Origin of the sequence: Undibacterium sp. TC9W, from assembly GCF_049339865.1 — a bacterium.
GTDB lineage: Bacteria > Pseudomonadota > Gammaproteobacteria > Burkholderiales > Burkholderiaceae_D > Undibacterium.
In genome coordinates, this window is the sequence record NZ_JBMPPJ010000029.1 from 1 (window position 1) to 57,671 (window position 57,671).

Annotated in this window: 39 protein-coding genes and 1 pseudogene (1 of these 40 running past the window's edge); 20 read left to right on the forward strand and 20 right to left on the reverse strand. The window is 50.4% G+C overall.

The genetic code is table 11. The features are described 5' to 3' along the window. Positions 1-1,273: 1,273 nt before the first annotated feature. Complete coding sequence (locus tag ACO0LN_RS26670; protein ID WP_422979165.1) at positions 1,274-2,839, reverse strand: vWA domain-containing protein; 1,566 nt, start codon at positions 2,837-2,839, stop codon at positions 1,274-1,276. 445 nt (positions 2,840-3,284) lie between these two features. Between ACO0LN_RS26670 and rtcR the strand changes: the two genes are divergently transcribed. Further along, positions 3,285-4,895 carry an RNA repair transcriptional activator RtcR gene (gene rtcR / locus ACO0LN_RS26675; RefSeq protein ID WP_422979262.1) on the forward strand — a complete coding sequence of 537 codons (1,611 nt, stop codon included), beginning with the start codon at positions 3,285-3,287 and terminating at the stop codon, positions 4,893-4,895. A gap of 12 nt (positions 4,896-4,907) precedes the next feature. On the opposite strand, the gene ACO0LN_RS26680 is transcribed toward rtcR, so the two are convergent. Beyond that, entirely contained in the window at positions 4,908-5,828 is a 921-nt protein-coding gene (locus ACO0LN_RS26680) for a GNAT family N-acetyltransferase (protein WP_422979167.1), read from the reverse strand. Positions 5,829-6,127: 299 nt separating this feature from the next. Between ACO0LN_RS26680 and ACO0LN_RS26685 the strand changes: the two genes are divergently transcribed. The 3 genes from ACO0LN_RS26685 to ACO0LN_RS26695 all read left to right on the forward strand — a co-directional run bounded on the left by ACO0LN_RS26685 (position 6,128) and on the right by ACO0LN_RS26695 (position 9,869). Beyond that, positions 6,128-6,928, forward strand: coding sequence for a DNA/RNA non-specific endonuclease (locus ACO0LN_RS26685; RefSeq protein ID WP_422979169.1), 801 nt, complete (start codon positions 6,128-6,130; stop codon positions 6,926-6,928). A gap of 174 nt (positions 6,929-7,102) precedes the next feature. Continuing rightward, positions 7,103-8,332, forward strand: coding sequence for a Yip1 family protein (locus tag ACO0LN_RS26690; protein ID WP_422979171.1), 1,230 nt, complete (start codon positions 7,103-7,105; stop codon positions 8,330-8,332). A 499-nt stretch (positions 8,333-8,831) separates the two neighbouring features. Further along, entirely contained in the window at positions 8,832-9,869 is a 1,038-nt protein-coding gene (locus ACO0LN_RS26695) for an OmpA family protein (RefSeq protein ID WP_422979173.1), read from the forward strand. A gap of 318 nt (positions 9,870-10,187) precedes the next feature. On the opposite strand, the pseudogene ACO0LN_RS26700 reads toward ACO0LN_RS26695, so the two are convergent. The 3 genes and pseudogenes from ACO0LN_RS26700 to ACO0LN_RS26710 form a co-directional block, all read right to left on the reverse strand. After that, a pseudogene (locus tag ACO0LN_RS26700) lies at positions 10,188-10,969 on the reverse strand (IS5 family transposase). 302 nt (positions 10,970-11,271) lie between these two features. After that, positions 11,272-11,583 carry a BON domain-containing protein gene (locus ACO0LN_RS26705; RefSeq protein ID WP_422979175.1) on the reverse strand — a complete coding sequence of 104 codons (312 nt, stop codon included), beginning with the start codon at positions 11,581-11,583 and terminating at the stop codon, positions 11,272-11,274. 98 nt (positions 11,584-11,681) lie between these two features. Beyond that, positions 11,682-12,350, reverse strand: a complete 669-nt coding sequence (locus ACO0LN_RS26710) for a hypothetical protein (protein ID WP_422979177.1) — start codon at positions 12,348-12,350, stop codon at positions 11,682-11,684. A 209-nt stretch (positions 12,351-12,559) separates the two neighbouring features. Here ACO0LN_RS26710 and ACO0LN_RS26715 point away from each other — a divergent pair, with 209 nt between their 5' ends. From ACO0LN_RS26715 to cls, 5 genes are all read left to right on the forward strand, one after another. Continuing rightward, a complete protein-coding gene (locus tag ACO0LN_RS26715; protein WP_422979179.1) occupies positions 12,560-12,754 on the forward strand; it encodes a CsbD family protein in 195 nt (64 codons plus the stop codon). Positions 12,755-12,826: 72 nt separating this feature from the next. Then, positions 12,827-13,309 (forward strand): hypothetical protein, encoded by a 483-nt coding sequence (locus tag ACO0LN_RS26720; protein WP_422979181.1) that lies wholly within the window; start codon positions 12,827-12,829, stop codon positions 13,307-13,309. A gap of 145 nt (positions 13,310-13,454) precedes the next feature. Next, entirely contained in the window at positions 13,455-13,607 is a 153-nt protein-coding gene (locus ACO0LN_RS26725; RefSeq protein WP_422979183.1) for a DUF3309 domain-containing protein, read from the forward strand. An 81-nt stretch (positions 13,608-13,688) separates the two neighbouring features. Beyond that, positions 13,689-14,012, forward strand: a complete 324-nt coding sequence (locus tag ACO0LN_RS26730) for a hypothetical protein (protein ID WP_422979185.1) — start codon at positions 13,689-13,691, stop codon at positions 14,010-14,012. A gap of 142 nt (positions 14,013-14,154) precedes the next feature. Next, the gene (gene cls / locus ACO0LN_RS26735) at positions 14,155-15,573 is read left to right on the forward strand and encodes a cardiolipin synthase (RefSeq protein WP_422979187.1); all 1,419 of its coding nucleotides are present in this window, start codon (positions 14,155-14,157) and stop codon (positions 15,571-15,573) included. A 167-nt stretch (positions 15,574-15,740) separates the two neighbouring features. Here cls and ACO0LN_RS26740 read toward each other — a convergent pair whose 3' ends face one another. The 4 genes from ACO0LN_RS26740 to ACO0LN_RS26755 all read right to left on the reverse strand — a co-directional run bounded on the left by ACO0LN_RS26740 (position 15,741) and on the right by ACO0LN_RS26755 (position 18,065). Beyond that, positions 15,741-15,932, reverse strand: coding sequence for a hypothetical protein (locus ACO0LN_RS26740; RefSeq protein ID WP_422979188.1), 192 nt, complete (start codon positions 15,930-15,932; stop codon positions 15,741-15,743). A gap of 92 nt (positions 15,933-16,024) precedes the next feature. Beyond that, complete coding sequence (locus ACO0LN_RS26745) at positions 16,025-16,609, reverse strand: BON domain-containing protein (RefSeq protein WP_422979190.1); 585 nt, start codon at positions 16,607-16,609, stop codon at positions 16,025-16,027. A 30-nt stretch (positions 16,610-16,639) separates the two neighbouring features. Continuing rightward, a complete protein-coding gene (locus tag ACO0LN_RS26750) occupies positions 16,640-17,572 on the reverse strand; it encodes an OmpA family protein (protein WP_422979192.1) in 933 nt (310 codons plus the stop codon). A 106-nt stretch (positions 17,573-17,678) separates the two neighbouring features. After that, a complete protein-coding gene (locus ACO0LN_RS26755; protein ID WP_422979194.1) occupies positions 17,679-18,065 on the reverse strand; it encodes a DUF4398 domain-containing protein in 387 nt (128 codons plus the stop codon). 379 nt (positions 18,066-18,444) lie between these two features. On the opposite strand from ACO0LN_RS26755, the gene ACO0LN_RS26760 reads away from it, so the two are divergent. Further along, positions 18,445-27,231 carry a GH36-type glycosyl hydrolase domain-containing protein gene (locus tag ACO0LN_RS26760; RefSeq protein ID WP_422979196.1) on the forward strand — a complete coding sequence of 2,929 codons (8,787 nt, stop codon included), beginning with the start codon at positions 18,445-18,447 and terminating at the stop codon, positions 27,229-27,231. Positions 27,232-27,700: 469 nt separating this feature from the next. On the opposite strand, the gene ACO0LN_RS26765 is transcribed toward ACO0LN_RS26760, so the two are convergent. Beyond that, complete coding sequence (locus ACO0LN_RS26765; RefSeq protein WP_422979198.1) at positions 27,701-28,504, reverse strand: beta/gamma crystallin-related protein; 804 nt, start codon at positions 28,502-28,504, stop codon at positions 27,701-27,703. Positions 28,505-28,869: 365 nt separating this feature from the next. Between ACO0LN_RS26765 and ACO0LN_RS26770 the strand changes: the two genes are divergently transcribed. Both ACO0LN_RS26770 and ACO0LN_RS26775 read left to right on the forward strand, forming a co-directional pair. Continuing rightward, positions 28,870-29,211 carry a four-helix bundle copper-binding protein gene (locus ACO0LN_RS26770; protein ID WP_422979200.1) on the forward strand — a complete coding sequence of 114 codons (342 nt, stop codon included), beginning with the start codon at positions 28,870-28,872 and terminating at the stop codon, positions 29,209-29,211. 290 nt (positions 29,212-29,501) lie between these two features. After that, on the forward strand, positions 29,502-31,073 hold the full coding sequence (locus ACO0LN_RS26775; RefSeq protein WP_422979202.1) for an oleate hydratase: 1,572 nt from the start codon (positions 29,502-29,504) through the stop codon (positions 31,071-31,073). A gap of 81 nt (positions 31,074-31,154) precedes the next feature. On the opposite strand, the gene ACO0LN_RS26780 is transcribed toward ACO0LN_RS26775, so the two are convergent. Together ACO0LN_RS26780 and ACO0LN_RS26785 are read right to left on the reverse strand one after the other, a co-directional pair. Then, entirely contained in the window at positions 31,155-31,523 is a 369-nt protein-coding gene (locus ACO0LN_RS26780; protein WP_422979204.1) for a hypothetical protein, read from the reverse strand. Positions 31,524-31,846: 323 nt separating this feature from the next. Then, entirely contained in the window at positions 31,847-31,993 is a 147-nt protein-coding gene (locus tag ACO0LN_RS26785) for a hypothetical protein (protein WP_422979206.1), read from the reverse strand. 189 nt (positions 31,994-32,182) lie between these two features. Here ACO0LN_RS26785 and ACO0LN_RS26790 point away from each other — a divergent pair, with 189 nt between their 5' ends. The 4 genes from ACO0LN_RS26790 to ACO0LN_RS26805 are packed head-to-tail and all read left to right on the forward strand — an operon-like array spanning position 32,183 to position 41,257. Next, positions 32,183-33,547, forward strand: a complete 1,365-nt coding sequence (locus ACO0LN_RS26790; RefSeq protein ID WP_422979208.1) for an MdtA/MuxA family multidrug efflux RND transporter periplasmic adaptor subunit — start codon at positions 32,183-32,185, stop codon at positions 33,545-33,547. A gap of 33 nt (positions 33,548-33,580) precedes the next feature. Next, on the forward strand, positions 33,581-36,685 hold the full coding sequence (locus tag ACO0LN_RS26795; protein WP_422979263.1) for an MdtB/MuxB family multidrug efflux RND transporter permease subunit: 3,105 nt from the start codon (positions 33,581-33,583) through the stop codon (positions 36,683-36,685). A 4-nt stretch (positions 36,686-36,689) separates the two neighbouring features. Further along, positions 36,690-39,803, forward strand: a complete 3,114-nt coding sequence (locus tag ACO0LN_RS26800) for a multidrug efflux RND transporter permease subunit (protein ID WP_422979210.1) — start codon at positions 36,690-36,692, stop codon at positions 39,801-39,803. Between the two features lie 8 nt (positions 39,804-39,811). Next, complete coding sequence (locus ACO0LN_RS26805; protein WP_422979212.1) at positions 39,812-41,257, forward strand: efflux transporter outer membrane subunit; 1,446 nt, start codon at positions 39,812-39,814, stop codon at positions 41,255-41,257. 4 nt (positions 41,258-41,261) lie between these two features. On the opposite strand, the gene ACO0LN_RS26810 is transcribed toward ACO0LN_RS26805, so the two are convergent. Beyond that, a complete protein-coding gene (locus tag ACO0LN_RS26810; protein ID WP_422979214.1) occupies positions 41,262-42,152 on the reverse strand; it encodes a dienelactone hydrolase family protein in 891 nt (296 codons plus the stop codon). 446 nt (positions 42,153-42,598) lie between these two features. Here ACO0LN_RS26810 and ACO0LN_RS26815 point away from each other — a divergent pair, with 446 nt between their 5' ends. Then, positions 42,599-43,411, forward strand: a complete 813-nt coding sequence (locus tag ACO0LN_RS26815) for a phosphate/phosphite/phosphonate ABC transporter substrate-binding protein (protein ID WP_422979216.1) — start codon at positions 42,599-42,601, stop codon at positions 43,409-43,411. 71 nt (positions 43,412-43,482) lie between these two features. Here ACO0LN_RS26815 and ACO0LN_RS26820 read toward each other — a convergent pair whose 3' ends face one another. The 3 genes from ACO0LN_RS26820 to ACO0LN_RS26830 all read right to left on the reverse strand — a co-directional run bounded on the left by ACO0LN_RS26820 (position 43,483) and on the right by ACO0LN_RS26830 (position 46,877). Continuing rightward, positions 43,483-45,006: an acyl--CoA ligase gene (locus ACO0LN_RS26820; RefSeq protein WP_422979218.1), complete on the reverse strand. Its 1,524-nt coding sequence runs from the start codon at positions 45,004-45,006 to the stop codon at positions 43,483-43,485. An 87-nt stretch (positions 45,007-45,093) separates the two neighbouring features. Then, a complete protein-coding gene (locus ACO0LN_RS26825; protein WP_422979220.1) occupies positions 45,094-46,092 on the reverse strand; it encodes a 2-dehydropantoate 2-reductase in 999 nt (332 codons plus the stop codon). After that, on the reverse strand, positions 46,089-46,877 hold the full coding sequence (locus ACO0LN_RS26830; protein ID WP_422979222.1) for a fumarylacetoacetate hydrolase family protein: 789 nt from the start codon (positions 46,875-46,877) through the stop codon (positions 46,089-46,091). The genes ACO0LN_RS26825 and ACO0LN_RS26830 overlap by 4 nt, the downstream gene beginning before the upstream one ends. A 206-nt stretch (positions 46,878-47,083) precedes the next feature. On the opposite strand from ACO0LN_RS26830, the gene oxlT reads away from it, so the two are divergent. Next, positions 47,084-48,364 (forward strand): oxalate/formate MFS antiporter, encoded by a 1,281-nt coding sequence (gene oxlT / locus ACO0LN_RS26835; RefSeq protein WP_422949621.1) that lies wholly within the window; start codon positions 47,084-47,086, stop codon positions 48,362-48,364. Between the two features lie 214 nt (positions 48,365-48,578). Continuing rightward, entirely contained in the window at positions 48,579-49,388 is an 810-nt protein-coding gene (locus ACO0LN_RS26840) for a DUF72 domain-containing protein (RefSeq protein ID WP_422979224.1), read from the forward strand. A 32-nt stretch (positions 49,389-49,420) separates the two neighbouring features. On the opposite strand, the gene ACO0LN_RS26845 is transcribed toward ACO0LN_RS26840, so the two are convergent. Both ACO0LN_RS26845 and ACO0LN_RS26850 read right to left on the reverse strand, forming a co-directional pair. Beyond that, positions 49,421-53,230, reverse strand: coding sequence for an ATP-binding protein (locus tag ACO0LN_RS26845; protein ID WP_422979226.1), 3,810 nt, complete (start codon positions 53,228-53,230; stop codon positions 49,421-49,423). 407 nt (positions 53,231-53,637) lie between these two features. Further along, complete coding sequence (locus tag ACO0LN_RS26850; RefSeq protein ID WP_422979228.1) at positions 53,638-54,681, reverse strand: zinc-dependent alcohol dehydrogenase family protein; 1,044 nt, start codon at positions 54,679-54,681, stop codon at positions 53,638-53,640. 442 nt (positions 54,682-55,123) lie between these two features. Here ACO0LN_RS26850 and ACO0LN_RS26855 point away from each other — a divergent pair, with 442 nt between their 5' ends. Continuing rightward, the gene (locus tag ACO0LN_RS26855; RefSeq protein ID WP_422979230.1) at positions 55,124-56,080 is read left to right on the forward strand and encodes a CHAD domain-containing protein; all 957 of its coding nucleotides are present in this window, start codon (positions 55,124-55,126) and stop codon (positions 56,078-56,080) included. 56 nt (positions 56,081-56,136) lie between these two features. Here the strand turns inward: ACO0LN_RS26855 and ACO0LN_RS26860 are convergent, their stop codons facing one another. Together ACO0LN_RS26860 and ACO0LN_RS26865 are read right to left on the reverse strand one after the other, a co-directional pair. Beyond that, a complete protein-coding gene (locus ACO0LN_RS26860; protein ID WP_422979232.1) occupies positions 56,137-56,931 on the reverse strand; it encodes a substrate-binding periplasmic protein in 795 nt (264 codons plus the stop codon). Positions 56,932-57,036: 105 nt separating this feature from the next. Next, positions 57,037-57,671, reverse strand: the 3' end of a protein-coding gene (locus ACO0LN_RS26865; RefSeq protein WP_422979234.1) for a diguanylate cyclase domain-containing protein. It continues 676 nt past the right edge of the window; the window shows 635 of its 1,311 coding nt (coding positions 677-1,311); the start codon falls outside the window, past its right edge; the stop codon is at positions 57,037-57,039.

Genomic DNA, 57,671 nt, shown 5'->3' on the forward strand with positions numbered 1-57,671 from the left:
CCAACCTGACCGCCTCAATCTTGAATTCCTGCGAATAGCGTGCTCGTTTGTTTTGTGACATGCTTCTCTCCTTAACTGAATTTTAAACCCTCAGTAAGGGATACGTTTTATGCGGGCAAGCTCAATCTTGTCAGAGTCAGTACCCAGGCTACACCAGACCATACTGAATCTGTTAACCACCTTAGGACCGTTGCACGTTCACTAGCATTCGCCTGAAAACTCTATTGTTTGTGCTTTTTTGCCAGGCCGCTCAAATGCGTGTCCCTGGCTTGCTTCTTTCTTTGCTGCTCTATCTTCCTGCAAGGGCGACATCGAATAGCTACGCTATTGATATTGCCTTGCATAATCTCTTACCACCACTTTTGCTGCTTGCCTGTCCATATCTGTGCGCATCCACAATCACGACAGTTGAAGGCGTAGTCTACATAAAACAAGGGCAGAAAAATAGCATTCTTATTGTGACTTAATGCCTCACAATTAGCCATGACTGCTCCAACGGGTGCAGGCATCGCATAGACATCAAAACTTTCTTTCACAGGTATGCGGGCGCACCGCTTTTCCATGATTTCTGCCCGTCTTTGTTTTCCACTTTTCAATATGTTTCTACTTCTAAAATAAAACCCCGACAAGTGTTACCAGGACTTGCTGATCCATCCTTACTGCGTGGACCAGACTGGAGTCGAACCAATGTAACCGATGTAATCCTGATGGCATTCGGGTAAAACCAGATTGAACAAACCAGGACAAAATTTTGAAGTGAAGTTTCATTTTCGCAAAATGTAATCGCCTCAGCATTCCTGGCTTATTCAAAACCTTTACAAATCTATTTCCTGAACCACCCTATGACAAGAATTGCTGTGAACATTGCAAATGTAGTCACATGAGCATTCACAAGGTATTCAAAAAACTGCAACAATGATATTTATTGAATATGGCATGACAAGAACAGAAAGTGATATTACGTTACAAGTGTAATCACATCAGCATTCATGCCATATTCAAAACCTGTACTGCGGCATCTGATTGCGGTATTGAGAAACACGGTACGACAAGGATTGCTTGCGATTTTTTTTGGATGTAATCGCCCGCGCATTCGTACTGCATTTCAAACTCAGGACCACACTCACATGGTCTTTGAATCACAGCATGACAAGGCTTAAAGGTGATGTTACAGTTTTCAGATGTAATCACATTTACATTCATGCTGCGTTCAAAAACTTTTACTACCTGGACTGGCGAGGCACATACTGCATTTTGCCCCGCCAGCGGTTCTCTAAATATCAATTGCCTTTACTTCACCTACCCAGTGCTCTGCACTTAGCTGACCGGCAGCAAAGGCAGCGATGATTTTAAATACGGCATCAGAAAAACCACCTACATTCAAAATATCATCTCTTTCTGCTGCCTGTGTCGTGCCATAAGGTGCAATGTCTATGCACACCAGTTTGGCTTGTGGATTGCGTTGTTTAAACACATTCCATTCCGTCATGGCGGCAGTAGTACGGCTACGGCCTGCATCCATCCAGGATTCATTGTCAGAGACAAAGATCACCAGGTCAGCTTGCGCTTTCTGTTTGTTCAACTGCACCAGTGGCGCACTGCAATTGGTGCCACCACCACCTATCGCCGCCAGCTTCTGCGCATTGGTCATCACGCTGTCACGTGGGTTCAAATTACATTTCACGACCTGTTCTTCAAACGGCAAGACCAGGGTCGATGGATTCTTGCGCAACATGGCAGCAGCTACCAGGGCAGCGATGTCTATGCAACGTACTGCGGTCGTGGCCGAGCCACGGTAGCCTGTGACAGCAGACGACATGGAACCAGACACGTCAGCACACACCACAACCTTGCCAAATATTTCTGGCACATTGCTCAAGGCGATTTCCATCGCATCTTGCAGCGCATTCTTGATCGGCAACGGTACTTCTTCATTGGCTGCCTTGTAAGCCGCCATCAACTGGTAAGGAAACACCTTGGCTTTGGCAATTGCCTCTGCATTACTCAATTTAGTGGCGATCAAGTCCACCATGCCAGGCAAGGCATACACGCCATGACGTCCAAAGGTGTTCAAGTTCATACGCAACATCTGCCAGCCAGCCTGACGGGCAATTTGCGCCCAGTCTTCTGTCGTCAAGTCCATCGCTGTCAGCATCTGGAAAGGCACATCCGGCAAGGCCAGGCTGCGGTCTTTCTTGTATGCTTCAAACGCTGCCACTACAGGTGGCAAGGATTCGGCCTTGTATGGCTTGCCTATCAACCAAGCAAAGAAGGCTTCACGCCATGCTTCGACAGGTTTTGGATGCACCATCTTCACGACATCAGCCAGTGATGGCGTAGTACCCACCGCTGCTGCCAGTAATTCTTTTTCGCTGGCAGTATTCAACCATGCCTGCACCAGTTTTTTAGGACGTGAACCCAGAGACTTACGTCCTATCGCACCTGAACGCAGTATCTGCACAAAGTTACGCAACATCTTGCCGTTGTTCATTACACGCTTGAAAGTACGTGGCAACTCGACTGCATTACGCATGGTCAGTGCTGCCACCAGCAAGGCTGGCATGTCTTTCATATAGCCACGCTCACGGCAGTAGATCGCAGTTTGCGCTACAAACAGTGGCGTTACCTCTTTAGTCAAATCCAGCACTGTTGCCAGTTGCGCCTCTGCGCTAGCGTAGTAAGTCGCGTTCAGGCATCCAGTGGCTGCATATTGCGCCAGCTTGTGTTCGGCAGTGAACTTGTAGGCCGCTACGCCAGAAAAATTTGTTGTATCGGTGACTGGCAAAAATTTGTTTGTCAGTGAGTTTTTTAAACTCTGGAACAATTGTGTGTTAACCATTTCATTTCCTTTTTTCTTTTTATTAAACTCTTTCAGATTTTTCCAATCTGGTGGACACGACGGGATTCGAACCCGCACAATGCAACAACCAGAGCATTACTTCTGGCCACTGTCATGATTGGAAACGCGCGCCAGTTGACACCCTTACGGGGAGCGGCAACCTGCATCTGCAACCTTGCTCATGACAATACTTAGACTGCATCTGGTTTTATCCAGCCCACCCAGGACTCAATCGTTTTCGGTGGTGGCACTCCCTTCATGCCTGCATGCCCTACACTCCATCTATTGCAATGGGCGTGCCAGGTCTGTGCCGTAGCGCCCAATATCCGCTTAAGTTATTGATTTAAATGGATAAGTAAAGAAATAAGCGAAATTTCGCAAGGCCAGCCCATAGTCACTATTTCCTATATAATTATCCGAATAGATAAACCTTTATCCCAATATGATCAAGAAGAAAAAAGTCGTCATCGGTTTTATAGGCACACAACTCGATAGTGGCCGGGGCAGTGGTCGCTGGGAAAAATGGCGACCCACGGTTGCGCTGACCCAGCATGAAGACATCGTCATAGACCGCATTGATTTGCTGTACAGCGGTCAACATGAGCTCTTGCTCGCACAACTGGAAAAGGACATCGCCGATACCTCGCCAGAAACGAAAGTACGTTCACATCAGTTAGCAATACAGGATCCCTGGGATTTTGAAGATGTGTATGGCTGCCTGTTTGACTTTGCCAGGTCTTATCCCTTCGATACCGACAAAGAAGAATACTGGGTGCACATCACCACTGGCACTCACGTCGCGCAAATCTGCCTGTTCCTGATGACCGAGGCCAGTTACCTGCCTGGCAAGCTCCTGCAGACTTCGCCGCCACGGCGGCAGACCAAGGGCAATTTTGGTGAGATGACCATCATTGACCTGGACCTGTCACGCTATGACCAGATTGCCCAGCGTTTTAGCCGTGAGCAGGAAGAAGGTGTAGCATTTCTGAAGTCTGGCATTGCCACCCGCAATGCGCGCTTCAATACCATGATTGATGAAATAGAACGCGTGGCCATCAAGTCCAAGGCAGCCATCCTCCTGATGGGGCCTACTGGTGCGGGAAAATCTTTCCTGGCGCGACGTATCTTTGAATTGAAAAAAGCCAGGCACAGACTGGAAGGCAAGTTTGTCGAAGTCAACTGCGCCACCCTGCGCGGTGATGGCGCGGGCTCTACCCTGTTCGGCCATATCAAGGGCTCATTCACCGGTGCCATGTCTGACCGCCCCGGTTTGTTGCGGACGGCGCATAAAGGCTTGCTGTTTCTCGATGAAATTGGTGAGCTGGGCCTGGATGAACAAGCCATGCTGCTCAAGGCGGTAGAAGAAAAACGTTTCTTCCCGGTTGGTGGCGACCATGAAGTGCAAAGTGATTTCCAACTGGTGGCGGGTACCAACCGCGATCTGGGCAAAGAAGTGGCGGCAGGCCGTTTCCGTGAAGATTTGTATGCGCGTATCAATCTATGGTCATATGAATTGCCTGGCCTGAGTGGGCGGGTAGAAGACATTGCGCCGAATATCGATTATCTGCTGTCGCAATACAGTGCAGAGAACGGGCAGATGGTGCGCTTCAATAAAGAAGCGAAAGACAGCTATATGGAATTTGCCACTTCGGCCCAGGCCGTGTGGGCAGGCAACTTCCGCGATTTGTCAGCCTCAGTCACACGCATGGCCACGCTGGCTGACGCGGGGCGCATCAATGACCAGAATGCAGTTGAAGAAATCAAACGCCTGCAACGCCTATGGTCACACGCACATGAAGGCGATGGTGGAAGCCATGAGCTGGATTTGCATGACTATCTGGATGCACAACAGGTCGCCCAACTGGATTTATTCGATGCGGTGCAATTGCAGGCCGTGCTGGTAATCTGTGTGCGCTCTAAAAACATGTCGGAAGCTGGCCGTAAATTGTTTGCCGCGTCACGCAGCAACAAAGCCAAGCCGAATGATGCAGACAGGCTCAAAAAATATCTGAACAAGTTTGGCTTGCAATGGGATGCCTTGCACAAAAATGGATGACAGACGCAAGTTTCAGTTATGCCGCTCTATGATGACGTAGCCGTTTTCTGCCGTGCAAAACTGGTTGAAGCCCCTGCGGCTCAGCATCTTCATCATGTTTGACCCTGTCTTGCATGCCGCGAACAGACGACGGTTTTTAAAATGCATGCAAAAGAAATCGGTCATGGCGCCACCTATGCCCAGGCCACGGTATTCGTCTGCCACCACCATGGCATGCAATTCACGTTCCGAACCCTGCAGGTTATCAACACCGTACAGCATGAAAAAGCCGGCCATGCGTCCATTGATGATGGAAACCCAGAATTCGACTGGCACTTTTTGCTGGCCGCCAGCCCAGGTATGCCTGACTGTCTGGCCCTCAACGATGCCTTGGCGGAAGGCAGTAGCCAAGGTGCGTTGCAAGACTGCATTTGAAATATCTTCGGACAGATCACCATTTTGCGCCCCGTTTACGGCCAGGTGTACGATGCCATCTGCGTCGTCTGGTAAAGCACGGCGTATGCTGGCTCTGTGACGTCTTTGCTGACGCATGAGCCTGATGTTTGCACGCAAGTATTGGGCATATTTCAGCAAGCGCTGGTGCATGCTATTGACGGTAATCACCAGCACCGCAATCAAGCCATACAGCAAAATACTCTGGGCAATATCGAATACCAGCAGCATCAGACTGCCAGACTGGAATACCTGGCTAAAAACCTGTGCTCTTGCCAGACTGGACAACACCACCAAAAAAACCGTCATGCGCCGCGACAGCAAGGCAGCACTCATCGCTACCGGGAAAATATAAAACGGCGCATAAAAACTATACGGCCCGGTGAACTCGTCCAGGCAGTACAGCAGTGATTCAAGCAAAAGCAGGCCGCAAAAGACCCAGCGTGCATCGAGTTTGAGCAGTCTATTTCTGGCAGCGGCAAATAATACGGGGGAAAACATCGGGCTATATCCATTTTTCAACCAGCGCGATAGTCTGCCAAGCGCATCAAATAAGCAAGTATTTTATTGTCAAAGTAGTCTCAATTTGTTACCAGTTATTTCTACTCAATAATACAAGTATTTTTTTCCTGCGAGATACCCTGAGGAAAATCAGATAGAATCCTGCCCTTTCCCATAATGCTGTACTTCCATGCAGTATTTCATCGTGTCAACCGCCCCACGCTTGGTGCGCTTAAGTAAGAAGTAATTGATTTGGCTCACCTCAGGATAGCCCGCATCCGGCATCAGCTTGCATATACATGTTAAAAAAACTCGCCAAACTTAGTCCTCTGCTCTTTTTTGCACTGGTCAGCCTTTCCTTTGTTGATCTTTCTTTTTTTGACCACCCTTTTTTCAACTCCCTCCATTTTCCAACGCAGAGTACGGGTGATTTTTCCGCTTGCCGCCAGTTCTTTGCCAAAGGGCATGTACCGGCCATGCGCGCTACTACCGACATGCGCCCGCGCGCCTTGTGTTTCTCGGCATTTGCAGTCATGCATTCTGGCAAGAGCCATACCCCTATTTATGTAGCGGAGAGGCTGAATCGCCAGATCATCTACAAAGCCAGGGAAAACGAGCGCAGTGACCAGTTCTATGCCGATGCCAGACTACCCCGCGCAGAACGGGCCGAACTGGATGACTACAAGGGTTCTGGCTATGACCGTGGGCATATGGCACCGGCTGCCGACATGGCAGACAGCACCGCAATGGCGCAAAGCTTTTCGCTGGCAAATATGGTGCCACAGGCACCAGTGAACAACCGCAAGACCTGGGCTGCCATAGAAAAAGCCACGCGTCAGTATGTGTTGCGCGCATCAGGTGACGTATATGTGATTACCGGCCCGGTTTACGACTCGCGACCAGCGACAATTGGAAACAATAAGATTTGGGTGCCCAGATATCTGTTCAAACTGATCTATGACCCCGCAACTGGCCGCGCCTGGGCCTATTGGGTCGAAAATACAGACCAGGCACATGCCAGCAAACCCATAAGCTACAAGGAGTTGGTCAATAAAACCGGGATACAGTTCCTGTCGCTGCCTGAAAGTGATAACAGCTAGCAAGTCCTAAGATTGATTGTATGGAAAACAGCAGAAAAGCGCTCTATTTTGTCCCACTTGCAAAAAACTGTAATAAACTTTGTCGCTTAATGAAAAGATAAGTAGCCTGTTTTCTTCAGTTTTCCTGTTTTGGGTCGCAGATACCGGCCCTGCCCTTTATTAAAGGAAAAATCCATGAATCTCGTAGAACGCGCGAAAAACATCACCCTGACGCCAAAAACAGAATGGCCCGTTATCGCTGCTGAAACCACCAGCACGGCAGACATCTTCAAGAACTACGTCGCCCCTCTGGCTGCCATCCCTGCTGTTTCCAGTTTTATCGGCATGAGTATTATCGGATTCAGCGTCCCCTTGCTGGGTAGTATGAAGCTGCCCATCCTCGCCGGCATTACAGCGATGGTGATGAGCTTTGTATTTGCCCTGGTCGGTGTTTATCTGATATCGCTGATCATCGATGCCCTGGCACCCCAATTCGGCGCGGAAAAAAATCCCGCACAAGCATTGAAGGTAGCGGCGTATTCTTTCACTCCGGCATGGCTGGCAGGCGTACTTTCGCTGTTGCCAGCACTGAGCTTGCTCAGTTTGCTGGCTGGCGCCTACGGCATTTACCTGATGTACCTGGGTCTTCCTGTGCTGATGAAAGGTCCCCAGGAAAAAGCAGGGCCCTACACCGCCGTATCTATCGTATGTTCCATCGTATTAATGGTCGTGTTTAACATGGTCATTGGCGCAATTGGTGGCAGCGCGATGTATGGGGCAGCCAATATGCATGCCTCGCACACCTCTGTCGCAACCAGTGGTGCACTGGGTGAGCTCGAAAAAATGGGCCAGAAAATGGAAGAGGCCAACAAGAAAATGGAAGCCGCTAAAAAATCTGGCGACCCTCAGGCTGAAATGAAAGCCGCAACTGAAGCCTTAGGCGTGGCACTGGGTGCAGGCAGCCAGGCAGAAGTCGTCGATAAGGACAAGCTGAAAGCCCTGTTCCCTGAAACCATAGGCAATTTGAAGCGCAATAGCCTGGAGGGTGAAAAGTCTGCCATGGGCGAATTCAAGGTCTCCAAGGCAGAAGCCCGCTACGGTGATGAAAACAATCATCAGATCAGAATGACGATCACTGATACTGGTGGCAGCAAGATGTTTGGCACCATGTTTGCCTGGGGCATGATAGAGCAGGACAAGGAAACCGATACTGGCTATGAAAAGATGGGCAAGGTCAATGGCCGCCCTACCCATGAGAGATTCCAGAAAGATGGTCCATCGGGCGAATACAGCCTGCTGATCGCTGGTCGCTTCATGGTGGAAGCCCATGGCGACAATGTCGATATGGCGACTATCAAAACCGCCTCAGCGGCGGTTGGTTATGACAAGCTGGAAGCGATGAAGAATGAAGGTCTGAAACAATAAGGCAAAAAGGCTGAAAGTTAAGTTTTCATATCAAGCAACCAGAAAGGTGCACGTATCATAAGAATCAGTGCTGATCTGAATCTGTCAATAGAACGGTAGTCGGCAGCAACGGCGTCGACTATCAGTTTCGCTCCTTCGGTTTTATCCCCCCTCTGTGTATTGATTTGAGCAGTAGTCAATTTGGCTTATTCCAGTTGGAAGATGCTTGTGGCTTGGTAATATGGTCAATACCCGGGTCAAAGAAACTTTCTACTTTTAAACTCCGGATTCCCTCAGTAAATTGCTGCGTCAAACTGGCTGCAAAAAATAAACCTGTTTTTTTGTACAAAAAAAACCACATTGTGCGCCAGCGCACCGATGGAATATCGCCTGGGCTTTAGTCTGGCGATCAGGATTTAATTACGTAAAACCCATTTCTCCTCAAGAAAAAAATGTTTTCGTGACTTTCCAGACAGCAAAAGAATTTCCACTGAATTTACATTACTTAGAAAGAATATCCATGAGCAAAATAAAAGCACTTCCCGCTGCAATGGCCCTACTGTTTTGCGCAGGCAGCGCAATGGCTGCAGACTATAACCCATCCTGGTATGTCGGTGGCAGCGTCCACGCAGCAGAAACAGATGAAACCTTCGGTGCGGGTAACCGTGGCTATGGTGTTGGCCTGCGTTTGGGCAAACCACTGGCGGAAAACTGGGATGCGCAAATCAATACAAACTATACGCGCTCCTCAGACAACGGCAGGCGTTATCAACAAAATGCCCTTGGCGTTGACGTGCTATATCTGTTTTCCCGCGAAGCATTCCGTCCTTACCTGGTGTTAGGCATTGCAGCAAACCGAGACAGAAGCAATGGCGGCCTGAAAGCTGGTGACAGCACAGCACCTGCAGTCAGCGGCGGTGTAGGTGCTCAGTTTTCTCTGAACGATCAATGGTCTGCGCAAGTAGAATGGCGCAAAGTGCATGGCTATTTGCATGGCAATGACTTTGGCTTTAGCCAGGCCAGCAATTCCCACCTGTCATTTGGCCTGAACTATGCGTTCGACAAACCAAGGGCCGCGGTCAAAACTGCCAGCTATACACCGCCTCCTCCACCAGAACCAGTCGTTGTGCAAACACCACCGCCACCACCTGCGCCAGTTGCCCCACCGCCACCGGTCTATCAGAAAATCACGCTGTCTGCGACCGAGCTGTTTGCCTTCAACAGTTCATTGCTGAGCCTCCCTCAACCAAAACTCGATGACATCGCTGCAGCGCTGAATGCCAATCCGCAAATCAACCAGGTCGTGATCACTGGCTATGCAGACCGCATCGGTTCAGATCAATACAACTTGAAATTGTCTGAGAAGCGTGCCAATTCCGTCAAAACCTATCTGAACGATAAAGGAGTTGATGGACAAAGATTGAATGCCGTAGGCAAAGGTGAAAGCAATCCAGTCGTTGTTTGCAACAACAAAAAACGTGCTGACCTGATCGCTTGCCTGGAACCAAACCGTCGTGTAGAAATTGAGCAATTTACAGTTGAAAAACGCGTAAAATAATCAACAACGTACAAGAAGAAACGGGAGCCTCAGCCCCCGTTTTTTTATGCATGATCAAATTCTTTTAAGTTACCACCGTGCATGCTGTGCAAAATCAAAGAGATGATAGCGTACTTATTTAAGGCAGCTCTGCTTGAGTACTGGTAGTCAGCCTGGCATGGCATCAGCAAAGAATATTAAAATCAGGAATTAGACAGAACTTCATTGGTTTCGTCCGGCTGGCTATAGCCGCGAATTCTTTTGCAGTGTTGCTTATTCGGTTCATGTGGATGTTCTCGGCTACAGCCGCTCTTAGAACCTGTTCGAGATCTTTTTTGATCACCCGCGCCGCAAGAGCAAAGTGAGGAATGCCAAATTAACGAATTGCAAGCTGGTATTCAATTGTCGCTCACAGTTTTTCCAAAGGCGATGGCATTTCTCAAGCCAGGCAAAAGAGCGTTCCACCACCCACCGCTGAGGCATGACACTAAAGGTGTGGAGTTCATTGCGCTTGGCAACTTGTACGGACGCCCCCAGAATTTGATGGACACCCTCAGCAAAAGGCCGCCCCGTATAACCACCATCGACGAGCACGCTGGCAACCTTGCCCAAGGAATGCTTGTGCTGCTCAAACGCTTCCAGTGCTCCCTTTCTATCCGTGATGTCGGCTGTTGTCACGGCAATGGCATGAGGTAGCCCCTCTGTGTCAACGGCAATATGGCGCTTGATTCCTGATATTTTCTTCCCTGCATCGTAGCCTTTGTGTTTTGCCGTATCCGTGTTTTTGACACTATGGGCGTCAACGATCAAAAAGGTGCTGCGTACGTTCCGACCATGTTTGGTACGGGCAAAGCCAACCTGACTTTTTAAAGCCTGCGCCAGCAGGCTTAACTCACTTCCCAACAGCTTCTCTTTCCATTGCTTAAAGTACGTGTACACCGTACTTTTAGGAGGAAAGTCGCTCGGTATCATGTCCCACTGGCAGCCGCTTTTTAACACGTACAATACCGCGTAAAAAACATCATATAAATCCACTTGGCGCGGCTTGGTTTTCTTGCGCGCGCTCAGCGGAAAATCTTCTATCTTCGCAAACTGTTATCGCTTGGATAGATTTTTCTCATCTCCCAAGTCCACGCAATACTCTTTATGTTTACAATAAGATCTCGAATAGATTCTTGTAGTAAATCGTGGCGGGCTGCAAGAGCAGGTTCTTTATGGTTTTTCTTTATCTACAAGCGGCAAGAACCGGATTGCGCATCAACATATAGCATTGACTGTATGATCACCCAAACGGATTCAATTTGCTCAATCCCGGACAGGTAGCACCTTGCACAAAGAATTAAGCCAGCAAACTGACTGCTGGCGTACTATGGGCGAAAAAAAACGCTGTCAGGCGACAGCGTTTTTTCAACCAAGCTGAGTCTTATTTCAGACGCATGTCATTTTTCACTGAACGTACGCCTTTGACGTTACGTGCAATGGAGACTGCTTTTTCAATATTGGCACTGGAAGTCACAAAGCCGCTGAGCTGCACCGTACCTTTGAATGTTTCGACATTGATCTCCATCGATTTCAATGTTGGTTCATTAAAAATTTCAGCCTTGACCTTGGTTGTGATGACGGAGTCATCAACATATTCACCAGTGCCTTCTTTTGTCGATGTTGAAGCGCAGCCAGTAATTACCATCAGGGAACCGACGAATACCATAGCCATCATGCGTTGAGCGATTTTCATTTTTTTCTTTCAGAGATTAATTAAAATTACATACATTAATTGAACACAAAGCCGTTTGGTGCATAGCGCTTCCAGTACGGCTTTGTGTTGAAGCAAACTTATTTACCGAATTTCGATTTTGCTGCTGCGACACAGTTATCTTTACCTTGACCAGACAAGGCATCACATTTTTCTATCGCAACTTTGTATTCTGCATTGACCTTATCGTCATTGGCATCAACACGGGCATCGACTACTTTTTTATCAGCTTTAGCATTTGATACGGCGGCGACTTTATTGGATTTGGCTTGCTTGATGCAGACATCTTTATCATTGCCAGTCATGCTGCCACATTTGGCTTTCTCTACATCATAGTCAGCATCGGCAATATCTTTTCTTGCGCTTGTGCGTGCTGCTACGGTATTTTTATATTCCGCTTTGGCATTTGCTTCAGTATGTACACGGGCAGCTTTTGCTTCAGCAAGACAGACATCTTTTGGGTTGCCGGTAATAGCGTCGCATTTGCTTTTTGCCAGTTTGAACTCAGTAGTTGCAGCTTCTTTTGCAGCAGTGTAGGCAACTGATTTTTCATCTGCGGCAGCCCAAACAGCACTACTCAGCGTGGCGGTACAAACCAACATCATGGCGATTTTCTTATTCATAATTTCCCTCTTAGGTGTGAATGTCCGGCAGTTCAACTGGCTACCGTCAACAATTGCAGCGTCGGAAAATTCCGATGGCCTAATTTTGCAATCTGGGCAATAACATATCTGTGCGGTATCGAACATTCGCGAATATTTATTTCATTTACATGTCTATATATCTATTTTCCTCCTCTTAACCTGCTCTTGTCCTGCTCTTGCCCTTTATTTTGAAATTTTTTTTTTGCAGAGTGTGCCAGCGTACAGATCCTATTTAGAGAAGCGCTTAAATTAAGCACATGCCTCAGATAAATCAATTTTTATCTGAATTCAATCTCAGAAACCAAGGAAGAATCATGAACAAAGAACAAATCGAAGGCGTAGCTAAAGATATCGCCGGTAAAGTTCAAGAAGGTGCCGGAAAAATTATCGGTAGCAAAGAGCAACAAGCCAAAGGCCTTGAAAAACAGGTGGAAGGCAAGCTTGAGAAAAAAGTTGGCGACGCCCGCGAAGTGATTGAAGACACAGTCAAAAAAATTACCAATCCATGATAGTGAGGCTCAACTCTGGCAATGACGGTTTTCGCCAGAGTTGAGCCTGATTTACCGAGGGAGCCAGAGATCATGATGACCAGCAATGAAAATATGCCGCTGAGCAATGCAGGAGTACCGCCCAATTACCCCAAGCATCCTCTTACACGAAGAGGTGACTTCACGATGCAGCCACAGAAAAAACCATTCCTTCACCGCTGGAATCATGACATTAATTCAGTCATCACTACCGGCGCGACTATCGGCATGGTAGTCGGCAGTGTGCTCGGTATGGTGAATGCGACGCTGGCCGTTGTTATATCGCCGTTCATTATTCCTGGCCTGAATTTATTGGTGACACAACCACTGGAAGCTGCCGTCATAGGCGCTGTTCTTGGCATACTGTTTGGTGCCATTGTCGGGTCCTTGCTGGGCTGGGGCGTTTCCAGCCAAAACAACGAACAAATAGAAACCGACGTCGAATCTCATGCAAGCTTTTGCCCGATACAGGAAGAAAGCGATAAAGACCGGGTAAAGGCATGGAAAGATCAGCATGGCGAATATGCAAATATCTAAGTCTTAAGCCATACAAAAAAAACTTGGCGAATGCAGCATTAACCAACGCCTGGGGTTCCGTACATAATTCGCAAAAATTGGATCTTAGGACCTTAAATAAGCGCTCTAAACACTAGCTTAATCTTACTAAAATAAAGGCTATATCATGTTCACAATATTGCTCGTCATACTTATCCTGGCCCTTGTAGGCGCACTGCCAACCTGGCCTCATAGCCGCTCGTGGGGATATGGGCCAAGTGGCGTTACTGGCTTGATCGTTATTATCCTCGTTATCTTATTACTGACTGGTCGCTTGTAAGCCCTATAAGTCTTCAGGCTTGAAAAATATTCCATACAGTTCCTTGATCTTTAAATTTCTCACTTTATAAGAGGAGTCATCATGAAAACGACAAAACAGTTAATGGCCGGCCTTGTATTTGCGCTCGTCAGCGCTGCAATACTGAGTCCTGCGCAGGCTGCAGATACTGATCCCAACGCAACCTCCCAGAATGGAGATCCGCAACGCTGGTATCAGGAAGAAATGACGCCTATGGCTTATTTCAAGACCTTAAAAAAAGAAGCTGAAGCTGTCTATCAGTTATCGGTCGCTGAATGCAGGCGCATGGCACGCAACCAACAAAGCACATGCCTTAGCGAAGCAAAAGCGACAATGCAACAAGATATGGCTGATGCCTATAGAAAATCAGGTATTCGCCAACGTTAAGCGCGGTTCCTATGTTTCTATTTAAAAGCTGGCCTGGCGAAGAAAATATACTGTCTTCACCAGGTCTTGTTAATTGACAATCAGCAAACTGTACCCCTGGCTACGCTACTGCTGACGCAACAAGATTTGGTAAGGATTAACTATGAACGCCAAGCGTAAGGTCACCCGCGTCCTCGCGACGGGCACAGCAAGCATCGCTACTGTCCTTATGTTTAATGCTTGCAGTACCCTGCCAGAAATCAATTACCTCGATCCGGCTCTTGACCATCCACAGAAAACGGCTGATGCAAAACCGACCATCAATAATGCCAAGGGCGAACTCAGCACCTCAAAAGCGCAGGCACTGATGCGGCAGCGCTGGAAAAATTCTGGTACCGGACTGGCGAACATGCAGGCTTTGGCCGCATTGGAAGAAGCTGTCACCGGCAGCCCGCTAATTGCTGGCAACCAGGTGACTTTGTTATTTGACGGCCCGCAAACCATGGCAGCCATGATGGCAGCGATACGGCAAGCGAAAGACCACATTAATCTGGAAACCTATATCTTTGACCAGGATGAGCTTGGCCTGGAATTTGCCAAACTGCTGATAGAAAAGCAGCAAGCCGGTGTGCAGGTGAATATCATCTATGACAGCGTAGGCACCATAGGTACGCCACAAAAATTCTTTGATGACATGAAAGCCGCTGGCATACAACTGCTGGCGTTCAACCCCATCAACCCCACCAAGTTACAAGGCCCATGGTCACCGAACCGGCGCGATCACAGGAAAATCCTGATCGTCGATGGCGAAGTCGCTTTCACTGGTGGTGTCAACATCAGCGCCACTTATGCGAATAGCTCGCTATTTCGCTCTAAATCGCGAAACCCTGATAAAGTGGGCTGGCGTGACACCCATATCCAGGTGACCGGCCCTGCGGTTGCGGCCTTGCAGTGGATATTTCTTGATACCTGGCTCAGTGTCGATGATAAATCACCGGCAGACAAATTGTATTTCCCGGCCTTGAAAAACCAGGGCAACAAGATGGTGCGCGTACTTGCCAGTGAACCTGACAGCAACCCGGCTATCTACAAAGCCTATTTACTGGCGATACAGGAAGCACGCGACACTATCCACATCACTTCCGCTTATTTTGTGCCGGATGCACAAATATTGAAAGCCTTGATTGCCGCAGCCAAGCGCGGGGTCGATGTGAAAATCATCATGCCTGGCGTGACTGACAGCGGCCTGGTGTTTCATGCCGGCCAATCCTTTTACAATGAAATGCTGGCAGGCGGGATCAAGGTGTATCAACTGAATACTTCCGTGCTGCATGCAAAAACCGCAGTCATCGACCAAGTATGGTCAACAGTAGGTTCCACCAATATAGATACGCGCAGTTTTTTGCACAATAAAGAAGTGAATATCGTCGTCATCGATACTGAGTTTGCAGTGGCAATGGAAAACGCCTTCAAGGAAGACTTGCGTTTATCTACCGAGATCACTCTGGAAACCTGGCAACAGCGTCCACAAATGAACAAACTCAAGGAATGGCTGGCCAGGCGGTTTGAATACTGGTTGTAATTGCGCAGAGTGGTGCTTCTTGCTATCGGCTTCGTGGCCACTAACTGATGACAGCAATAAAAATAAAACAGGTGTGCGCTTGATAAAAGCGCACACCTGTTTTTCATTGGCTGAGGTGCGGGAAAATCCGAAAAATTAATTCACATCCTGCCACTCAGCGAAAACTATTATTTCTTCTTGTCAGATGCCGGTATCTTTGCCACTTTCTGCGGGGTGATTGAAACAGCCACGGGGTCACTGGCCGGGAAACTTTCATCCAGCGCTTCATCCAGATCATCTTCCTTCTTCTTGATGTCTTTCTTCTTCTGTTCTGGTTCGGGTTTCACAGGTACAGGTTTTTCGTTCAATTCATTTGTCATGATATTTTTCTCACATGGATAAAGTAAAACTTCCCCACACCAATGAAGAATGCGGGGAAGTGTGAAGCGATAAAGACATGTCAAAGGAATGACTAGTTTTTAACTTTCAGATTGTTGATCACGCTTTGCACACCAGAGACGCTTTTGGCCACTTCAATGGCATGCGTTGCCTGCAATTCATTATCAACAAAACCACTCAGTTGCACTTCACCTTTGCGGGTAACTACGGCAACGTCCATGCTTTTCATCTGCGTATCCTGCAACATGGCTGTTTTGACACCGGCAGTAATGACGCTGTCGTCTATCTTGTTGCCGACGGTTTGCGTGCCCTGCTTCAGAACGAGTTTGTTATCGACCTTCTTGACGCCCTGCACAGCCATCGCCACAGCAACGCTGTGGTCAATCTGTGCCTGATTATCAGCAAAGCCACTCAGTAAAACTTCGCCCTTGCGGGTTTCAATTTTTACGTCTGCGCCTTTGATGATGTCATCAGACATCAACGCAGTTTTGACTTTTGTGGTAATGACAGAGTCATCAATTTCCACACCGATAGTAGTTGAGGCGCTTGCTGCCGTGCCATCTGGCGCCTTATTACAACCCGCCAATATCAGCAAAGAAGCAGATAGCACGGGCAAGATATATTTGGTACGCAATTTAGTATGCATTATGTAGCTCATGATCTTTCCTTTCTTTCTTGATTCCTGCAATTAGCGTGGCAAGACCTTGCCGTTGACATCAGACAAAATGATCTCTACACGACGGTTCAACTGGCGGTTTTGCGCTGTATTATTTTCAGCAACAGGGAAGGCTTCGCCGTAACCCTTGGTTTCGATACGATCACGCGATACACCCATCAACACCAGCGCACTACGTACCGCGTTGGCACGACGCTCTGACAAATCCTGGTTATGTGCCTGTGTGCCAGTATTGTCAGTATGTCCTTCGACCAGCACTGTTCTTTGCATATTATTTTGCAATACAGTCGCCAACTTTTGAACGGTACGCATACCATCTGGGTTCAGTTTGGCTTGATCCACACCGAACAACACATCGCCCAGAGTGATCACAATGCCGCGCACTGTCGTTTTGGCTTGCAAGTCAGCCAGTTGTGATTCCAAGGCGGCGTTACGGTTTTGCATTTCCAGTGCTTTTGCCTGTTCTTCCTGCGCCTTGCGCTGGGCTTCACCTGCTTCACCTTGTGCTATCTGCGCAGCCAGGCGGGCCTGATCAGCTTGTGCCTTGGCTTGGTCAGCCTGCATTTTTGCTCTGTCAGCCTCGTTGGTACGTTGCTCCAGACGGATCTGGTCACGCGCTTTAGCAGCATCAGCAACGGCAGCCTCTGCCTGTTTTTGCTTGGTCAGCTCTTGAGCCACGCCTATTTTTTGTTTGGCAATATAAGCCAGACGATCAATTTTTTCTGAGCTTTCATTGTCTTTGGCCGCTTTATTGGCATCGTTCATTGCCACATCGGCCTGCCGCATTTCTAAAGGAGCCAGGGTAAGCACATTTGGATTATTTTGGGCTGCTTGATAATCCATGCGTGTCTGGTCTAGCAGACTGGTAGTTTTTGGTGCTGTGCTGCAAGCGGAAAGCAGCATTGCCGTCATCAGGACGATGGGTGCAAATATTTTCTTATTCATGATGTATCCTTAAAATGTAATGGCAGACTCTGCAGTAGAGTTGCTGACGAATTTTTTTTGCTTATTGTTGTTGCTTATTCTTATTACTTATTCTTATTGAGTGTTCTTATTGCTTGTTGTTTGCGCGTTGAAGCTCTTCGCGCAAAACGCGGATATCGTCTTGCAGCGCGTTGGCAGCTTTTTCTGCTTTTGCAGAGTTAGCTTTGGCTTGTGCCAGCTTGGCATCAGCCTGAGCCTGTGTTGCCAAGTCACTGGCGAGCTTATAATCTTTGTCTTGCATGGCTTTGTTTGCCAACGCCATTTTTTGACGTGCAGAATTCATTTCTGCTGGTGCGAATTCACTGCCACCTGCGACAGCAGCGTTATCGACTGCTTCTTTAGAGACGGCAACTTCTGCCGTAGCAGGTGTTTTCATGCTGCTGGCGCAACCCATCATGATGACCATGCTGGCGCTGCATACTGCCAAAAGACCAGTTTTCAAGTTTTTGTTCATTTTTATTCTCCAGTAGATAAGTATCTGTGCTCTTGCAAACCCCATTTAAGTCACATTTTCTGTGATCTTCGCCGTCTTTATACCGCTCAACATAAAACCAGGTCTGTTCGTTGCCGCACACTTCAAATGAGCGGTACAGATACTCGTTTCCACCGCTCTATGTAAAGTACTATGAGATGTGTGGCCCAATAGTGTATGTACGCTAACGAACTTACATTCCCCCGCTGACGTTTTATTATCAAAGCACAGCCGCTCCCATAGGTCATACCATCTTTTTTGCATACGCAATTCAGAAATGCATAGATGACCAAAGGTGTGGCAGAGATGACCACTCACTACGGTCACTGGCAAATCCCAATAAAAGAAAGAAGTGTGCGATTTGAAATCAGCTAAAGATATGCTGTCGTCCAGCCTCCATCAGCTTAAAAACGTCTGGAAACATGGTCAGTTGCGCTTGCAAACCTATGTCTCCCAGTCCGGAGCCGAATTACCATTGCGTGCCGACTTGTACAGTGCCCTGCAAATGGAACAGCATGGCCGCATACTGGCGAACAGCCATAAGCTCAGCACTGTTTTTGGGCAAGATCAACTCCTGGCCCGGCTGGCTGATAATCAGGAAGTGATCATGAATGCCTGTACCTTGCTGACAGAAGCCATCAAGGAAGGCAGACCCGTCACCCCCGCCGCTGCGTGGCTACTGGATAATTACTATCTGATTGAAGAACAGATACGCACGGCAAAACGCCATTTACCCAAGAATTACAGCAAGGAACTGCCACGTCTGTTGCGCGGCAATTCAGCCGGACGGCCTCGCGTGTATGACATTGCACTGGAAACCATTTCGCATGGCGACGGCAGGGTAGATCCGGAAAACTTGAGCCGTTTCATCAGCGCTTATCAACTGGTCTCGGTATTAAAGCTCGGTGAGCTGTGGGCCATTCCCATCATGCTGCGTCTGGCCTTGATAGAAAATTTGCGCCGGGTGGCAACCAATCTGACAACCACCCACAATAACCGCAACCTCGCCGCCAAATGGGCAGAGGAAATGACTGAGACTGCAGAGAAAGACCCCAGCAATCTGATCTTGCTGGTTGCCGACATGTCACGTTCAAAGCCGCCCCTGGACAGCTCTTTCGTTGCCGAAATGATGCGCAGGCTGCAAGGTCAGGGGCCCGCTCTTGCCCTGCCATTGAACTGGTTATCGCAACGCTTGGCAGAAACTGGCGATACCATAGAACATCTGGTACACCTTGATTCACAACATCAGGCGGCTGACCAGATTTCCATCAGCAACAGCATAGGTAGCCTGCGTTTGCTGACGTCTATGGACTGGCGTGATTTTGTCGAAAGCATGAGTGTGGTAGATCGTTGTCTGCGTGAAGATCCCGCAGCCATTTATACGCACATGGATTTTTCGACACGCGATCTGTACCGCCATGCGGTAGAGAAAATTGCCAAAGGCAGCGGTTTCTCAGAAGCCGATGTCGCCCACAATGCCTTGCGTTTCGCCCGCGAAGCGGCCAACAAATATGGTCAGGATGCGCGCAGTGCCCATATAGGTTATTTCTTGATCGGCAAAGGCCGGGTTGAACTTGAGCGCTCTACGGCAATGCAACATGCCTTACCGGAATCGATCAAGCACGCTATCCGTGATTCTGCCCTGAGTATTTATCTGGGCAGCATAGTCATCATCAGCCTAGCAACCACAGGCTTGCTGTTGAACCAGGTCAGGTATGCTGATGTCAATCCCTACTTGCTGGCTGGCTTCATCGCTGCCAGCCTGATTGCCAGCAGCCAGTTTGCGCTGTCCATGGTTAATTGGCTGGCTACCTTCGTTGCTCTGCCGCGGCCTCTGCCTCGCATGGATTTTTCCAAAGGCATACCACTGGAAGCAAGCACCCTGGTAGTAGTGCCAACGATGCTGTTCAATGTGCGGAATATTGATGCCTTGTCAGAAGCCATGGAAGTACGTTTCCTGGCCAATAGCGATGCCAATCTGCGTTTTTGCCTGTTGACTGATTTTCCTGATGCAGCGACCGAGACCCTGGAAACGGATGAAGAACTGCTGGATCATATCAGCAATATCACAGAGGCACTTAACACGAAATATCCGCGTCCAGATGGAGACCATTTCATCATCATGCACAGACCACGGGTCTGGAACGCGCAAGAAAAAATCTGGATGGCGTATGAGCGCAAGCGAGGCAAACTGGCCGCCCTGAACAGCTACTTGCGCGGCACGGGAGCTGATGCGTTCATGCGTATCATTGGTAATACGGCCGGTCTGGAGAACATGAAGTATGTGATTACCCTGGATACCGATACGGAATTACCACGCGATGCGGCGCGCAAATTCGTGGCAACCATAGCCCACCCGCTCAACCGTGCCTACTACGATGACAAGCTGCACAGGGTTACAGACGGTTATGGAATTCTACAACCGCGTGTCGCAGTCAGCCTGCCCGCCAGCGACGCTTCTTATTATGAATTGTTGTGTGGTGGTGAAGCTGGTATTGACCCTTATACACGTAGCGTGTCAGATGTGTATCAGGATGTCTTTGATGAAGGTTCATTCATCGGCAAGGGTATCTATGATATCGATGTATTCGAGCATGCCCTGAAAAATCGCATGCCAGAAAACCGTATCCTCAGCCATGATTTGCTGGAAGGCTGTTATGCCCGTGCTGGTCTGCTGAGTGATGTGCAGTTGTATGAAGAATATCCATCAAGCTATCTGGCTGATATACGTCGCCGCCATCGCTGGATACGGGGTGACTGGCAGATCGCGTCCTGGTTATTACCCAAAGTACCAGGCCCCAAGGATGAAGTTACTGGCAAACCCGTCAAGCGCACCAATTCCTTGTCCTCACTATCGCACTGGAAGCTGTTCGACAACCTGCGTCGCAGCTTGGTGCCGCTGGCGCTTGTCGCCTTCCTGGTTATCGCCTGGAGCGGTTTGCCGCATGCCTGGTTATGGTCGGCGGCAGCTCTTGGTTTTTTACTGATACCTGCTGCCAGTGGATTCGTATTTAACCTGACCCAAAAACCTGACGATGTTTTCCTCCGTCAGCATCTGCTGTCATTGCTGCGGTCGAGTACCCAACATTTTATTCATGCCTCACTGAGTCTGGTATTTTTGCCCTATGAAGCCTGGATCAATCTTGATGCCATTTTGCGCACGCAATGGCGTGTATTGATTTCGCACAGGCGTTTGCTGGAATGGAACCCTTCTACCATCAGCAATCATCAGTTCAAGAATACTGTCTGGAATAATTTTCGCAGCATGTGGATCGCGCCGTTATTTTCTGTTGCAGTATTTTTCTTCCTCGACTATATCAACCCAGTTGCCTTGCGCGCAGCAGCACCGATCTTGTTGCTGTGGTTTATCTCGCCTGTCATTGCTTATCTGATGAGCCGTGAAAAGCAACAGCGAGTGTCTCAATTAAGCACGGAACAAACAGAGTTTTTGCAAGCGACCGCACGCAAAACCTGGCTGTTTTTTGAAACCTATGTCGGGCCCGAAGACAACTGGCTGCCACCTGACAATGTACAGTTCCATCCTGTCAACGTAACGGCTCACCGCACTTCACCGACCAATATAGGTTTGTCGCTGCTGGCCAATCTGGTGGCCTATGATTTTGGCTACATCCCGGTAGGTCAGCTATTGCAGCGTACGCAAGATACGTTTGCCAGCCTGAGCAAAATGGAACGTCACCAGGATCATTTCTATAACTGGTACGACACCAAGACGCTACAACCGCTGCAACCCTTGTATATTTCAACAGTAGATAGCGGCAATCTGGCCGGCCATTTGCTGACCCTGCGCCCTGGCCTGTCAGCTTTGTCAGATGCTCCTATCTGCCAGCCACGCCTGTTTTGCGGCTTGCATGATACTTACCTGATATTGCGCAACACCGTTGGTGAGCACGTCGCAGGCAGGCTGGCAGAGTTTAAAACTGATCTTGATGTGCTGTGTCTGAGCGCACCAACTTCACTGATCGTCATCTATGACTGCCTGAAACGCCTGAAACATCATGCTGACAGTTATCTTGCCAGCCACACCGTGGTGGCAGATAATCTATCCCACGTATGGGCAAGTGCGCTGAGCAGACAAACCCATGCACAACTCGATGAGTTGGTCTATCTCGCACCTTGGCTGACACTGCCAGAGCCAGGTAGTTGGCTGCAAGCTTTTCCGCAGCTTGATGCGATTCCAACTTTAAAAGTATTGGCGCAATTGGGTTATTCACATAACTCACCAAGAGACGACAGCTTGTCGCTTGATCAACCCAATCTGGCGGGAAGCAAAAATCCTACTTTGGCAGCAATGCTGATGACTGCCAGCAAACGCGCCTCAGACCGCATAAAGCAAATTGGCCAACTGGTGCAGCAGACTGGCGAATTTGCCAGGATGGAATATGAGTTCCTGTACGATGCCAACACCCACCTGCTGACCATAGGCTATAACGTCAATGAGCGCCGGCGCGATGCAGCCTGCTATGATTTGCTGGCATCAGAAGCACGCCTGGCCACGTTTGTCGCTATCGCGCAAGGCCAGATTCCACAAGAGAGCTGGTTTGCACTCGGCCGCCAACTGACGATTGCAGGTGGAGAACCTATCCTGTTGTCCTGGAGCGGGTCGATGTTTGAGTATCTGATGCCCTTGCTGGTCATGCCAAACTTCCAGAATACCTTGCTGGAACAGACTTACCGTTCAGTCGTGCAGCGCCAGATAGAATATGGCGTACAACGCAATGTTCCCTGGGGAATTTCAGAATCAGGTTACAACACCTTTGATGCGCATTTGAATTACCAGTACCGCGCCTTTGGCGTTCCTGGCCTCGGCTTTAAACGCGGGCTGGGTGATGATCTGGTGATCGCGCCGTATGCCTCAATGATGGCATTGATGGTAGAACCAGAAAAAGCCTGCAGCAATCTGGAACAACTGGCATCGCTGGGTTTTGAAGGTGTATATGGCTTCTTTGAGGCGATAGACTATACGCCTTCTCGCTTGCCACGTGGGCAGGCGCATGCCTTGATACGTTCATTCATGGTGCATCACCAGGGCATGGGCTTTTTGTCTCTGGCTTACCTGTTGCTCGACAAGCCTTTGCAAAAGCGCTTTGAATCCGACCCCCTGTTCCAGGCCACCATGTCCTTGCTGCATGAGCGCGTGCCCAAGGCCACCGCTGTGTATTCCAACACGACTGAGCTGGCAGACATACGCAGCGCCGGCGCCGGACAGGAAACACCTTTGCGCGTACTGCACCATGTCAATACCCGCACGCCGGAAGTACAGTTGCTGTCGAATGGCCGTTACCATGTCATGATCAGCAGCGTTGGCGGCAGTTATAGCCGCTGGAACGATCTTGCCATCACCCGCTGGAATGAAGACAGCACCCGCGACCACTGGGGTACTTTCTGTTATGTGCGCGACACCAGCAACGGCAAATATTGGTCCACGGCATTCCAGCCTTGCCTGGTACCTTCTGCCAACTATGAAGTGATTTTCTCTGAAGGCCGGGCAGAATTCCGCCGCAGTGACAATAATCTCGAAATGCATACCGAAATCGTCGTTTCCCCTGAAGATGATATCGAATTGCGCCGTACCCGCATTACCAACCGTTCACGCAACCGCCGTACGATAGACTTCACCAGCTATGCAGAAGTCGTGCTCGCGCCTGCAGCGGCAGATGCCATGCACCCGGCATTCAGCAAATTGTTTGTGCAGACTGAAATCCTGCATGACCAGCATGCGATAGTCTGTACCCGCCGCCCTCGTTCCATGGACGAGAAAATACCAAGCATGTTCCACCTGATATCCCTGCATGGTGCTACGGCAGACAATGTTTCTTATGAAACCGACAGGGCGCAATTCATAGGCCGTGGCAATACGCTGGAAGCGCCTGCAGCCATGCGCGTAGAACGCCTGTCAGACAGCCAGGGTTCTGTACTTGACCCGGTGGTTGCCATACGCTATCAAATTACGCTGGAACCAGAACAGATTGCCACCTTCGATGTTGTCACCGGTGTCGCAGAAAACCGTGACCTGTGCCTGGCGCTGATCGATAAATACCAGGATCAGCATCTGGCGGACCGCGTCATAGGCTTGTCATGGACGCATAGCCAGATTGTCTTGCGTCAGTTGAATATCAGCGAAGCCGATGCACAGCTCTATGGGCGCATGGCAAACTCCGTCATCTACATGAACCCGTTGCTGCGTGCCGATGCGAGTGTGTTGAGCCGCAACCACCGCGGTCAGTCGGGCTTATGGGGCTATGCCATTTCTGGTGACTTGCCTATCGTACTGTTGCAAATCAACCAGCAGGAACATATAGAGCTGGTGCGGCAACTGGTACAGGCCCATGCCTACTGGCGTTCCAAAGGGCTGGCTGTAGATCTGGTGATCTGGAATGAAGACCACGCCACTTACCGCCAGGCCTTGCAGGAACAGATCATGGGCATGATTTCGTCTGTCATTGGTACCCACGCCATAGAAAGGCCGGGTGGTATCTTTGTCCGCATGGCGGAACAGATTTCAGTCGAAGACAAAATCCTGTTCCAGGCGGTTGCGCGCGTCATTCTGAATGACCACCGCGGCAGTCTCATGGAACAACTGAGCCGGCGTGATGTACTGGATCTGCGCGTACCCAAGCTCTTGCCTTCGCGCCAGGTATATTCACAATCTGGATATCAGCCGCTGGCCAACAAGTCAGGCGAGAACAGGAATAACGGCAAGCTGCCAGAAAAACTGCAAAGCTTTAATGGCATAGGTGGATTTTCTGAAGATGGCCGTGAATACATCATCACCACGCGCGAAGGCCAGGTCACACCTGCACCTTGGGTCAATGTGTTGGCCAACCCGCAATTTGGCACTGTCATTTCTGAGAGCGGGCAAGCTTATACCTGGGGTGAAAATGCCCATGAGTTCCGCCTGACGCCCTGGAATAATGATCCTGTCAGCGACAGCAGTGGTGAAGCTTTCTATATCCGCGATGAAGACACCGGTGCCTACTGGTCACCTACTGCCCTGCCTTGCCGCGGCAGTGGTGACTATGTCACCCGCCATGGTTTTGGCTATAGCGTTTTCACTCATGAGGAACACGGCATACGTAGCGAATTGACGGTCTTCGTCTCCATGGACACGGCGGCCAAATATTCCATACTGCGCGTCACCAATGTCTCTGAAGAACAAAGGAAATTGTCAGCGACCGGTTATGTGGAATGGGTACTGGGTGATCTGCGGCCTAAATCCCTGATGCATATCGCGACAGAAATTGATCCGGCCAGTGGCTGTGTTCTGGCACGCAACCCTTACAACACCGAGTTCCCGGGACGCAGGGCATTTTTTGATCTGGATGGTGGTAACCGCAGTGTCACTGGTGACCGTAATGAATTTATCGGCCGCAATGGCAGCCTGCAAAAACCGGCGGCGCTGGAAAGACAACGATTGTCAGGCAAAACCGGGGCCGGTCTTGACCCGTGTGCAGCAATCCAGCAAGAATTTGAATTAAGCCCCGGACAGGAAAAACGACTGGTATTTGTGCTGGGTACGGTCATGACCGATCACACCAATGTCACACAATTCATACAGCAACACCGCGGTATTGCGGCGGCAGAACAGGCACTCAATAAAGTGCATGATTACTGGCGCGATACTCTCGGTGTAGTACAGGTGAACACGCCTGACCAGGAGATGAACCTGCTTGCCAACGGCTGGTTGCTGTATCAAACCATCGCCTGCCGTCTGTGGGCACGTAGCGGCTACTATCAATCTGGCGGTGCATTTGGCTTCCGTGATCAGTTGCAGGACAGTATGGCGCTGGTACACACCAGGCAAACGCTGGCGCGCGAACAATTGCTGTTGTCAGCCGCCCATCAATTCGTCGAGGGTGATGTACAGCACTGGTGGCATCCGCCGATAGGGCGCGGCGTACGCACCCATTGTTCTGATGATTATCTGTGGCTGCCTCTGGCAGTGGCGCGTTATGTCAACAGCACTGGCGACTTTGGTATTCTGGATGAAGAATTGCACTATCTCGAAGGCCGCCTCGTCAACCAGGAAGAAGATTCCTATTACGACTTGCCTGGCAGATCACCACACACTGGCAGTCTGTATCAGCATTGCGTCAAGGCCATAGAAAATGGCTTGCGCTTTGGCAGCCATGGTTTGCCTTTGATTGGTTCCTGTGACTGGAACGATGGCATGGATAAAGTCGGTCATCTGGGCAAAGGGGAAAGCGTCTGGCTAGCTTTCTTCCTGCATCAGGTTCTGACAAAATTCTCTGCGATTGCTCTGGCCCGCAATGACAATGAATTCTCCAGCCGTTGTCTTGAGCAGGCGCGTCGGCTGGCAAAGAACATTGACGACAATGCATGGGATGGCGCCTGGTACAGACGCGCCTATTTTGATGATGGCGCTGCACTGGGCTCGGCACAAAATGCAGAATGCCAGATAGACTCGATCTCGCAAAGCTGGGCGATATTGTCAGGGGCAACAAATCCGCAAAGGGCACACCAGGCCATGCAGTCTCTGGATAAACGCCTGATGCGGCGCGACAAGCAGATCATACAGTTGCTGGATCCGGCCTTTGATTGCTCGGGACAAAACCCCGGTTATATCCGTGGTTATGTGCCTGGTGTACGTGAAAACGGCGGGCAATATACCCATGCGGCAATCTGGACCGGCATGGCATTTGCAAAAATGGGAGATGCAGCCCGTGCCTGGGAAGCATTTGACATGATCAATCCTATCCACCATGGTAATTCGCCAGAATCGGTTGCCCGCTACAAGGTGGAACCCTATGTCATCTGTGCCGACGTGTATGCAGTAGCACCACATACTGGCCGTGGTGGCTGGAGCTGGTACACAGGATCAGCTGGCTGGATGTATACCTTCATGATGGAATCTCTGCTGGGATTAAAACGTGAAGGCAAGCACTTGAGCCTGACGCCCTGCGTACCGGAAGGATGGACCAACTTCAGCCTGCGTTATCAACATCTGAGCAGCACCTACCTGATCACGGTCAAACTCAGGGATGTCGCTTACGGACAAAACCTGCTGTTTGTCGATGAGGTCGCCATGGGAGATTTGTTGATACCTCTGCTGGATGATCAGCGTGAACATACTGTGGAGCTTAATTATGTAAAGCCGGTTCAGCAATGATCTGAGAATTTTTTGAGGAGAATTACTCAGTCAGCAATTTGCTTATTCCAGAGTTGATCACCAAATTGAAAACCCGCCATCGCAACAGCAATGGCGGGTTTTTCATGAGCAGTGTGCGTGATTTTTGTAAAAATCCTGTAGCCTAGCTAATTGAATGTCCCCAGTCATTTCAAAACTTGCCCGGCTCCGTAGGAGCGGCTTTAGCCGCGAACATCTGGGCCGTATTGAGGATTCGCGGCTGAAGCCGCTCCTGCAGGTTAAGGTCATGTGACCATTGAGGCAGCCAGTGAGGAAATGACAGTCGCTAATTCAGGGCAATGATTTTTATTACCAAGTACGAATTTGTAGCCGGTACTCATGAATGCAGATAGAGCTACTTATTCCTCATCACAGATAAAAAAAGCCAGATACTTTGCAGTATCTGGCTTCCCTTAATTGAAATTACTGATTGAATCTACTGAAAAACTACTTATTGCCTTGGTTCGCCATTACGGTTCACAGCAATAGTAGATCCTGGAGGAGAACTCATCTGTACGTGATGTTCTACGCCACGATAGTTATAGGTTACATCCCAGTATTGCGGTGTCGTGTTGGCAGTTGTCTGGCAACGGCGTACGTCGCGATCATAGGTGCCACCATTACCACGTCCAGCGTTTGCGCCCAGTGCACCACCAGCGACTGCGCCACCAGCAGTTGCCAGGTCACGGCCAGTGCCGCCACCGACTTGATGACCCAGGATACCGCCGATCAGGGCACCAGCAATGGCACCACCGACATTTGGCTCACTGCGTTCAGCTTGAACTTGCTGGCGTTCTATCCAGCAACGCTCATTTGGCGGGCCTACCACTGCACGTACAGATGTCACAGGCGCGTCATACACACCTTCGTTTGGACGACGGCGGTAATCATAATTTGGCGAGCTCAGAGGTGCCTGCATCTCATTATCATAACGTCCCCTGCCACTGACTGGACGAACGGAAGAAATACGGTTATTCATACCCATGCCGGACAGCGTATCGTAGCTACCTTTGCTCAGGATCATGCAACGGCCACCGAAATTGGCATCGTCACAGACTTCCCAACGGCCACCATTGACAACTACAGAGGATGCCAGGTCATTAAAGCCACTGTTGCGGAAATTGCTTTGTGTGCCGTTGGCACTGAAGGTACGGCCACGGAAGCCTTCGCCTTCATAGAATACGATTTGTGCGCTCGCATGAGCAACCAGTAACAAGCTTGACACGCCGATGATGAATTTTAATTGTTGTTTCATTTATTTCTCCAAGGTTGAAATCTGAACAAAGCTATGGGGGATGGTTCTATTCCGCCATTCAGATTTAGCAAGAGAGCCAGCATGAACGACATATCCATACCGGGGCACCATGAATCATAGCATCCCATTTTTTACAAACCAGTTCTGTACGCTGCCACACATACACATTTCAGTTTCTTTCAAGCAAATTCACTCAATGAATCGCAATGTAGATTTCTTAGGGGAATCATTCTATAAAGCCCAGTCACGCCTTGCCATGTACGTCAGCGCACATTCATTTTCGGCAATGCGGCGTATAAATTCCCATGTCCCTGGCTTCTGGCCTTTGTTAACTTGACCACACTCAGTCAATCAGGAGAAACAACATGAAACTCACACCCCTTAATGAAAAAATGGAACAATGCCTGGCCAATTGCATGGCGTGCCATCGCATTTGTACTACGGCTGCCGCCCATGTCATGCATGGCGACAGCAACCATAGTGAAGTACTACACCTTGTCAGCCTGCTTGATTGTGCCCAGATTTGCCTGGTCCATGCAGATTTCATGGCACGCCGTTCTCCACACCACATGCACCTGGCCCGTGAATGCGCAGAAATTTGCCTGTCTTGCGCCACATTTTGCGAAGCCCATAGCGATGCCGACGGCATGATGAGTGAGTGTGCAAAGGCCTGCCGCACTTGCGCGGACAGTTGCACATCCATGTAGGTCTGGCTACGAAGTGATCTGACAGATCACTGTCTGGTAATGTTGAGACAAGCTTAAAACTTGTTACGGCACATCTGCTGTCTTGGTGGGCAGGCTTGTGCCTGCCCACTGACTACATTTGCCCAGCACGTTTATCTACTTTGTTTGTCTTTGTTTGTCATAGCGCAAAACATGCGCCTGCTTGCGTGTAAGCATGGCAATACATCGATATACGTCCACATATATCAACATGCATCGACATGCATCCAAATAAGTCAAAGCGAAACACATCAATATAGTTTAAGGAAATTATGACTCTCAACACAAAAGCATATCTGATCGGTGGTGGCATCGGCTCCCTGGCTGCAGCCGCATTCATGATACGTGACGGAAAAATCAAGGGCGACAATATCTCCATTCTTGAAGCCACGTCCCTGCTCGGCGGCAGCCTTGACGGCGCTGGCAACCCAGATCAAGGTTACTCATTACGCGGTGGCCGCATGCTGACGACCGACAATTATGAATGTACCTGGGATTTATTCAAATCCATACCCTCGCTACATAATCCAGGAAGATCGGTATTTGAAGAAACGGTAGAGTTCAATGAGCATTACAAGTCCAACTCAAAGGCCAGGCTGGTAGATAAGCGCCGCGCCAAGGTGCCGGTGTCGTCCATGGGTTTCTCCATGCAAGACCGCATGGAATTGCTCAAACTGAGCCAGGCAGATGAGACTGAGATGGGCAACAGCACGATTACTGACTGGCTGTCACCCTCTTTCTTTGAAACTGAATTCTGGTTCATGTGGGCGACCACGTTTGCCTTCCAGCCATGGCACAGCGCTGTTGAGTTCAAACGCTATCTGCACAGATTCATGATGGAATTTTCGCGCATAGAAACTCTGGCTGGTGTGAAACGCACTATCTACAACCAATATGATTCGCTGGTTTTGCCACTGCAAACCTGGCTGAAACAAAATGGCGTGCAATTCATCACGAATTGCCAGGTGCAAAAACTGACGCATACTGTGATCAATGAGCAGTTCCTGGTTACTGGTCTCGAATGTCTGCGTGACGGCGTGGAAGAAAGCATCGCCGTTGCTGATGGTGATCTGGTTTTCCTGCAAAACGGTTCCATGACGGACGCGTCCAGCCTGGGCTCAATGAGCAGTGCGCCGGAAAAGCGCAGCAAGATGGATAGCGGCGGCTGGCGCCTGTGGGAACAGCTTGCGGCTGAAAGGCCAGGGATGGGCAACCCGGCAGCCTTTAATACCTGCATCGCCCAGTCGTGGTGGGAATCGTTCACGGTCACACTCAAGGATCCGCGTTTCTTTGACCTGATGCAAAAATTCAGCGGCAATGAAGCGGGCACTGGCGGACTGGTGACGTTCAAGGACTCCAACTGGCTGATGTCCATCGTGCTGGCGCACCAGCCACATTTCATCAACCAGCCCGCTGGTGTCCAGGTATTCTGGGGTTATGCACTCTACCCTGACCGCATCGGTGACTTTGTGACGAAACCCATGAGCGAATGCAGCGGCGCAGAAATCCTTGAGGAATTGCTGGGTCACCTGCGCTTTGATGCAGAAGTGTTTGACAATGCCAATTGCATCCCTTGCCGCATGCCTTATATCACCAGTATGTTCATGCCCCGCTCTGTTGGTGACCGGCCTTTGCCTGTGCCACCAGGTACAAAAAACTTTGCTTTCATCAGCCAGTTTGTCGAAGTGCCGGATGATGTGGTCTTTACGGTGGAATATTCAGTGCGTGCTGCCCAGATGGCGGTATATCAGTTGCTGGGTGTAAATCGCGAAATACCGCCAATTACGGCCCATGACAAATCGCTGGGAACGAAGTTTGAGGCGCTGGTCAAAGCGTTTAAATAAGCACTGCGTCCAACCGCAATGCAGCCTTTCATGGAGGGGCTGCATTGCATAGCAACTGATGCCCTTTAACAGCCACAAAACTCATGTGTCTGGATGTTCTTTCTGGAAGCGCTGGTTAGCCTCATCCAGATGCTTGATCAGCACATGTGAAATGATATTGACCCCGATGCCACCGAACATGGCAGGCACGAGATACAGGGCCAGTGAAATCTCCGAGACAAATATCGTATCGTCAGCAAGTGAGGGCGACAGTTTTGCTGCGGCTGAGAGTACCTTGAGAAAATAGACGTCCATGCCAGCAATGGCAACCAGGGCAAAACCAAATACCAGGGTGGTTTTTTTGGAGATGGCTTTTTTTAATATCAGGTAGCTGTAGATGCCAAAAGGCATGACCACCGAGGCTATCATCATGAGCCAAAACTTCAATTCTGAAAATATAGTGTTTTCCAAGCATGCATCCTTAAAAGCAAATAAATAAGCGAACACTTACCTAGTGGACTGTAACAGTGGAATCGAGAGTGAAGGACATGTTCCCGGCGCATCAGGGCAAGGCGCAAACCACAGCGATAGCGGGACTATCGCGAGTATTTGCAACGCAGCCATGATCGTCGCGCACATGGCAGGCACTCCGATTTCCACTGTTACAGTCCACTAATGTCTGGAAATATTATTAACCTAATGCATGCCCTCGCAAGTAACGTATTCTCTCACTTTCGTAACGAATTGAATTCCACCTTGAATAGAATCCCTGTTTTCCGATAGTATGGTTTCAACTAGAACTTATTTCCTGAGAGAATGATCGCCGTTGCCGGTGACGCGCGGTTCTTTACTTGCGGGATTGCATGCGTATGTGTCTGTCTTTCCCGCGCCAGACTATCGTTGACATTGCTGCGCGCATAGGCAACTATTGATATAGCCACATCGCTCCTGCTGTATTGCTCCCGCTGTAAGCGTCTGTTTTGCGCTATTCAAACTCATGAAATAAACTGTGCCGCTCACTTTTCACCCCGTGGTGAATTGCGTTGGGTGCCAGAAGTTCTCTGCAAGATACGCATGGATACCAATTAATTTGCTATTCGTTTTAGTACTGACAGTGTGAAGGCATTAAGATGACATCAAGAATCGTCAATTGGAAATCGGCGACTGCCGTACTGGTCGTAATCGCTGCCGCAGCGGGTGGCTGGTGGTATTACCACCGCACGGATGCCAGCACGCCAGCAGATGCGGGTAGTGGTCTTCCAGGAAATGCGGGAAATTCAGGGAATTCAAGTAAGCGAGGCGGTGGACGTGATGCAGGCAACAGAGTGCAACCAGTATCAGTCGTGCCTGCGCAAAAGCGCGACATACGCCTCATTGTCACGGCGATAGGCAATATTGCTGCCGCCAACACCGCTGTTGTGCGCACCAAGGCAGATGGCGAACTCAAGGCGATTTATTTCAAGGAAGGCCAGGCTGTGCAGGCCGGGCAGTTGCTGGCACAGATAGATCCCAAGCCTTTTCAGATTGCCTTGTCACTGGCACAGGGTACCCTGGCGCGTGACCAGGCGCAGTTAAAAAATGCCGAGCTCGATTATCAGCGTTATAAAGACCTGGTCGAAAAACAGGCAGCTCCAAAACAGCAAATGGATACGCAGGAAGCACTGGTGCAGCAACTGCACGGCACCATCCTGTCTGACCAGGCCTCGGTCGATAATGCCAAATTGCAATTGAGTTATACCCGCGTAACCGCCCCCATCTCTGGCCTGGCCGGTTTGAAGCAGGCTGACCTGGGTAATATCGTGCATAGCTCAGACACCAATGGTCTGGTATCAATCACGCAAACCCAGCCGGTTGCGATTGTATTTGCCATCCCCGATGTACGCCTCGATAAATTGCGCCAGCAAATGAAGAACGATGTGCCTTTGCGGGTAGAAGCATGGGACAGGGAACAAAAAAATATCCTGGCAGAAGGCAGTGTCGCCAATACCGATAACAGCATAGATTTGACGACAGGCACAATCAAGGTCAAGGCTCTGTTCCCCAACAAGGACAATGGTCTGTTCCCCAACCAGTTTGTGAATGTACGCCTGCAACTCGATACCATGAAAGATGCGCTGGCAGTGCCTGTCGCATCGGTACAGCGCGGTACCGTAGGCAATTTTGTGTATGTCGTCGGTGAAGGCGGTGTAGTTACGCTGAAGCCTGTCACCACACTGGCCACCGATGGTGACTGGGTGGCCGTCAAGGCAGAACTCAGGCCAGGCGACCAGTTGGTGACCGATGGCGCAGACCGTTTGCGTGATGGTGGCAAGGTGGAAGTCATCGCGGCATCAGCCAGACCTGGCGGCAGTGATGAACCTCGCGGGGGTGGTGGCAAACGACGCAAGGGAGGCGGCGCTTCTGCTTCCGGGTCTGCGTCGGCACCGGTACCTGCTTCAGCGCCAGCAGCGGCATCAGCTCCCGCCCCGGCCTCCGCAGCAGAAACCAGGAAATAAGGGCGCTCAGCTCATCATCACATCATGGCTACCCTGAACCCCTCACGTCTGTTTATTGAAAGACCGGTCGCAACTTCGCTAATGATGCTGGCGATCTTGCTGGCCGGCTTGCTGGCTTACCGTCTGTTACCTATCGCGGCATTGCCGGAAGTTGATTACCCCACCATACAGGTAACCACGCTTTATCCGGGTGCCAGCCCGGATGTCATGACCTCGTCGGTCACGGCACCGCTGGAACGCCAGTTTGGACAAATGCCGGGCCTGGCGCAAATGTCATCGACCAGTTCTGGTGGTGCCTCTGTGATCACCCTGCGGTTCGAGTTGAGCTTGTCGCTCGACGTTGCCGAGCAAGAAGTGCAGGCCGCCATCAATGCTGGCAGCAATCTGTTGCCCAGCGATTTGCCGATGCCGCCGGTATATAGCAAGGTCAACCCTGCTGATGCACCGGTATTGACGATTGCGGTCTCATCTACCACGCTGCCAGTGATACGCATACATGATCTGGTCGAGAGTCGTCTGGCACAAAAAATTTCGCAAGTGCGTGGCGTGGGCCTGGTCAGCATTGCGGGCGGGCGCAGACCTGCTGTCAGGATACAGGCCAATCCAACGGCACTGGCTAACCTTGGCCTCTCGCTGGATGATTTGCGCACTGCCATAGGCAGCGCTAATGTCAACCAGGCCAAGGGTAGTTTTGATGGGCCTTTACGCGCCTCGACGATTGATGCCAATGACCAGATGAAAAGTGCGGCTGAATATGCCAACCTGATTTTCGCCTACAAGAACGGCAACCCCATACGCCTGCGAGATGTTGCCACCATGGTCGATGATGCCGAGAACATGCGTCTCGCGGCTTGGGCAGACAAGGCACCAGCTGTTATTCTCAATGTGCAGCGCCAGCCTGGCGCGAATGTGATACAGACAGTAGATCGTGTGAAAGCCTTGCTGCCCAGCTTGCAGGCTGCCATGCCCGGTTCTGTCGATGTGCGGGTCCTGAGCGACAGAACAACCACGATACGCGCCTCAGTCGATGATGTGGAAATCGAATTGCTGCTGGCCATAGGCTTGGTGGTATTCGTGATCTTTGTTTTCTTGCGCAGTGTGCCAGCGACCATTATCCCCAGTGTTGCCGTACCCCTGTCACTAATAGGCACCTTTGGCGTCATGTACATGATAGGTTTTTCACTGAATAACCTGACCCTGATGGCGCTGGTGATCTCGACGGGCTTTGTGGTTGATGATGCGATTGTCATGATAGAAAACATCGCCCGTTATGTCGAAGAGGGCGAATCGCCGATGGCAGCAGCTTTGAAGGGATCGCAGCAAATCGGCTTCACCATCATTTCTCTCACCGTTTCCCTGATTGCGGTATTGATACCGCTGCTGTTCATGGGCGATGTGGTAGGCCGCCTGTTTCATGAATTTGCGATTACCCTGGCCGTCTCGATATTGATTTCTGCCTTCGTGTCCCTGACGCTGACGCCGATGATGTGCGCCCGTCTTTTGCATCATGAAAAAGAAGAAGACTTTGGCGCTGTCAAGCGCGCCGTGGGCCGCATGTTTGACCAGACCATTGCAGGCTATGGCCGCATGCTGACCTGGGTATTGGACAGGCAAAAAACCACCATGCTGGTGTTTGTGGCGACACTGGCTCTGACTGGTTTGCTGTACATCTTTGTCCCCAAGGGTTTCTTCCCTGTCCAGGACACCGGTCAGATACAGGCCATTACCGAGGCAGCGCAATCCACTTCGTTTGCCGCCATGGCAGAACACCAGCAAGAGCTGGCCAGCGTGATTTTGACTGACCCGGCGGTGGAAAGCGTGTCGTCTTTTATCGGTGTGGATGGTGCAAACGCCACCCTGAATGCAGGCCGCATGCTGATCGTGCTGAAGCCTTTGAATGTACGCGTGATCTCTGCTACCCAGATCGCCAGACGCCTGGCTGAGCTGACGCGCAAGGTGCCAGGCATCGCCATTTATATGCAGGCAGTGCAGGACCTGACCATAGAAGACAGGATAGCCAAGACGCAGTATCAGTTCATGCTGAGTTCACCCGATATTGCTGAACTGTCGCGCTCGACATCTGCCCTGCTCGAACGTTTGCGCAAGCTTCCACAACTGGCCGATGTCGCCAGTGACCAGCAAGAGCTGGGACTGCAAGCCTATGTAGATATAGACAGGGATGCCGCGGGCCGCTTTGGTGTCAGCGTGGCAGCGATAGATAACTCGCTCTACAACGCCTTTGGCCAGCGCCTGATCTCGACGATTTTTACCCAAAGTAACCAGTACCGCGTGGTTCTGGAAGTGGCACCACAATATAAAGTGGGCATGGAAGCCTTGAATAACCTGTATGTGCCGGGCACGAATGGTGTGCAGGTGCCACTGTCTTCCATCGCCAAAGTGGTGGAAAGGATAGCCCCGCTGGCGGTCAACCATGCAGCACAATTCCCTGCCGCGACTATTTCCTTCAATCTTGCCCAGGGTGCTGCATTGGGTGATGCAGTCAATGCCATCAAGGCAGAAGAAGCCGCCCTGCATTTGCCCATCAGCGTAGAAACCAGCTTCCAGGGTGCGGCACTGGCTTTCCAGGCATCCTTGTCCAGCACACTCTTGCTGATACTGGCTGCGATAGTCACCATGTATATCGTGCTGGGTGTTTTGTATGAGAGCTATATACATCCGCTAACCATACTTTCTACCTTGCCGTCCGCAGGCCTGGGAGCCTTACTGGCCTTGCTGGCGTTCAAGCTGGATCTGGGTATCATCGCCATCATCGGTATTGTGCTGCTGATCGGTATCGTCAAGAAGAACGCCATCATGATGATCGATTTTGCCCTGTATGCGCAGCGTGAAGAAGGCCTGAACCCGCGTGAAGCCATCCACAAGGCTTGCCTGTTGCGCTTCCGCCCCATTTTGATGACCACTATGGCAGCCTTGCTGGGTGCTTTGCCACTGATGCTGGGTTCGGGTGTGGGCAGTGAATTGCGTCACCCTCTGGGTGTGGTCATGGTAGGTGGGTTGATCGTCAGCCAGTTGCTCACGCTGTTCACAACACCAGTGATTTATCTTGGCTTCACGGCGCTGGCGAGCAGGTTTACCCGCAAGCCAGGTTCAGAACCTGCAACAGAAAATGCAGCGTGAGCAGATGAATCTTTCCCGCCCCTTCATAGAACGCCCGGTCGGCACTGCACTCATTACCCTGGGTGTGGCACTGGCAGGCATCATTGCCTATTTCTTGCTGCCTATCGCGCCGTTGCCGCAGGTCGAGTTTCCTACAATCTCAGTCAATGCCTCGCTGCCAGGTGCCAGCCCGGACACCATGGCAGCCACTGTAGCGACGCCGCTGGAACGTGCGCTGGGCAGTATTGCCGGCGTCAACGAAATCACGTCATCATCGTCATTGGGAAGCAGCCGCATTACCCTGCAATTTGATATGAGCAGGGACATCGACGGCGCAGCGCGGGATGTGCAGGCAGGCATTAACGCGGCACGTGCCATGCTGCCGTCCGGCATGCCCAGCAACCCGACTTACCGCAAAGTCAACCCTGCTGATGCACCAGTGATGATCATCGCGCTGACGTCCAAGACGCTGACACGCGGCCAGATGTATGATGCTGCCTCCACCGTGCTGGCGCAGCGCCTGTCACAGGTGGATGGCATAGGCCAGGTCACCATCGGTGGTGGCGCACTGCCTGCAGTGCGCATAGAGGTGGATCCCAACAAACTGGCAGCGAATGGAATTTCGCTGGAAAATGTACGCGCCACAGTCGTCGCCAGCAATGCCAACCGCCCCAAGGGTTCGGTCGAAGACCAGCAGCATTACTGGCAGCTCAGCGCCAACGACCAGTCTTATAAAGCTGAGCAATATGCACCGCTGATCATCAGCTATGCCAATGGTGCGGCACTGCGCCTGCGCGACGTCGCTGAAGTGGTCGATAGTGTACAGGACGTGCGCAATTACGGCATGGCGAACGGTACACCAGCGATCCTGCTGATATTGAACAAGGCACCTGGTGCCAACATCATCAAGACTGTCGATACCATACGCGCCCTGTTACCACAATTGCGCGCTTCCATTGCACCAGCTATTGATGTGAATGTCGTCATGGACAGGACGCCAACCATACGCGCATCCATCACTGAAGTGCAGCGTACACTGGCGATTGCCTTTGGCCTGGTCATCGTCGTGGTGTTCGCGTTCTTACGCAATTTCCGCGCTGCCCTGTTGCCTGCGGTGGCAGTGCCAGTTTCACTGGCTGGCACGTTTGGTGTCATGTATTTGCTCGGTTACAGTATAGACAACCTCTCGCTCATGGCCATGACGGTGGCTACCGGTTTTGTAGTGGATGATGCGATCGTCGTGCTGGAAAATATTTCGCGGCATATAGAACGCGGCAAGACACCGATGGAAGCGGCTTTGCAGGGTGCGCGCGAAATTGGCTTTACAGTAGTCTCCATCAGTTTGTCATTGATTGCAGCCTTCATCCCCATCCTGGCGATGGGTGGCATAGTCGGACGCCTGTTCCGTGAGTTTGCGGTGGTGCTGTCGGTATCTATCCTGGTATCCATGCTGGTATCGCTGACGACCACGCCCATGATGGCAGCGGCCCTGTTGCGGCCTGTGGAAAAAACCAAGGCACCGGGTAAATTCTCACGCGCACTTTCCCGCTTCCAGCGTGGCCTGATGCGTGGTTACCGTCGCAGCCTGCGCTGGACTTTGCGGCATCAGCCCTTGACCTTGCTGGTATTGGCAGGCGTGATTGCCCTGAATGTGTCGCTGTACATCACGATCTCAAAAGGATTTTTCCCGCAGCAGGATACCGGCTTGATGATGGGTGGCGTACAGGCTGACCAGGCCAGCTCTTTCACCTCGATGCAAGAGAAACTGAATGCCTTCAGCAAGATAGTGCTGGCCGACCCTGCAGTGGCCAATGCAACAGGCTTTACCGGCGGTGGTCAGCGCAATAGCGCGAACATGTTTATCTCGCTCAAACCCAGGACTGAACGTGAAGAGAGTGTAGATCAGGTTATCAACCGCCTGCGCGGAAAGCTTGCCCATCTGCCAGGGGCCAATCTGTTTTTGTCACCGGTACAGGATATCCGCATCGGTGGCCGGCAAAGTAACGCCGCCTGGCAATACGCCTTGCAGGCTGATGACCTGACCGACCTGCGCACCTGGGAACCACGCATACGCAAGGCCTTGTCGCAACTACCTGAACTGGCTGACCTGAATAGCGACCAGCAGGATAAGGGCATACAGACTTCACTGGTGATAGACCGCGATGCCGTGGCCAGACTGGGTTTGACCGTCAGCGCCATCGACAGTACACTCAATGATGCCTTTGGACAGCGCCAGATCGGGGTCATCTATAACCCGCTGAATCAATACCGTGTCGTAATGGAACTGGCACCTGCCTACCTGCAAAGCCCTGAGAGTTTGAAGAGCCTGTATGTCACTACCTCCAAAGGTGTGCGCATACCCCTGGCCAGCGTGGCAAAGGTGGAGACCACCAATACGCCTCTGGCCGTCAATCACCAGAGCGGCTCGCCAGCCAGCACCATCAGCTTCAATCTGGCACCGGATGTCGCCTTGTCACAGGCGGTGGATGCGATCAATGACACCATCGCCAAACTGGGGGTACCGATATCTGTGCATGGCAGCTTCCAGGGTACGGCGCAGGCTTTCCAGTCATCCCTGAGCAGCCAGCCTCTGCTGGTGCTGGCCGCCATTATCACTATCTACCTGGTGCTGGGCATGCTGTATGAAAGCCTGATCCATCCGCTGACCATACTCTCAACTCTTCCCTCGGCAGGCATCGGTGCCTTGCTGGCGCTTATGTTGTTCAAGACTGATTTTTCCATCATCGCCCTGATCGGTGTGGTACTGCTGATAGGCATCGTCAAGAAAAATGCCATCATGATGATTGATTTTGCGATTTCTGCGCAGCATGCAGCAAACAGCCGCGGCAGCAGCGTAACTGCCGGCGCAGCGATTTACCGCGCCAGCCTGCTGCGCCTGCGCCCTATACTGATGACTACCCTGGCAGCCATCTTTGGTGCCGTGCCACTGGCACTGGGCACAGGTGATGGTGCTGAATTGCGCCAGCCGCTGGGCATCGCCATCGTCGGCGGCCTGTTGTTAAGCCAGTTGCTGACCCTGTACACCACGCCTGTCGTCTTTGTCTGCATGGACAGATTACGTCGCAAGAAAAAACCAGTAAAAGCAGTAGCGAGCGCTGGCGCTTTGGATACTGCATGAGAGCGATTATGAAAAAAAATATTAACTTGCATCCTGTATCTTTTCCAAGCTTATCTGTTCCTCGCCTGGCTATGCTGACATTGGTCTTGCTGCTATCTGCCTGCGCACAGACAAAAGCGCCACCACCGGCCGCTATTCCACTGACAGCAGAATTCAAGGAAGCCAGCTACTGGAAATCAGCCCAGGCCACACGCGCTAATTCAGATGCGACAGTTTCAGAGTCCTGGTGGGAAATGTTCAATGACCCCGTACTCAATGATCTGCAACAAAAGCTATTGCTGGGCAATGAAAACCTGAAGTCAGCCGTCGCCCAGATCGCCAATGCCAAGGCCGTGCTCAAAGCCAGCCAGTCTGCATTGTGGCCTACAGTGTCACTGAATGCAGGCGGCACCCGCAGCGGCAACCCCGGTTCAGGCCAGAATGGCCGTACTACCAGCAATAGTTATTCACTCGCTGTCGATACTTCTTGGGAAATTGATTTATGGGGCAGGTTGTCCAAAGCCAGCGATGTGGCCAACGCCAGCCTGCAAGCCAGCCGTGATGACTATGATGCTGCACGCCTGTCTGCCCATGCAACGCTAGCACAAACCTATTTCGCCATGCGCGTGGCTGAGGCCCAGCAAGCCATATTGCAAAGAACCACCTCCTCCAATCAACGCAGCCTGGAGTTGACCGAGGCCAGATACCAGTCCGGAGTTGCAGGACAAAGCGATGTCTTGCAAGCCAAAATACAAGTGACAACCGGGCAAGTGCAATTAAAAGATGCCATAGCACAAAGGGCGCAACTCGAACATGCGATTGCCGTTCTGCTGGGTGTAACGCCAGCGGCCCTCAATATCAACAATACCGCCACCCTGCCTGCCGCGCCAGCCGTGCCAGTGCTGATCCCGGCAACCTTGTTGGAGCGTCGGCCCGATATTGCAGCGGCTGAACGCAAGCTGGTAGCAGCCTATGCCCAGATAGGCGTCAAGGATGCGGCCTTCTTCCCCGATATCAGTTTGTCGGCCAATGCCGGTTACCGCAGTTCTTCCCTGAGTAAATTAATCGATGCGCCTAACCTGGTCTGGTCGCTGGGGCCTTCGCTATTGCTGTCTATTTTTGATGGCGGTGCACGTCAGTTGGCCAGTGACCAGGCACGTGCAGCGGCAGATATCGCCGCCTCCACTTATCGCCAGACGGTACTGACCTCATTGCAGGAAGTGGAAGACAATCTGGTCGTGCTGGAACAGCTTGATGCAGAGTTGCAATTGCAGACAGAAGCCTTGCAAGCCGCCCAGCGCAACCTTGAAATCACGCAGGAACAATACAAGGCAGGTACCGTCAGTTACCTGAATGTAGTCACATCACAGAATGCTGCCTTGTCGAGCGAATCCAATTTGCTGTCAATCCGCAACCGCCAGCTTGCAGCTACTAATATCTTGTTGAAAAATATCGGTGGTCGCTGGCAAAAATGATACGTCAGGCTCTTAAATTGGTCTTAAGAAAATCAAGAGTGCGCTGCCATGCCAGCGTTGCAGCAGCCTGGTCATAACGTGGCGTTGTGTCATTATTAAAACCATGCTGGGCACCGGCATAAACAAAAGCCTGGTATTTGACTCCAGCCTTATTCAGTGCAGCCTCATACTTTGGCCATCCGGCATTGACACGTTCATCGACCCCGGCGTAATGGATGAGTAGAGGGGCTTTGATTTTTGCGGCATCCTCCTCTGTTGGTTGTCCACCATAGAAAGGGACAGCACCAGCAAGATCGGGAATTCTGGTCGCGAGGAAATTGGAAATACTACCGCCATAGCAAAAACCAACGACACCAACCTTGCCATTCCCTTCTGGCAGTTTTTTCAGGATAGCTGCGGCCTCTATAAAATCAGCACGTGTCCTGGTCTGATCAAGTTTGGGGAAGAGTTCGCGGGCTTTTTCTTCATCACCGGGGTAACCGCCCAAGGGTGCCAAAGCATCTGGCGCAAAGGCGATAAAGCCTTCCAGTGCCAGACGGCGGGCGATGTCTTCTATGTGCGGGTTCAAGCCACGGTTTTCATGCACGACCAGCACCGTAGGCAATTTGCCTTTCGCATCTGTTGGCGTGACAAGATACGCGCGCAAAGTGCCATAACCCTGTGGCGAAGGATATTCAACATAGCGCGCCTGTATGCGCGCATCCGTCTTGGGTACTTGTTGTGCTTGGGCAAAATTGGGGCTTAACTGCTGGAGCAATACCTCTGCTGTTACCGCACCTACGGCAAACTTACTGGCTGACTGCAGAAAACCGCGCCTGTCGATTTGTCCATGGACATACTGGTCAAACAGTTGCAATACTTCTAGCTTGAAATCATCTGAGGTTTGACGGGCCATCTCATTCTCCTGAGTGATATTAATTTTGTCGGGCTTACTTGAATAGGGGCAACTGGCATGGCAGTCAGAACCTGACGTGACTATGTTAACAGTCGCTAAAGCCTTTTCATCATATTACTGATTTCACATCGACGCATTGGCATCTTTTCCATTGCTGCATATTGTATAGCCACTTCGAGCTCATTTTTAGCAATATGCCAAGTGAACTCACACAGCACCAAGATCAAACTTTAAACTGCAGAACACCTGTCATCGGCAAATACGGCCAGCGGTGAAACCGCACTCCATTTCTTTCTCAAGAAAACTCTTGCCAATTCAAATGCTTGAGATCATTTCGGTAATCTTTGATCTTCTGCCGAAATTCCAGAAAAAGTTGCGCGTTTATTAAATTCAATTACAATACTAGCAATTACTTACTTTCAATCATCTTTTTTTGGATTTCATCCATGCTTTCCCTACGTGTTTTTCTCCTGATTTCTCTTAGCCTCACGGCACAGGCAAGCAGTGCGCAGGATTGGGTACTCGCGGTCAATGAAGGTGTGACCTATCAGGATGGCAGCCCCATCTCTGAACGTTATAAGCCGCTGGTGGATTTGCTGGAGAAAGAACTCAAGCATGTGGTCAAGGTACAAGCTGTGGACAGATACAGCAATTTTGAAGCAGGTCTGGATGCTGAGCGTTATGACCTGGTATTCATTCACCCTGCCCATATAGGCCTGCGCGCAGTCAAGAGCGGCAAGTATGTCGGTCTGGTCAGCGCCAAAGACTATACTGACTATCGTGCCCGTGTGTTCGTCAAGAAAGATTCTGCAGTAAAAACCATTGCTGACCTGCGCGACAAAAAAATTGGGGTGCCATCGTTGGAATCCATCACGACTGTCATGTTCACCGCCAACCTGACTGAACTGGGCTTTCGTGACCCGGCTTCACGTTTTAGCGCTACCCGTTTCCAGGATGCCGTGCCTTTCATGGTGGAAAATGGCTTCGTTGAAGCTGGTGTCACTGGTTCAGGAGCAGTCGCCAAGGACTGGGTGGCCAAGGGTGGACGTGTGATAGGCGAAACCAAGCCTGTCCCTATCAAGCAATTCCTGGCATCAAGAAGATTGACGAATGAGCAGCGTGAAAAAGTACAAAACCTGTTGCTCAAGCTTAGTGAAAATGATGCTGGTAAAGCAGCCTTGAAAGGCATCAACATGAAAGGCTTTGTACCTTGGGACAGTGCCGTGATGGCAGATGCCACCAAACGACTTGGCCTGTAAATAAATGGACACAAGCAAAAGGGGCGCTGATCAGATCTGCGCCCCTTTTGCTTATGCATCCAAACTACTTTTTACAGACCCAGCTTGGCCGCCAGACCTATGCGCTGCAATTTTCCGGTCGCGCCCTTGGGTATTTCTTCCAGAAATAAAATCTTGCGCGGTATCTTGAAATCCGCCAGACGCACAGCGGCAAATTCACGCAATTCTTTTTCTGTGGCGCTTGTGCCTTCACGCAGTACTACGGCAGCACCGACTTCTTCACCCAGTTTTTCATGGGGGATGCCAAAGGTGACGACTTGCTGTACCGCAGGATGATCCATGAGGATTTCATCAACCTCACGCGGAGAAATTTTTTCACCGCCACGGCTGATGATTTCCTTGAGACGGCCAGTGATGCTGAGATAACCATCCACATCCATGATGCCCTGATCACCGGTACGGAACCAGCCATTGGTGAAGGCTTCTGCGTTGGCTTTGGGATTATTTTCATAGCCTGCCGTCACATTCGGGCCACGGATAACGATTTCACCTGTCAGGCCACGTTCCAGCAAATTGCCTTCTGTATCCATGATGGCGACTTCAGGGCCGGCGGCAATGCCGACTGAACCGGGTATGCGCCTGGCGGGTGGCAGCGGGTTACTGGCCATCTGGTGCGCTGCCTCAGTCATGCCATAGGCTTCAATCAAAGGCGTCTTGAAAGCAGCTTCAAGCTCGCTGATAACTTGCGGTGGCATCGAAGATGATGACGAACGTATGAAGCGCAAGGGATTCGCCGCAATCACCTCATGATTTTGTGCTGCCCGCGCAACGATGGTCTGGTGCATGGTCGGTACGGCGGTGTACCAGGTAGGCTTGGCCTCAGTCATCCAGCCAAAAAATTTGAGAGCATTAAAACCTGGCGTGCAAAAAATACTGCTGCCAGCGGACAAGGGAGCCAGCAAACCGGCGATCAGGCCGTGGATATGGAACAGCGGCATGATATTGAGGCCACGGTCAGCCGCAGTCAATTGCAGGTTGTCACGCACATTGCAGCCAGAGGCGCAGATGTTGATGTTCGACAGTGGCACGATCTTGGGACGCGAGGTGGTGCCTGAAGTATGCAATATAAGGCCTATATCTTCAGGCGCAGCGGGGCCAGGTGTAAAGGATGCACTGGCAGCTTGCGGATTGACCTGGGTCAGTGTGAATGCACCCGCGCCTTCTTCACTGGGTGTCAGTTCCAGTACCTGTATCTTCAGCTTGTCGGCGATGGCCAGTGCAGGTGAAGTACTCCCCTTCTCTACCACCAGCGCTTTGGCGTGCAGGTCAGACAGATAGAATTCAAATTCATCCGCACGATAGACAGGATTCAGCGGTGCAGCCGTAGCAGCAGCAGCGATGCAGACAAAGGCGCTGGCCATTTCAGGACCATTTGGCAAGACGATGGCAACCCTGTCCTGGCGGCCTATGCCAAAGCTGTTCAGCGCAGCCAGGGTCTTTTGCTGGTTGGCGCGCAGGCCTTGGTAAGTCAGGGGTCTGGCACCTGGTGCCTGCAATGCGATGGCATCGTCAGCGCCGACGGCGAGTAGTTCGACGAGTGTAGTAAATCTTTGCATGATTGCTTTCTATAATAAAAAGTAAATCCTTTGATGCAGTACAGTTCCGTCGCTTACTTCTTTTGCTTACGGGCTACTGCTTATTAACTATTGAATGCGCAGTTTGCCATTTTGTTCTTGTACCGTACGTGCCAGCAGCGCAGTCAATGCATACACTGCTTCTATATTCGGCGTAGGCGTATCAGTGATCTTGCCCATTTCTATGACAGTACCCACCAGCGCCTCAAGTTCTATGGGGCGGCCAGCTTCAATATCCTGCAACATGGAAGTCTTGTGTTTGCCCACAGCGGCAGCACCAGCGATACGCTTGTCTATGCTGACCTTGAAATTCACTCCCAGCTTTTCGCCTATCGCCTGGCCTTCACGCATCATGCGCGCGACCAGTTCACGTACAGGTGCAAATTCGCAGATATCTACCAGTGTGGCATGCGTCAATGCACTGATGGGATTGAAGCTCAGGTTACCCCAGAGCTTGAGCCAGATTTCTGAACGGATGTCGGACGAGATCGGCGTCTTGAAACCAGCCTGGCGCAAGGCGTCCGCCAGCTCACGTATGCGTGGCGTATCGCTGCCATCAATTTCACCGAGTGAAAAGCGGTTACCTTCTATGTGCTTGATGACGCCAGGCGCAATGATTTCACAAGCAGGGTAAATGATGCAGCCTATGACTTTGTCGATGTCTATGTGGGCAGTTACCACACCACCAGGATCCACTGCTTCTACCCTGCGCCCTTCGTAGTCACCGCCATGTTTTTGGAAATACCACCAGGGCACACCGTTCTGCGCTGTCACGACGATGGATTCTGGCCCCAGCAAGGCAGGTATGTCGGCAGCCACTGCCGCAACCTGGTGCGCCTTCATGCCAAGGATGACGACATCCTGCAGCGGCAAATCGGCAATACGGTCAGTAGCGAAGATATTTGCCACATGTTCGCTGCCATCATCCATGATCAGTTTCATGCCATTTTCACGCACGGCCTGCAAGTTGACACCGCGTATCACCACACTGACCTCATGCCCAGCCTGCGCAAGTTTTACTGCTAGGAAGCCGCCAATCGCACCTGCACCCACTACCGCTATCTTCATATATTTTTTTCCTCAAGACTGTCAAAACTGTTCCGCAAACTGCCTATGCCATCTATCACAATTTCTACCACCTGGCCGCTACGCAGGGGGCCTGCGCCTGTCGAAGTACCACAGGCAATGACATCGCCCGCAAACAATGTCATCTCGCGTGAAATCATGCTGACGATCTGTGCCGGGGTAAAGATCATATCGCGGCAGGAATAATTTTGCCGCTCCTTGCCGTTTAACAATGTCTTGACCGTCAACGTTTGTGCGTCCAGCCCGGTAGCAATCACAGGCCCGAACACGCCAAAGCTGTCGCAACTCTTGGCCCTGCACCACTGAGCGAAGCTGGCATCACGTTGCAATAATTCTAATGCTGTCACATCATTGACACAGGTGTAGCCGAAAATACTGGCAGAGGCCACCTCCTCACTCACGTTGCAGCAAGTCTTGCCGATGACGATGCCAAGTTCACCTTCGTACAGGATTTTGCCTTCATATGCGGCGGGGCGTTTGATGATGCCATCGTGCGGCAGGTAGGAGTTGGAAGTCTTGATGAAGTACAAAGGTTCGGCAGGAATGGCCTGTCCCAGTTTGTCTGCCAGCTCGTGGTAATTATTCCACAGACCTATCATTTTTGAGGCCTGGCTGGGCGTGAGTAGGCGCACTTCACTCAGTGCCAGCGTCTGACCAGTGGGTATGGGATTCGTAAATAAATCTCCTTCGCAGACGGTGATGATGCCAGCTTCAAGGCTACCAAAGCCAGACTGATTTTCATGCTCAAAGCGTAACCAATGTGTCATATCGATAGGGTAGGGAGCGGATTTAAATTCTTAACAAATAAGCATATACTAAAGGTATTTTTGTTAAATAGCTTTAAATGCCTTATGATAGTCTAGTCGAATCGGCTAGCAAATTCGACAAAATTTTTTGCGTATGATTCTGTATCTCCAGTGTGACCCAGCATTGATTCCATTTACCTCTCAGATTTTGATTAAAGGACAGGCGCATGACTCCGGAAATATCCCTCAAGCCAGAACTACCTCTGGTAGCAACCGCCTCGCAGTATCGCTGGCTACAATTATTGCTAGGCATTATCTGCATGGCGATGATCGCCAATCTGCAATACGGCTGGACCTTGTTTGTCGATCCGCTCGATCAAAAATACCATTGGGGTCGCAAAGCCATACAGGTTGCTTTTTTCATCTTTGTGCTGACAGAAACCTGGCTGGTGCCGGTAGAAGGCTACCTGGTTGATAAATTCGGTCCCCGCCCTGTCGTGATGGTCGGTGGTTTGCTTATCGGCGTGGCCTGGATCATGAACTCCTATGCTGATTCCCTGACGATACTGTATCTCGCTGCAGCAATCGGCGGTATTGGCGCCGGTGCAGTGTATGGTACCTGTGTCGGCAATGCGCTCAAATGGTTCCCTGACCGCCGCGGGCTGGCAGCCGGCCTGACCGCCGCCGGATTTGGCATGGGGTCGGCGCTGACCATCATCCCTATTTCAGCCATGATCAAAAACACCGGCTATGAATCAGCCTTCCTGTATTTTGGTCTGGGCCAGGGCCTGGTGGTATTCTTGCTGTCCTTCTTGTTGAGCACGCCAAAGACTGCTCCGACTACCGCAGCACCAGCAGCACGTGTCAGCCAGACCAAGGTAGATTTCACCTGGAAGCAAATGATCAAGACACCAGTGTTCTGGGTCATGTATTTGATGTTCGTCATGATGGCTGCTGGCGGCCTGGTCGCAACTGCTCAACTGGCCCCTATTGCCAAGGATTTCAAAATTGCTGAAATTCCTGTATCGCTGATCGGCTTTACCTTGCCGGCCCTGACCTTTGCCCTGTCCCTGGACCGTATTTTCAACGGCATCACCCGCCCTTTCTTTGGCTGGGTGTCCGATAATATCGGTCGTGAAAACACCATGTTTATCGCTTTTGCGATGGAAGCAGTAGGCATCTTCGCACTGAGCATCTTTGGTAAGGACCCCGTCCTTTTCGTTTTGCTGACTGGTCTGGTATTTTTTGGCTGGGGCGAAATCTATAGTCTCTTCCCCTCCACTTGCGGCGACACCTTTGGCAGTAAATTTGCCGCAACCAATGCCGGTCTGCTCTATACCGCCAAGGGTACTGCGTCCTTGCTGGTGCCACTGTCTGTGTATGTAGTAGAAGCCTATAAAGGCTGGCACGAAGTGTTTTATATAGCCGCAGGCTTGAATGCCCTGGCCGCCATTATGGCGCTGGCCGTACTCAAACCCATGCGTGCACGCATGCGTAATTTGCAGTAAGCGCTAATAATTTACGGATAGTTTAAAGAAGCCGTGGTAACCGTGGTCAAGCAAAACCACTATTACTGCGGTTTTTTTACGCCTGTAATCTGTATTAAGATGGATGGCAGAATTACAGGCACCTCATTTTCTCTTACATCATTTTCAGATAAAACTGGTATGTAAAGCGGGAGCAACATATTAAGATTTAATTTTAGTTCTCTTGCTTATCCCCATGAAACAGGTAATTGCATCCCGTCTTATTTACGCCTGTGCAGATTGGAATGTACCTGGGCAGATAAATGCAGAACTATTAAAAAAATTCCCGTCTTTGCTCCATCTGGAGGATGAGTTGAATGCATCAAAGAGTAGAGGTCCTGCGCTAACTCATTTGCAACGCTATGCACAATTCCTGCGTGGTGTTGAGATTAACTCTTCTTTTTACCGCCCGCATCAAGCTGTTACCTATGCGCGTTGGCGCGACAGTGTTCCTGATGAATTTCGCTTTTCAGTCAAGCTCCCAAAAGCCATCTCCCATATTCTGCGTTTAAAAAATTGCGATGTGGAGTTGAAGAAATTCGTGATGGAAGCTGCACACCTCAATGAGAAATTGGGATGCCTGTTAATACAACTTCCTCCCAGTCTGTCTTTTGATTACCACGTCGCGCAAAGATTTTTTGGCTTGCTGAAGCAACTCAGTCATGCCCCGCTTGCGCTGGAACCACGTCATGCCACCTGGTTCGAGGCTGCAGTATTTGATCTGTTGTTTGGAAATGATATCTGCCTGGTGGCGGCCGATCCGGGGATTGCCGGCTATGAAGGACTGCAGGAAGATTTCCCACTGACTTCATCCATTGCGTATTTGAGATTGCATGGCAGCCCACATATGTACCGTTCCAGTTATGAACCGGCATATCTGGACAAGCTGGCGCTACGCATTGCCGCCTTATCGGCACATTGCAAACATATCTGGTGCGTGTTCGATAATACGTCAGAGGGGGCGGCGTTTCCAAATGCCATTACTTTGCAGCGGCAGCAAACTTAGTTGCAAGTTAGCTTAAAACCACATCACTGCGGCTATAACAAGGCATTAAGCTTGGCAATATCCAGCGGCTTGACAAAGTGCTCGTCAAAACCGTGCTCAGCCGCACGGCGGCGGTCTTCGCTTTGGCCATAGCCAGTTACCGCAAACAGGCGCAATGATGAGCCGCCGGGTAATTGGCGCAGGCGTTGAGCAAGTTCATAACCATCCATGCCAGGCAGGCCGATATCGAGCAAACACACTTCTGGCTGAAATACAGGTGCCAGTTGCAAGGCAGCCGGGCCGTTCAGCACGACCTTCACTCTGTGCCCCTGCATTTCCAGTACATCCTGCAATACCCGCGCGGCATCTTCGTTATCATCGACTATCAATATACTCAAGCCCTTGTGATTGACGATTTCTATCTCAACGCCCGGTGCTGATTTCACCTCGGTCGCGCTTGATTCCAATTGTTCATAAGCCGGCAAACGCAGTGTGAATGTGCTACCCATGCCCAGGCCCTCGCTATGCGCCTCGACACTGCCACCATGGAGTGACATCATGCTGCGCGCAATCGCCAGCCCCAACCCCAATCCGCCTTGCGACCGGCTCAGGGCCTGACGTTCCTGCACAAACAAATCAAAAATAGTCGGCAAAGTGCTGGCACTGATACCTATGCCATTATCGCTGACTGTCAGTAACACCTGATTACCCTGACGCCATGCGGCAATACGCAACTGGCCTCCCTGCTCGGTATATTTGGCCGCATTGCTGAGCAAATTGGCGATGACCTGCCTCAATCGTACCGGATCTGCCTGCACGGGCAGGCCACTAGCGGCGACATCAACGCTGAGATGATGGAACTTGCCTTCGATCAGGGGGCTGATAGTTTCTATGGCATTGGCCACCACCTCGCCCAGCTCTATTACTTTCTTGCGTAATTCAATCTTGCCCTGGGTGACGCGCGAAACATCCAGCAAATCATCGACCAGTGCCACCAGATGCTGAACTTGCCGTTCTATCACGGCACGTTCTTTTTGGGCTACTTCTACACCACGCAGGCGCATCAATTGCAAGGCGGTGACTATGGGCGCCAGAGGGTTGCGCAATTCGTGACCCAGCATGGCCAGAAATTCATCCTTGGCAAGATTGGCAGTTTCTGCCGCCCGCTTGGCGCTGGTCAACTCGGTCACCTCGAATACGACAGCTGCTACACCTTCTATGCTGCCATCCTCAGAGCACAGTGGCTGATAAACAAAATCAAAATAACATTCAACTTGCTGCGGCGGACTGCCGCGCACAAGCTCAACCCGTACTGAGCGCCCCATATAGGGAACACCAGTAGAATAGACTCCGTCCAGCAAGTCGAATATTTGCTGCCCTTCCAGTTCGGGAAATGCCTGCCGTATCGACAGCCCCGTCAATTTGCGGTGACCCACCAGTTCCAAGTAGCGTTCATTCGCGAGTTCAAACACATGCAGCGGTCCTCTCAAAATAGCAATGGCGACAGGTGCCTGGCTGAAAATAGTCTGCATGCGCCGCGTTGCGCTTTTCTCTATGGTGCGCACGCGTTGACGCATTAACAGTGCATCTATCCTTGCCAGCAATTCACGGCCAGAAAATGGCTTGACCAGGTAATCATTGGCACCAGCCTGCAAACCTTCCAGACGTGCCTCTTCGCCCGCACGGGCAGACAGCAGCAGCACCGGTAATTCATGTGTAACAGGGTCAGAACGCAAAGCTGCCAGCAAACCAAAACCATCCATTTGCGGCATCATGACGTCAGAGACAATCAGGTCTGGCATCTGTTGTTTTATTGCGGCCAGTGCTTCTACGCCGTTGGCAACAACCTCAATCTGCCAGCGCGGCTTCAATAAACGGCTCAGATAATCGCGCATGTCAGTATTGTCATCGACAATCAATACACGCTCGGATGACGCCGGAACTGGCATTGCCTCTGGCTCAGGCAATACTGGCTGCAAGGGCACACCTATCCAGCCGGCAGCCTCAGCTACATAAGCCATGGTAGTTGCTAGGCTGGCGCTGCCCTGCCGCGACTGGCGTATCTGTGAGGCATCAAGATGAGAGCTGCCCATAGGCAGGCTGATATGGAAGCGGCTACCGCGACCAGGCTCACTCTCAACCCAAATCGCACCACCCTGTAGTGCCACCAGGTCATGCACCAGTGCCAGGCCTATGCCCGAACCCTCATGCGTGCGCGAACGGGCGCTTTCTATCCGGTGAAAGCGTTCAAACAAGCGGGGTAGCTGATCTGCCGCGATACCTATACCAGTATCTGCAATAGTCACGGTGACTGTGCCCTGGTCCGGCGCTGCCTGCATGCTCACCGTGATCTGACCTTCAAAAGTGAATTTGAAAGCATTCGAGAGCAAATTGAGGATAATCTTTTCCCACATCGCGACATCAACATAGACCGGGGATGGCAATGGTGTGCAATCTACGGTCAGTTGCATGCCGGTACTCTCCACCGTCGAACGAAAGCTGCTGGCCAGGTCGGTCGTGAGTGCTGCCAGATCAGTAGGCTCGAAAGCGGCCTGGGCACGGCCTGCCTGCACCCGTGAAAATTCAAGCAGGGTATTCACCAGTTTTTGCAGCCTTACCGCATTGCGCTGCATCAGTTCAAGACGCTGGCGCTGGGCCGCTGGCAGGGTGTCTGCCTCTTCCAGCGCCTCTTCCAGCGGTGCCAGCATCAAGGTTAGTGGCGTACGGAATTCATGGCTGACGTTGCTGAAAAACTGTGTCTTGGCCTGATCAATCTCTGCCAGCATATCCAGCCGCAAGCGTTCTTCCTCGGCAGCCCTGGCATTCTGAAGTGCATTACCACACTGCGTGGCAACCAGATCAAAGAAACTGCGGTAATCATGATCCAGTTTGCGCACGGGGCTGATACCAAGTACCAGTACACCGACTGTCGCACCAGAAGCAAGCAGCGGCAATATCAATGCCTGACGCACTGGCTGTCCTGCAAGGCCAGTTGGCATAGCCGACCAGGCAGGCAACTCAAGCTTATTCGATGCTCCTTCGACCATGCTGGCCGAAATAGCGCGTTCAAGCATGAGCGAAAGGGAGACTTTGCCAACGGTAGCATCGCCACCTTCCCCTGAATCAGGAGCAATAATGGCAGGAACATCTTCAACAGTGATCCCGGTTGCCTGCCAGAGTTGCAGCCCCGTGGCTACTGCTTGCTGCCCTGCCGTTTGATGATTCAGGTACAACAGTGCAAACGGGATATCGTCTGGATTGCCCGCCAGGACCGCGATAACGCTGTCCGCAGCAGCACGCACGGTTTTTTCCAGCAAGGACCTAGCGGCCATTTCTGACAGCGTCCGCAAACGGCGCGCATTCAAGTGTTTTGCTGTGACATCAAGATTGGGACAAAAAAGGCCAGCGACATTGCCTGACTCGTCACGGATAGGACTATACGAAAAAGAGAAAAAATTCTCTTCCAGAAAATCGCCACGGTTCATGAACAAGCGCACACTATCTGCATTGGTGGCTTCACCCAAATCAAACACACGATTGGCCAACGGGCCGCAAATATCCCATATTTCTGACCAAATTTCTGCCGCTGGCAGGCCCAGTGCCTGTGGGTGCTTGGCCAGACTTAGCACGTCGATATAGGCATCGTTGTAGAGAAAGGTGATGTCCTCTCCCCATCCTATCCACATGGGCTGGCGTGAACTCAATATAAGGCTGACAGCTGTCTTCAAACTTTGCGGCCAGCCAGAAATTGGGCCCAGTGATGTTGTTGACCAGTCACGCGCTGCAATCAGGCTACCTAACTGACCTGGGGCACTGAGAAATTTATGCTCTTCAAGGGTGGTGGCAATTTGATCGCTGTTCATGGCCAAAAGCTGCGTAAATGATAATTTATACAGGATATCATTTTTTAATGATTTTTCTCACCGCCCCTCTGCCCTGCTTATGACCTGCTTAAAATGTAAAACCCCAAATAAAATGTGGCTATAAAAAGCAAAACTACAGAGAACCGCCAATCGCCAACGCAAAGTCCTTGATAAGAAATACAAGCCTTCGCCACATGATTTTTCTTGCTACAAATAAGCAGTTGTCGTTATTTTCAAACAGGTACTAAAACACTTGCGACTCGACAACAATAGGCGGAACGTTTAACCAGGGAATGTCTGCGCATCCTGACCTCGCAACGGCTTCCAAGTCTGACTTGTGAAGTCAGGGAATTTGTACATTTATGTGTGAAATTTCAACGTAGAAAACTGAGCTCCTTATCCATTGCTTATTGCTCAATTTCAATAATCACTTTCAGTGCGTGGGTGTCTGCAGCATGTGCAAATGTGTCATAGGCGTCCAGGATGTGATCGAGACTGAAGCGATGTGTGATCAATAGCTGCGGGTCGATTTTTTTGGATGTCACTGATTTAAGCAACATTGGCGTGCTGACTGCATCGACCAGGCGGGTGGTAATTGTAATATTTCGATCCCACAGGTTTTCCAGATGTAAATCAACTTTTGTCCCATGTACACCGATATTGGCAATCGTTCCACCCGCGCCAATAATTTGCTCGCACAGCTCAAAGGTCGCAGGAATACCCACGGCTTCAATAGCAGTATCCACTCCCCGACCCTGGGTCAGTGTCATGACGGCTTCTGCTGCCTTGCCGTTGGCACTGTTAAAAGTGTTTGTCGCACCAAATTTGCGGGCGACTGCAAGACGATTATCGTCAAGATCAAGTACGATGATTTCAGCAGGAGAATAAAACTGCGCTGTCAGCAATGCAGCAAGGCCAATCGGCCCGGCACCGACTATGGCTATGGTGCTACCGGGTTGTACTTTGCCATTCAAGACACCGCATTCAAATCCTGTAGGCAGGATATCGCTGAGCATGACCAGTGCTTCTTCATCTGCTCCCGCTGGGATGGGATAAAGGCTGGTATCGGCGTATGGAATACGGACAAACTCAGCCTGCGTACCGTCTATCGTGTTTCCAAGTATCCAGCCGCCAGTAGTACAATGCGAGAACATCTGTTTCCGGCAAAATTCACATTTCCCGCAGGCGCTGATACAGGATATCAACACATGGTCGCCAATTTTAAAATTGCTGACAGCCGCGCCTGTTGATTCAATAACTCCTACGCCTTCATGACCGAGGATGCGTCCAGGTTGGCAACTGGGGACATCGCCTTTTAATATATGCAAATCAGTACCACAGATCGTTGTTTTGCTTAGTCTTACTATCGCATCTGTCGGTGCCATGATTTCTGGCTTTGCGCGGTTTTCAAGGGATTTTTTCCCGGGGCCTTGATAAACAAAAGCTTTCATGAGCTATCTTTCAATGGTGAGTGCAGTGGACGATTGGGCTAGTGGATGACCGGATGATTACTGGAAAACAGATCATGCAGTAGCGAGATAAAGGGACGTGGAGCATTAACGAACATCTCATCATTACAAGAGAGTAAACATTTAACTGTTCGGTACAGCGCATAGATGGAAAATGAAATGCACATGGGTTAGGTTCGCTGCCAAACAGACCACATCATGCGATAAGCGCAATGTGTAAAAGAGTATTGCCTTATCTGAAAATCATACACACCCCATATATATACATACGCCAGCCAAAGCCATTGATATAGATCAAGCAAGCGATTCTTGAATGAGGTTTTAATTGTTCAGAAGTAGTTGAGCAGTTTTTCAACTTCACCGGTTCTTTTCTGGCAAGACTGAAATAAGCTGCATGATTCAGCACAGAAATTGAGAGGTTAAGATGTCATCCACAAGGCAGCAAACAATTGCAGTCAAGGCGCACAAAGTGAAACTGCGTCGTCACATGAAACTGGAGCCTGCCGCTCGTGCAATACTGGAAAACTGTCTCGAACAAATCCGGGACAATCATGCGGCAATCAAGACCGGGACAGATCCTGATTGCGTTCGCCAAATGCATGTAGGCCTGCGTCGTCTAGACTCAGCATTAAAAATCTTTGATCATTCAGTTAGCGTTCCTGAGAAATTACAAGCAGAGCTGGACTACTTATCGAAAAAATTAGGCGTTGCACGCGATTGGCAGGTATTTTCTTGCTCCACCCTCGTCGCAATCGAAGCCACCGCTCCGAAAGAGGCACAGCTATCACGCTTGCAACAGGCCGCTTTGCTTATCGCAGCCAAAAAGCAAAAAAGAATTTATACCGTACTGAAGAATAGTCGTTCAGAGCGCCTGATGTCTGTTTTATTTACGTGGCTTGAGAAGTCGGCATTAATTGAAATAGATAAGTCTCTGAAGAATAAGCATTCCAATACAAAATTAGTTTCATTTGCGCAGAAAGTTTTATTTCATCAGCATAAAAATTTACTCAAGCGTGGCAAGAATTTATTTAAAGCAGAAGCTGGTGCAGATCCACGGACAAATCATCAATGTAGAATTGCCATCAAGAATGCTCGTTATACATGCAAGTTTTTAGAGAATTTATTTGATCAAAAAGATATCAATGTCTATATCAATTCTTTAAGCACCCTGCAGGATATTTTGGGCAATATCAATGACGGCGTAGTTGCGGGTAGATTACTTCAGGATATAGATCAAGGTATAGCTGAGCGTCAGGATAATCATACAGCGGCCATCAATTTCTCCCTGGCTTACCTGCTGTCTCAGGATCAATTGCAAAAGCAGAAACTGCGCTCAACCTGGAAGAAATTTAAGGATATCCATTTGCCAGAACCTAAATAAACACAACTGCAAGCGGATAAAGGTATATCAATCTGTAAAGTTTCTGCTACAGCGCTTTAGTCACCCCGCCGCAGTTCCACCATGACTGCGTTCTGGATATTTTCCATAGTTTTGTCTTTCTGCATTTTTTGCAGAACAGCCGTCAACCCCGGCACTAGCGCCTCATGCTTCTTGTTGAGATAATGAAAGACAGGAAAGGTAGCCAAGGGCGGCATCAATATCGTGACATCGGTTTGTTTCATCTCAGCCAAGGCCGCGAGGCCAGATATGCGGTTTGCTACAACTATGTCTGAACGGCCCAGCAACATTTTTTGAAATGCCTGACGTACAGTAGGCGCTGCTTCCAGCTTCATTCCTACCGTGTTTTGTTCGATAATTTTAATGCCCCGGACAAAACCTATCGTATAGGGCCGCAAGCTCTCCCAGCTGTTGACAAGAAAATGAGTGCCGTTGGTAAAAATGACAATTTCATACGTCAACAATGGCACTGGCACGATAACCAGATTGGGATAATCTCTTTCCATCCCCAGCTTACGGTACAACTCGCCGTCCATTTCTCCGTTGTTTGCACTACGCAAGGAACGCTCGCCGGGTAAATAATGGACATTCAAATGCCAGCCCAGTTTGTGGTAAGCGGTGTCAATAATTTTTTCAACGATGAGCGTAGCAGGGTCTTTTTCGATAAGAGTAGAAATTTGCAGAGTCTTGATTTCTTGCGCCATGACATTAAACGACATAAGCCCTGGCAAAGATACAAGTTGCAATAATGTTCGCCGCCGCATATCCACTCCTGTTATTCCAGGGATCCTCTGTCCCTTTGTACAGCATAAATTACTTTTGATCAAAGGCATAGATTTCATGCATAGGTAATGACAATGCATGCCATCAGGAACTGAATTCAATTACCTCTGGTGAACAATGCCGCGGGTTCCTTTGGATAAAGCACTAATAACTTTCTAGTTTGAATCTAACTTCATATCGCTACGAAAAAATTCGTAATTATTCCGGCCTGCAGTTTTCGCACGGTACATGGCGGTGTCCGCATTTTTTATCAAGGTTTCTGCATCCTCGCCATCTCCCGGATAAAGGCTGATACCGATGCTCGCCTTTGCATATAAGTTTTTTTGCTCATGCTGAATTGGGAGAAGTAATGCTGTCCGTATTTTTTCTGCAATCAGCGCGGCATCTTCTGCATACTTGCCCCCGACTAAAAGAATGACGAACTCATCACCGCCATAGCGGCTGACGGTATCAGAACTACGGACACAATCACCGAGACGCTGGGACACAGATTGCAATAATGCGTCGCCGCTGGCATGTCCCATTGAATCATTGATGTGCTTGAAATTATCGAGATCCAGAAACAATACAGCAAGTCGTGTATCGTTTCTCTTGGCCAGATGAATTGCCTGCGCTATGCGGTCACTGAGCAGAGTGCGATTAGGTAAATTAGTGAGGGCATCATGTTGCGCCAGGTGGGTCATTTTGACAGTCACCGCCTGGGCGACACTGACATCGTGGAACACAATGACCGCGCCAGCAAGTTTGCCATCATAGTCATGAATAGGTGAAGCAGAATCTTCGATGTGGA

Excerpts from the sequence above, each read along its gene's own strand:
- ACO0LN_RS26670 (WP_422979165.1), bottom strand. The coding sequence starts at position 2,839 with ATGGTTAACACACAATTGTTCCAGAGTTTAAAAAACTCACTGACAAAC.
- ACO0LN_RS26680 (WP_422979167.1), bottom strand. The coding sequence starts at position 5,828 with ATGTTTTCCCCCGTATTATTTGCCGCTGCCAGAAATAGACTGCTCAAA.
- ACO0LN_RS26685 (WP_422979169.1), top strand. The coding sequence starts at position 6,128 with ATGTTAAAAAAACTCGCCAAACTTAGTCCTCTGCTCTTTTTTGCACTG.
- ACO0LN_RS26690 (WP_422979171.1), top strand. The coding sequence starts at position 7,103 with ATGAATCTCGTAGAACGCGCGAAAAACATCACCCTGACGCCAAAAACA.
- ACO0LN_RS26695 (WP_422979173.1), top strand. The coding sequence starts at position 8,832 with ATGAGCAAAATAAAAGCACTTCCCGCTGCAATGGCCCTACTGTTTTGC.
- ACO0LN_RS26705 (WP_422979175.1), bottom strand. The coding sequence starts at position 11,583 with ATGAAAATCGCTCAACGCATGATGGCTATGGTATTCGTCGGTTCCCTG.
- ACO0LN_RS26710 (WP_422979177.1), bottom strand. The coding sequence starts at position 12,350 with ATGTTCGATACCGCACAGATATGTTATTGCCCAGATTGCAAAATTAGG.
- ACO0LN_RS26715 (WP_422979179.1), top strand. The coding sequence starts at position 12,560 with ATGAACAAAGAACAAATCGAAGGCGTAGCTAAAGATATCGCCGGTAAA.
- ACO0LN_RS26720 (WP_422979181.1), top strand. The coding sequence starts at position 12,827 with ATGATGACCAGCAATGAAAATATGCCGCTGAGCAATGCAGGAGTACCG.
- ACO0LN_RS26725 (WP_422979183.1), top strand. The coding sequence starts at position 13,455 with ATGTTCACAATATTGCTCGTCATACTTATCCTGGCCCTTGTAGGCGCA.
- ACO0LN_RS26730 (WP_422979185.1), top strand. The coding sequence starts at position 13,689 with ATGAAAACGACAAAACAGTTAATGGCCGGCCTTGTATTTGCGCTCGTC.
- cls (WP_422979187.1), top strand. The coding sequence starts at position 14,155 with ATGAACGCCAAGCGTAAGGTCACCCGCGTCCTCGCGACGGGCACAGCA.
- ACO0LN_RS26740 (WP_422979188.1), bottom strand. The coding sequence starts at position 15,932 with ATGACAAATGAATTGAACGAAAAACCTGTACCTGTGAAACCCGAACCA.
- ACO0LN_RS26745 (WP_422979190.1), bottom strand. The coding sequence starts at position 16,609 with ATGAGCTACATAATGCATACTAAATTGCGTACCAAATATATCTTGCCC.
- ACO0LN_RS26750 (WP_422979192.1), bottom strand. The coding sequence starts at position 17,572 with ATGAATAAGAAAATATTTGCACCCATCGTCCTGATGACGGCAATGCTG.
- ACO0LN_RS26755 (WP_422979194.1), bottom strand. The coding sequence starts at position 18,065 with ATGAACAAAAACTTGAAAACTGGTCTTTTGGCAGTATGCAGCGCCAGC.
- ACO0LN_RS26765 (WP_422979198.1), bottom strand. The coding sequence starts at position 28,504 with ATGAAACAACAATTAAAATTCATCATCGGCGTGTCAAGCTTGTTACTG.
- ACO0LN_RS26770 (WP_422979200.1), top strand. The coding sequence starts at position 28,870 with ATGAAACTCACACCCCTTAATGAAAAAATGGAACAATGCCTGGCCAAT.
- ACO0LN_RS26775 (WP_422979202.1), top strand. The coding sequence starts at position 29,502 with ATGACTCTCAACACAAAAGCATATCTGATCGGTGGTGGCATCGGCTCC.
- ACO0LN_RS26790 (WP_422979208.1), top strand. The coding sequence starts at position 32,183 with ATGACATCAAGAATCGTCAATTGGAAATCGGCGACTGCCGTACTGGTC.
- ACO0LN_RS26800 (WP_422979210.1), top strand. The coding sequence starts at position 36,690 with ATGAATCTTTCCCGCCCCTTCATAGAACGCCCGGTCGGCACTGCACTC.
- ACO0LN_RS26805 (WP_422979212.1), top strand. The coding sequence starts at position 39,812 with ATGAAAAAAAATATTAACTTGCATCCTGTATCTTTTCCAAGCTTATCT.
- ACO0LN_RS26810 (WP_422979214.1), bottom strand. The coding sequence starts at position 42,152 with ATGGCCCGTCAAACCTCAGATGATTTCAAGCTAGAAGTATTGCAACTG.
- ACO0LN_RS26815 (WP_422979216.1), top strand. The coding sequence starts at position 42,599 with ATGCTTTCCCTACGTGTTTTTCTCCTGATTTCTCTTAGCCTCACGGCA.
- ACO0LN_RS26820 (WP_422979218.1), bottom strand. The coding sequence starts at position 45,006 with ATGCAAAGATTTACTACACTCGTCGAACTACTCGCCGTCGGCGCTGAC.
- ACO0LN_RS26825 (WP_422979220.1), bottom strand. The coding sequence starts at position 46,092 with ATGAAGATAGCGGTAGTGGGTGCAGGTGCGATTGGCGGCTTCCTAGCA.
- ACO0LN_RS26830 (WP_422979222.1), bottom strand. The coding sequence starts at position 46,877 with ATGACACATTGGTTACGCTTTGAGCATGAAAATCAGTCTGGCTTTGGT.
- oxlT (WP_422949621.1), top strand. The coding sequence starts at position 47,084 with ATGACTCCGGAAATATCCCTCAAGCCAGAACTACCTCTGGTAGCAACC.
- ACO0LN_RS26840 (WP_422979224.1), top strand. The coding sequence starts at position 48,579 with ATGAAACAGGTAATTGCATCCCGTCTTATTTACGCCTGTGCAGATTGG.
- ACO0LN_RS26845 (WP_422979226.1), bottom strand. The coding sequence starts at position 53,230 with ATGAACAGCGATCAAATTGCCACCACCCTTGAAGAGCATAAATTTCTC.
- ACO0LN_RS26850 (WP_422979228.1), bottom strand. The coding sequence starts at position 54,681 with ATGAAAGCTTTTGTTTATCAAGGCCCCGGGAAAAAATCCCTTGAAAAC.
- ACO0LN_RS26855 (WP_422979230.1), top strand. The coding sequence starts at position 55,124 with ATGTCATCCACAAGGCAGCAAACAATTGCAGTCAAGGCGCACAAAGTG.
- ACO0LN_RS26860 (WP_422979232.1), bottom strand. The coding sequence starts at position 56,931 with ATGCCTTTGATCAAAAGTAATTTATGCTGTACAAAGGGACAGAGGATC.